Here is a 57671-nt window from a genome sequence, read left to right as displayed (position 1 = left end):
CGACGTCGACCACGCGCGCGATCGGATCGCCGGCCGCCACCCTGTCGCCATCGCTGACGAAGAACTGTTCGACACGTCCGTCGATCAGCGACGACACCTGACGCGCCCTGTCGTCCGGATCGAGCGAGACGACCTTGCCCATGCCCTGCGCGGTCTGCACCCAGGGCACGAACAGCAAGCCTATCGTCAGCACGAAGCCGATGCCGATCATCCACGCCATCACCACCGCGAAGCGCGGCGGCCGGAGCGAGGCGAGGGTTCTGAAATGCTTAAGGTTTTCCGGCCGATCAGGCATCGTGATGCTCCTGCTCGGCAAGGAAGCGCATCAGCTCGTCATGGCTGTCGAACCTCTGCTGGTGCTGGCTGCCCAGATAGAGCCAGCCGTCGCGCGCGATCGCTTCGGGCCGCTTGGTCGAGAGCAGCACGGTGGTGTCCGATGCGCGCAACTCGTCGAGCGCGAGCTGAAGGCGGTGGACCGGCATCATGTCGAACAATTCGGACAGCAACAGCACGCGCGGCTTGCCCAGAAGGGCGCCCGCCAGTTTCAGCTGCATGACCTCGGCAATGGTCAGCGGCGCGCCCGACGACGACAATACCGTGTCCAGCCCGTCGGGCAGCGTCGCGATCCGACGTCCCAGTCCCACGGTATCGAGCGCGGCCATCATCGCGCGGTTTCCGCCGTCGCCGACTTCCAGCGCCAGATATTCGCGGATCTTGACCTCGACGATGGTGGGGCGATTGAGCACGGTGACCGCGGTGCGCAGCAGATACATGTCGAACGTGCCAAGATCGCCCTTGCCGATCAGCAATTGCCCACGGTCGGGCAGGGCATGCCGTTTGAGCAGGGACGCCAGCAGGCGTTCCATGCCGGGTTCGACAACCGCCACCACCTGTTCGCCGCCTTTCAGCGAGAACGAGATATGCGCGTCGCCCTTTACCACTTCGCGCATATAGACCGACCCGTCGGACGGCGCCTCTCCGGTGACCTGTCCGCTTTCCTGCGGGATCGAGAACAGGAGGGTCAGCTCTTCCGAGCTGGCGATCATCTCGTAGAACGTGTCGAGGTACCATCCGAGCTGCGAGATGCCGTAGAACACGCCCGAAAGGATCAGCTCGGCCGCCACCAGCTGTCCGATCGACAGCTGGCCCTGGATGATCAGATTGCCGCCCAGCGCCAGCAGGCCCGCGCTCGCCAGCGCATAAACCAGGAAATAGGCCACCGCCTGCGAGAAGCTGTAGCGGAAATATTGCTTGTGCGCCTCGATATAGGCGGCGGTGACGCGTTCGGTGCGGTCCATCGCAAAGCCCATGTGGCGGCTGGACTTGTAGAACCCGTTCGATCCGCCGACGCTTTCCAGCCAGTGCGCCGCCTTGTGCTTTGCATCCGACAGCCCCACCGCGCCCGTCACCGCGCCGCGCCGCCACATGATCCAGATCAGCATCACGACGAACACCAGCAGCACGTTGAAGGCCAGGAAGAACGGGTGATAGAAGCTGGTGACGGCAAGCCCCACCACGGCCTGAAGGATGATGGTGAACGCGCCGATCACCAGGCTGGGCACCGATTTTTGCAGCACCGGCATGTCGAAGAAGCGGTTGAACAGATGTTCGCTGTTCGCGTCTGAGAAATAGGGGTTCTGCGCGTGCACGGCCTTGACCGTGATGCCAGCGACGATGCGCGCGAACAGCCGCCGTTCGAACATCGCCATGACATACAGGCGCAGCGCACTGAGCGCCGCCACGATCAGCAGCAGCAGCAGCAATATGCCCGACAGCGTCCACAGCGGAGCCGGAAGCGAGGTCCGCGCGACGCTGTTGATCAGCACCTGGACCGAAATCGGCGTGGCCAGCGACAGCAGGGTTATCGCGACGGTATAGACGATGCCGATCCGAACATAGCCGTAATCGGGCCCGATGACTTCCGACATCCACAATGCCGCATCGCGCAATCCCAGTCTTTGTCCCGCCACTCTAGCCCCTTGATCGATCAAACTGTTCGCAGTCGCGGTACATATGGAGACAGGCGGCCGACTGAAAGCGGCCCTTGATGTCCCGAATGTAATTTATTGTTTCCGTCCGGCTATCCATAACGACATCTGTTGCCGCTGGCCACGCCGGCGACGCGCCAACCATGCCGGGCAGGGGAAGGCACCGGTCGGGCCGGGCCTGCCGAAGATGCGACCGTCGCCCTTAACAGCAAAGTGCCCGTTGTTGTTGTTCGGTTCAGAAATGGCACGACTTTGACTTCAGATTTTCTTTTGCAGGATGCTCCGCTAATATTCGGGGCGACGCTCGGGTGATCGGGCGGCTTTGGCCTTTTTCGCGCGCCGGGGGGCATTATGCGCGGCGGGCGATGGAGGGGGCAAGGCCGCATGGGGCCGGATCATATTGCATATCTCGTGACAGAGGATCGCGGCGAAGCCGTGCCTGATGCCGATACCGGACCCGAGAGCGCCGACAGCCTGTCCGCAAGGTTTCGGGATGTCGCGCGCGCACAGGGCGCCAAGGTGGCTGCCCGCTGCGGCGAGCAAGAACTGTCCTATGCCGCGCTGGACCGGCTTTCGAGCCAGCTAGCCAATCGGCTCAGGCGCATGGGCGTGTCGGGGGGCGCGCTTGTCGGCCTGCATGTCGGCCGCGATCTCGATATTCTCGTTGGCATATTGGGCATCATCAAGGCGGGCGGCGCCTATCTGCCGATGGATCCCGTCTATCCCGCCGACCGTCTCGCCTTCATGGCGGATGACGCCAATGTGGGGATCATCGTTACAAGGGGCGCGCTGGCGGGCAATCTGGTCGATACCGGGGCCGTTCTTGTCGATATCGGCGATTGCGGCGGCGAAAGCGCGTCATCTCCGCTCGCGGAAACGGGCGGCGGTGATCTGGCCTATGTGATCTATACTTCGGGTTCGACCGGCAAGCCCAAGGGTGTGGCCGTCAGCCATGCCAACGTATTGCGCCTGTTCGATTCGACGCAGCACTGGTTCGGTTTCGGCAGCGACGACGTCTGGACGCTGTTTCATTCCTATTCCTTCGATTTCTCGGTGTGGGAAATCTGGGGCGCGCTGCTTTACGGCGGATGCGTCGTGGTGGTCCCCGTGGAAGTGGGCCGATCGACCGAGGCGTTTCGCAGCCTTGTCCTTGCCGAAGGGGTAACGGTGCTCAACCAGACCCCGTCCGCCTTTCGCCGCTTCATCCAGGCGGACCGCGCCGCTGCGCCCGCCGATTATGCGCTGCGCCATGTGATATTCGGCGGCGAGGCGCTGGAGTTTCAGTCGCTGCGCCCGTGGTTCGCCCGCTATGGAGACCGATCGCCCCGCCTAATCAACATGTACGGCATTACCGAGACGACGGTGCATGTCACCTATCGCCCGGTCACGGTGAACGACCTCGATGCAGGACGCGGCAGCATCATCGGAGAGCCGATACCCGACCTCACGCTTCACATTCTGGACGAGAACATGCGTCCCGTCCCCACCGGTGTCAGCGGCGAGATCTATGTCGGCGGCGCAGGGGTCGCGTCGGGCTATCTCAACCGCCCCGAACTGACGGCGCAGCGCTTCCTTGCCGATCCGTTTTCTTCGGACCGCAATGCACGGCTGTATCGCACCGGTGACCTTGCCTTGCGCAACCGGGAAGGGGAGATCGAATATCTCGGCCGCGCCGACCATCAGGTGAAGATCCGCGGCTTTCGCATCGAGCTGGGCGAGATCGAAGCGCAGATCACCCGCGACGAGGCGATTCGGAACGCCGCCGTCATCGCGCGGCCCGACCGTTCGGGGGAACAGCAGATCGTCGCCTATCTGGTGACCGACCAGACCGCGCACGAGGGACTAGCCGCCCGCCTGCGGGCGCGGCTGAGGGCCGTATTGCCCGATTACATGCTGCCCGCTCATTTTGTTCTGATCGACGATCTGCCGCTGACGGAAAACGGCAAGCTCGACCGCGCGCGGCTTCCCGAACCGGGGCAGGCACGCGCCAGCGCGGCCTATGTCGCGCCCAGGGGTGAGCGGCAGGAACTGATCGCGCGCATCTGGTCGGACGTGCTGGGCGTCGAACAAATGGGCGCGCATGACGATTTCTTCGAACTGGGCGGCCATTCGCTGTTGATCATCGACGTGCTGCAACGGCTTCGGGCGCATGGTCTGCACGTCTCCGCCGGCGACATGTTCCTGACGCCCACCATCGCGGCCATCGCCGATCTGGCAGAGCAGCACGGATCGACTGAAGCCATCGCCCTCAGCAATATTCCGCCCGATTGCGACGCGATCCGGCCCGATATGCTGGATCTGGTCACGCTGGACGAGGATGAGATTGCGCTGATCGAACGCACGGTTCCGGGCGGGGCCGCGAATATTCAGGACATTTATCCGCTCACCCCGCTGCAGGAAGGCATCTTCTATCACCACCGCGTTTCGGCCAGCGGCGATCCCTATCTGGTCACGACACTGATGGCCGCCCGCTCGCGCGAACAGGCGATGCGCTATGCCGCGGCGGTGCAGTCCGTGGTGAACCGTCACGACATCCTGCGCAGCGCCTTTCTGGCCGAGGGCCTGCGTCATCCGGTGCAAGTCGTGTGCCGCGAAGCGCGCGTGTCGGTCGAGGAGATGCAGTTCGAGCCTGCCGAGGGCGATGTCGCCGGGCAATTGCTCGACCGTTTCGATATGCGTCATCACCGGCTGGCGGTCGATCGCGCTCCGGCCATACGGCTCTATATCGCGCAGGATCCGGCGAACGAGCGCTGGCTGATCCTGCGTTCGCATCACCATCTGATAGAGGACCACACGACCGACGAGCTGATGAGCGGCGAGATCGCGGCGCTGATGGCGGACGGTGGCGCGGATCTTCCCGAACCGCTGCCGTTTCGCGCATTCGTCGCGCGTACCGCTGACAAGGCGGAGGCACCGGAATCGCGCGAATGGTTCGGCGAATTGCTGGGCGATCTGGATGAACCGACTGCCGCTTTCGGCCTGACCGAAACGGCGCAGGATGAACCGATAAAGGATGCGCGGCTGCGGCTGGACGACGGCCTATCGGAACGGCTGCGCATTATTGCCAGATCGCGCGGCGTAGGCGTCGCCAGCCTGTTCCACCTCGCCTGGGGGCTGGTGGTCGGACAAAGCTGCGGACGCGGCGATGTCGTTTTCGGTACCGTCCTGTTCGGGCGGATGCAGGCGGGCGATCATGCGGATCGCATCCTTGGCCCGATGATCAATACGCTTCCGCTGCGCCTGCGCTTTGCGGGCCGCAGCGTGGCCGAAGCGCTGACCGACACGCATGAGCTGCTGGCCGGATTGCTGCGCCACGAACATGCGTCGCTGGCCATGGCGCAGGCCTGCAGCAGGCTCGCGCCGGGTGTTCCGCTGTTCAATGCGCTGATCAATTTCCGCCATGTGCAGATCCGCGGCGGGCGCGAGAGTACCAGGGTCCACGCGATGGGTCCGGCGATCGAGGCGATGGGGCTTGAGCTTCTGTCCTTCACCGAAAGGACGAATTACGCGCTCGAACTGTCGGTCGATGATCTTGGCGACGGCTTCATGGTGGAGGCGCAGTCGCGTCATCCGGTGGATCCCGCCATATTGTGCGACGCCGTGGCGGCCGCGCTGGAAGATATCGCCGCAAAGCTTGAGTTCGAGCCCGATGCGAGGACGGAGGACGTCCGCATTCTCTCCGCCGCTGCCGAGCGGCGATTGCTGCACGATTTCAACGACACCGCCACCGAATTCGGCACGCCCCAGCGCCTCCACGCCGCCTTCGAGGGGCAGGCGGCCCGCACACCCCAGGCGGTCGCGCTGGAGTTAGAGGGGCGCGAGATGTCCTATGGCGAACTCGACCGCCGCGCCAATGCGCTGGCGCGCGCCATGCGCCAGGCGGGTGTGAGACGGGACGCGCTTGTCGGCGTATGCGCCGAACGCAGCTTCGAGATGGTCGTCGCGCTTTATGCCGCGCTGAAGGCAGGCGGTGCCTATGTGCCGCTGGACCCGTCGCTGCCTGCGGCGCGCCTTGCCGACATGCTGGCGGATGCCGCACCGAAAGTGGTTTTGTGCCAGCCGCATCTGCGCGACCGTATCGCGGGCTTCGAAGGCAAGATCCTCGATCTCGACCTCGCGGCGGAAACGGAAATCGCGAACGGCGCCCCGCTTTTAGACGAGGGCGAGCCGGGCGACCTTGCCTATGTAATCTTCACATCGGGCTCCACCGGGCGGCCCAAGGCGGCAATGAACGAACATCGCGGCATCGTGAACCGGCTGAACTGGATGCAGGCGCAATACGGCCTGACGGCAGACGACCGGGTGCTTCAGAAAACGCCGTTCAGTTTCGACGTGTCGGTCTGGGAATTCTTCTGGCCGCTGATGGTCGGCGCAAGGCTGGTGATCGCGCGGCCCGATGGCCACCGTGACAGCGGCTATTTGGCCGAACTGATCCGGTCGCGCGCCATCACCACGCTGCATTTCGTCCCGTCGATGCTGCGCGTGTTTCTCGAGGAACCGGCCGCCGCCGATTGCCCGTCGATCCGCCGCGTCATCTGCAGCGGAGAGGCGCTGACCCACGATCTTCAGACCGCCTTCTTCGATCGCTTCGCAGAGGCGGATTTGCATAATCTGTATGGCCCGACCGAAGCGGGTGTCGACGTCACCCACTGGACTTGCCGCCGGGACGCGCAGGGCACCATCGTTCCCATCGGCAGGCCGGTCGCGAACACACGCATCCATATTCTCGACGATCGCCTGCGGCCCGTTCTGCAAGGCGCGCCGGGCCATGTGTTCATCGGCGGGGTGCAGGTCGGTCGCGGCTATCTCGGCCAGGGCGAACTCACTGCGGAGCGGTTTGTTGCGGATCCGTTTTCGGGCGATCCCGCGGCTCGCATCTACCGGACGGGCGACGTCGGGCGATATCTGCCGGACGGCACCATCGAATATCTGGGGCGCAGCGATTTCCAGGTGAAGATCCGCGGCCAGCGCATCGAACTGGGCGAGATCGAGGCGCGGCTGGAAGAGATCGAAGGCATCACGCAAGGCGTCGTCCTGGCGCGCGAGGATCCCGTGCAGGGCGCGCAGCTGATCGCCTATTATATCGCGTCGGACCAGCCAATCGATCCGGCACACCTGTCCGCGGAACTGGGGCGCTCGCTGCCGTCCTATATGGTGCCGGCTATTTTCGTCGAACTGGCGGAGATGCCGCTGACCTCCAGCGGAAAAATCGACCGCAAGGCCTTGCCCGAGCCCGGACCTGCCGAGCGCCAGCGCAGCGCTACGCCGCCGCGCGACGATGTCGAACGGGCGATGGCGGCGATCTGGCAGGACATGCTGGGCGCATCGGAAATCGGCATAGACGAGGATTTCTTCGCGCTCGGCGGTCATTCGCTGTTGGCGTTGCAGATGCTGGTCCGGCTTGAAAGGCAGATGGGACTGCGTATCCCGATCCGGACGGTGGTCGAGGGACGGACGATCCGCCGCATCTCGGACGGACTGGAAAACACAGCCGGAACCGATCTTCCCGAGGGGCTGATCCGCCTGCATGGCAGTGTGTCCCAGCGACCGCTGTTCTGCATACCCGGCGCGGGCGGCGTCGCGCTGCAGTTCGAGAATCTGGCGCGCAAGCTGGAGGGGGACCGCGCGGTCTATGCATTCGAATTGCACGAGATGGACGCGGGGCCCGCACGCTGGCCGACGATGCAGGATTATACGCAGGCGGTGGCCCGTGCGATGCGCGAGGTGCAGCCGGACGGTCCCTATTCGCTGATCGGCTTTTCGTCCGGCGGCAATCTGGCAGTCGAGGTCACAGCACTTCTGGAAAGCCAGGGGCAAAAGGTCGACACATTGTGGGTGGTCGATTCCTATGCGCCGGGCACGATCTATCTGACCAGCCAGCTGGCGCGTTGGAAGGGGCACTTCGACGAGATCGTCGGCCTGCCGCTGCACGAGATACCCGGCCATCTGCGTTTCCGCGCAAGACGCATGTTTGGCCGTCTGCCAAGACGGCGGCGCGGCGAAACCGAGCTGGAATTCAAACTGCGTCTGGCGGAAGAGCGCGCCGAAAAAGTGCAGAAAAATTATGCGGCCAGCTCCGTGAAGACCGCGATCCACTGGACCCGCGCCAGCGGCACCATGGCCGAGAATTTCTGGGCCACCTTCGTCGATCCCACCGAAACGGGCGGCTGGATCGACCTGTGTAGCGAGCTCAAGGTCTATCGCTTCGACTGCGGCCACCACGCCATGTTGAAGGAGCCGCAGTTGGGCAGGCTGGCGGATCACATTTCCGAAAGTCTGCGTGCCTGCCGTGCGCCCGAACTAGAGTGCGATGGCGGTCACCACATGGCCGTCTGCCGCGAACCAGCGGCCGTCGAACCTTGTGCCTGACCGGCCCAGACCCTCGATGTCGATACAGGTCGTGACAGCGAAACCGCTTTCCGACGTTTCTACCGCGACCTCGCGGTAATCGACGAAGGCCCTGCCGATGGGAAACTGCGCCTTGTAGAACGCTTCCTTGGCCGAAAACATCAGGGTCGCGGCGGCGCGGCGCTCGTCCTGCGGCAGCAGTGCCAGTCGCTCGCGCTCCTCGGTCCTGAACAGCAGGTCCTGCAACTCGTCCGTTACGGCCCGTCGCTGTTCGACGTCGATGCCGATTGATCGCGCCGTAACGTTAGCCGCGACGACCGCCATGGCGATCGTGCCGCTGTGCGAGATGCTTCCGATCGCGCCTTGCGGCCAGATCGGCATGCCCCGTTCCCCGCGCAGCACGGGCGCGTCGCCATAGCCCAGTGCATCGAGGCAGCTTCGCGCGCAGGCCCGGCCAGCGAGGAATTCGTCTCGCCTTCGTTCCGCAGCGCCGGCGACCAGCACAGCCTCTGCCGGGTGGTGCCGCGCGCCGGTCAGCGGAATCGCGCATCCGCACGCAGCGACGGGAAAGTCGAACAGGCCGCGCAAGGCGGGCAGGTCTTCGATCCTGTCGGCGGATATCGGCACCATCCGCCGGATCTAGCGCGGATTTGCGGCTTTCCCAAACGGGATGAGGGCTGAACGCGGCTTTCGGGCAGGCATATCGATGATCCCACAGGCAAATGCGGCAACGCCTTCGACAATCGCGGCAAGCGGTCCTAGATTGCGGGCATGGGCGATTCACCCGACATCTTTGGCGCGGCGACCGGCGGTGATCCGGACGGCGAAGACGCAACGCGGCCCAACGCGGCCGAGCTTGAGGCGGCAGGGCAGAACGCACTGTTTGGTTCCGCACCGGCAGAGGAACAGGCGCCTTCCGCTGCTCCTGCCGCCCCTCCTGCCGCCCCTCCTGACGCTACGCCGGTCGAGGCGAAGGCCGAACCGGCCCAGCCCTATCGCGTGCTTGCGCGCAAATACAGGCCGCAGACCTTCGATCAGCTGATCGGGCAGGACGCGATGGTCCAGACGCTGGCCAATGCGATCAAGCGCGACCGGCTGGCGCACGCGTTCCTGATGACCGGCGTGCGCGGGGTGGGCAAGACCTCGACCGCTCGGCTGATCGCCAAGGCGCTGAACTGCATCGGCCCCGACGGGCAGGGCGGGCCGACGATCGACCCGTGCGGCGTATGCGAACCGTGTCGCGCCATTGCCGAGGGCCGCCATATTGACGTGATCGAGATGGACGCCGCCAGCCACACCGGCGTCGACGACGTGCGCGAGATCATCGAGGCGGTGCGCTATGCCGCGGTCTCCGCGCGCTACAAGATCTATATCATCGACGAGGTTCACATGCTCTCGCGCAATGCTTTCAACGCATTGCTCAAGACGCTGGAGGAGCCGCCCGCCCATGTGAAATTCCTGTTCGCCACGACCGAGGTCGACAAGCTGCCGGTCACGGTGCTCTCGCGCTGCCAGCGTTTCGACCTGCGCCGCATCACTTCGCCGATGCTCAAAGACCATTTCGCGTGGGTTTGCCGGGAAGAAAGCGTCGAGGCCGAGGACGAGGCGCTGTCGATGGTCGCGGGCGCGGCAGAAGGATCGGTGCGCGACGGGTTGTCCATCCTCGACCAGGCAATCGCGCATGCCGACATGGCGACCGACGGGGAGGGCACCTTCGTTACCGCCGAACAGGTGCGCGACATGCTGGGCCTTGCCGACAAGGGGGTGCAGCGGCGTCTGCTGACGGCCATTCTCTCAGGCGACGCGGTAGAGATGCTGACGGTCATCGACAACCAATATTCGCTGGGTGTCGAACCGCTGGCGCTGATGCGCGCGCAGATGGATCTGGTCCACCGCATCACCCTGTACCAACTGGGCAGAAAGGGCGGCCGGGGCGCCGAACCCGACGCACCCACCGCCGAGGAGCGCGAGGCCATCGGGGCTTGGGCCGAACAGCTGCGGCCTGCGCAATTGCACCGCTTGTGGCAATTGCTGCTGAAGGGCCATGACGAAGTCCGCACCGCGCCCGATCCGCTGGCCTCGGCGCAGATGGCGCTGCTGCGCGTGATGCATGCCGCCGAAATGCCCGATCCGGGCGAACTGATGCGCAGGCTGGACGACATATCGTCGCGACCCGTCGCCGCTGCAAAGACCGAAGGGCAGGGCGGGGCGCAAGGAGCGTCCGCCGAAGCAGGGCTGGCCGCCGAAGCAGGGTTGGCCGCCAAGGCAGGGCCCGATTGGGAAACGCTGGTCGAGAGCGTCGAGAATGCGGGCGCTTTGCGTGTCGGCCAGATCATGCGCGATTATGTGCGCGTGGTGGAACTTGCGAACGGCCGCCTGCGCTACCATCTCTCGCCTGAGTTCAAGGGCGATGCTGCGCCCGATCTGCGCGACGGGCTGGCCAGGGCCACTGGCGAAAAGTGGCTTGTCGAGCAGGCGGGCGCCGATGAGGACGCAGCACCCTCGCTGGGCGAAGCCGCCAGGGCACGGGCCGAAGCGGAGACGCGCAGCATACAGGATTCCTCGCTGGTGAAGGCGGCTTTGGCGGCGTTCCCCGATGCGAAACTGCTCGAACACGGGCGTATTGATGATGATGCAGCGGCCGCGGAAGGCCGCCGTTATCGACAGGCATAAGGATCAAGACGATGAAATCGATGGAAGAAATGTTCCAGGCCGCCCAGCAGGCCGCGCAGAACATCCAGAAGCAGATGAACGAGGCGCAGGCCACGCTCGACGCGATCGAGGTCGAAGGCGTTTCGGGCGGCGGGCTGGTCAAGATCCGCTGCACCGCCAAGGGCCGCATCCTGGGCGTCGCCATCGACGACAGCCTGATCGTGCCTGCCGAAAAGCAGATGCTGGAGGACCTGATCGCCGCCGCGTTCAACGATGCGCGCACCCGCGCCGACCAGCGCGCGAACGAGGAGATGCAGAAGGTCCAGCAAGGCGCAGGCCTTCCGCCGGGCTTCGACCTGTCGAAACTGGGCATCTGAAGGCACCGTTTCACCTCATCCAATTCGGATTAGTGCGGCGGGGCGCTTGTCCCTTGCTGCAGATGCACCATATTCAGCCGGAACAGCCCGCCGCCCCTTCGCCAGATCGCCGACAAATGGCGAATCTGGCAGAAAAGGGTCGAAAACGGAGCAGACAGGCTCCTCTCATCGGCGGGCAGGCGTATAAAGGCGGCATCGGGCTGCAATGCCAGATCGCAATGTCGCCACTCGGCGCATGGGGCTGTGAAAGCCTGCGTGCGCCGGTCAATCGGAAAGTGACAGATGAACAGCTACCCGCTTCTTCCCCTGCGCGACATCGTGGTGTTCCCCGGCATGGTCGTGCCGCTCTTCGTCGGGCGCGAGAAATCGGTCGCCGCACTGGAAGCCGCGATGGCGGGCGACAAGGACATCATGCTGGTCGCCCAGCTCGACCCCGGCTGCGACGATCCGGAGGCTGACGACCTTTACGACATCGGCGTGATCGCCAGCGTCCTGCAATTGCTGAAGCTGCCCGACGGAACGGTCCGCGTTCTGGTCGAGGGGCAAGAGCGTGCCTCGGTCGAGTCGATGGCATTGCAGAACGACATGCTGGTCGCCGACGTGAAGCTGATGGACGAGATTACCGCCAGCGGGACCGAGGTGTCGGCCCTGATGCGGCAGGTGCTGGAACAGTTCAACGACTATGCCAAGCTGAACAAGAAGCTGTCGGCCGACGCGGGCGAGCAGCTGGGCGAGATCGACGACGCCTCGCGACTTGCCGATGCGGTGGCCGCGAATATCGCCGCCAAGGTGTCGGACAAGCAGGCCATGCTGACCGAGCGCGATCCGGTAAAGCGTCTGGAAATGTCGCTGTCCTTCATGGAAGGCGAACTGGGCGTATTGCAGGTGGAGCGCCGCATCCGCGGCCGCGTAAAGCGGCAGATGGAAAAGACGCAGCGCGAATATTACCTCAACGAACAGCTCAAGGCGATCCAGTCCGAACTGGGCGGTGAGGGCGAGGACGGCGACGAACTCGCCGAACTGGCCGAGAAGATCGAAAAGGCCAAGCTGTCGAAAGAGGCGCGCTCCAAGGCCAATTCCGAGCTGAAGAAGCTGCGCTCGATGCAACCGATGAGCGCGGAGGCGACGGTCATCCGCAACTATCTCGACGTGCTGCTCGGCCTGCCGTGGGGCAAGAAGAGCCGCGTCAAGAAGGACATCGCCAAGGCGCAGGAAGTGCTCGATGCCGATCACTATGCGCTGGACAAGGTCAAGGACCGGATCATCGAATATCTGGCGGTCCAGGCCCGTACCAACAAACTGAAGGGGCCGATCCTGTGCCTCGTCGGACCTCCGGGCGTGGGCAAGACCTCGCTGGGCCGCTCGATCGCCAAGGCGACGGGCCGCGAATTCGTGCGCCAGTCGCTGGGCGGCGTGCGTGACGAGGCGGAGATCCGCGGACACCGCCGGACCTATATCGGCTCGTTGCCGGGCAAGATCGTGACCAATCTGAAAAAGGCCGGCGCGTCGAACCCGCTGTTCCTGCTGGACGAGATCGACAAGCTGGGTCAGGATTTCCGCGGCGACCCGGCCAGCGCCCTGCTGGAAGTGCTGGACCCCGAGCAGAACGCCAAGTTCCAGGACCATTACCTCGAGATCGACTATGATCTGTCGGACGTGATGTTCGTCTGCACGGCAAACTCACTGAACCTGCCTCAGCCGCTGCTCGACCGCATGGAGATCATCCGGCTTGAGGGTTATACCGAGGACGAGAAGGTCGAGATCGCCGAACGTCACCTGCTCGACAAGCAGGTCGAACTGCACGGTCTGAAGAAGGGCGAGTTCGAACTCACCGAACCGGCGCTGCGCGACCTGATCCGCTATTACACGCGCGAGGCCGGCGTTCGTACGCTTGAGCGCGAGATCGCGCGCCTGGCCCGCAAGAGCCTGCGCAAGATCCTTGAGGGTGAAGTCGAGAGCGTGGTGATCACGCCTGAAAACCTTGGCGACTTCGCGGGCGTGCGCAAGTTCCGCCACGGCGTTTCGGACGAGGAGAACCAGATCGGCGCGGTCACTGGCCTTGCCTGGACCGAGGTTGGCGGCGAACTGCTGACCATCGAAAGCGTGACCGTTCCCGGCAAGGGCGCGGTCAAGACCACCGGCAAGCTGGGCGAGGTCATGAACGAGAGCGTGCAGGCCGCATTCTCCTTCGTGAAGGCGCGCGCCCCGCATTACGGGATCAAGCCGTCGATCTTCCGGCACAAGGACATCCATATCCATTTGCCCGAAGGCGCGGTGCCCAAGGACGGGCCCAGCGCGGGCGTGGGCATGGTCACCTCCATCGTCTCGACGCTGACGGGCATTCCGGTGCGCGCCAATGTCGCGATGACGGGCGAGGTTACCCTGCGCGGCCGCGTGCTGGCGATCGGCGGGCTCAAGGAAAAGCTTCTGGCGGCTCTGCGCGGGGGCATCACCACCGTGCTGATTCCCGAGGAAAACAAGAAGGATCTGGTCGAGATTCCCGCCAATATCGTCGAGCGTCTGGAAATCATTCCTGTCGAGCACGTCGACGAGGTTCTGGCCCGCGCGCTGGCCGAACCGGTTGAGCCGATCGAGTGGAGCGAGGAAGAAGATCTCGCCAGCCAGCCCACCGGACTGGCCGCTGGCGGGTTGTCTCCAACCGCGCACTAATATCCACGGAGGGCCGAAGCGTTTCGCAGGTGTCCCACCAATAAACGGCCAAGCGGGGCGGGCGCGAATCGCGCTCGCCCCGCTTTCGATCCGCGCCCAATCCCCGGCAAGAAATCGTGCTGCAATTTAGGTGCAGTGCAGCATTTGGGCGAATGCCGTGCTGCAGCTGCTCAACTCATCGTATCTGATGCCGGATTCATTCAAAAAATCGCGGATTCAAGCCGGTTCGGAGCATGTTTTGCCTTTGACAGTCGGACAAAAAATGCTCAGTTCCCGGCATCCGCGCTTTCGATTCCGGCCGATGGCGGAGGGGATCGTTTTATCGATAACGACAAACCTGACTGAAGGGGGTTTTCCTAAATGAACAAGAACGAGCTGATCAGCGAAGTCGCCGAAACCAGCGGACTGACGCGCAGCGATGCCACGAAGGCCGTGGAAGGCGTTTTCGACGCGATCACCGCTTCGCTGGCGAAGGGAGACGAGGTTCGCCTGGTCGGTTTCGGCACTTTCTCGGTTGCCAAGCGCAAGGCATCGACGGGCCGCAATCCCCGCACTGGCGAGCCGATGACCATCAAGGCATCGACCCAGCCGAAGTTCAAGGCCGGCAAGGGCCTGAAGGATTCGGTGAACTGATCACTGCCTGTTTCGCCGCCGGCTGAAAGGTTGGCGGACACGGCATAGGAACCGCGCGGGTGGCGACATCCGCGCGGTTCTTGTTATCGGCGCCCTGGCAAGGCCCCGATGCGTCCTCTCTATAGCCCGATCAGCGCCATGGGGGCGGTCTTGCTGGATGGATCGACGGTCCAGACCAGCACTTTCATCCCGCTCTCGTCTACGGGCCCGTCGTCCGTGTTGTTCGCCAAAATCTCGCCATCGGTGCGGATGGTGAAGGTGCCTTCGGGCAGGACCATCTCGGCCGAAGCGGACTGGTCGTCCTGCATCGCGCCCATCGCCATCATCATCGACATGCCCTGGCCCATGCCCGCCTGCTCGCCGCCAAAGCCGGGCGCCTGCACGCGCACGCGGCCATCGACGCGCGGCGTCACGGTCACGAAATAAGAGGGCGCGGGCAGATCCTCGACCACCGGAAACAGGAAGCTGTGCGTCAGCACGCCCTCGGCCTTGAAACGCACGTCATAGATGCCGTCGCCGCGATAGGACACCGCCTCCCAGCCGCGCATCTTGCGCAACGTCTCGACCAGCTTCTTCGCGATCTCGGGATCGGCCGGGTCGATGCCGCCGAACATCTTGATGAACTGCTCCTTCTGACGCGCTTCCTGTTCCTGTTCGGCCTGCCAGTCGGCGCGCTGCTCATCGACCTCTGCGGCAGTGCATTCGCGCGGTTCCAGATCGTCGTCGGTGCATTCGGCCTCGAAAGAAGCGGACTGATCCATATTGGCCAGCTGGTTGAGGCCCATGGTCGTAATCTCGCCCTCATAGCTGAAGGCGAATGCACCGCCCTTGGTCAGCACGAGTTCGGAATCGAACTTGCCCGGCGTCAGGAAACAGCCCCCAAGCGCCGCCACGCTGGCAACCGCGGCCAGCCCCCGGACCGCCCGCGACAGAATCGAAATTTTCATATCCGCCCCCCTTCGCACCGTGACCCCCTGCATCCTTATCTACATCGAACGCGTTGCGCAGGCGTAAAGCGAAATGGCGGCGGCGTTCGACACATTCAGGCTCTCGACCGTCGAGCTGATCGGCAGGCGCGCGATCTGGTCGCAGTGCTGTCCGATATTATGCCGCAGCCCATCACCCTCAGCCCCCAGCACCAGCGCGACCGGACCGGTCGGCAAAGCCTCCGCCAGGGTGACTTCGCCATCGCCGTCGAGCCCGATGCGCCAGTATCCCGCCTCGGCAAGCTCGTCCAAAGCGCGTGCCAGATTGACCACGCGAACCCATGGCAGGGTTTCCAGCGCGCCCGACGCCGATTTTGCCAGCACGCCCGATTCGGGCGGGGCGTGACGGTCCTGCGTGACGATGCAGGCGGCGCCAAAGGCCGCGGCGGATCGCATGATCGCACCCACATTATGCGGATCGGTCACCTGGTCCAGCATCACGACGGGCGCGGAGGGATCGCCTTCCAGCACGTCCTTCAAAAACAGTTCGGGCAGGGGGTCGCATTCAATGACGATGTTCTGATGCGGCGCATCGCGCGCGACCAGCCGGGCAAGATCGGTGTTTTGCGCGAATTCGACCCGCACGTCGGGGGCCGGCTCGATCCCCTCGGCGCGCAATTCGTCCATCATCTCGTGCGTGGCCCAGATGCGGTTGATGCTGCGATGGGGGTTCTCCATCGCCGCGATGACGGCATGGCGCCCCCACAGGCGCACCGCGCCCTTGGTCGCGCGCCCGCTGCCGCGTCCGCCCTGCATGCGCCCCGCGCGTCCGCGCAATGCTTTCTTCTCGCCCTTGGCCACTGATACCTCTTATCTGTTTCGGCCCATGCGGCCATGAATCTGCGTATTCCACGCGCTGTTGCCAGCACCCCCATTGACAGGCAAGCGCAGCTTCGCCAAAGGGGCGCCTCTCGGCCGATTGGCTCCGTTTTCCGGAGCATTTCGCCAGGGGCCTTATAGGCTCTTCTTGCACCGGTGTGGACAGGTGGCCGAGTGGTTAAAGGCAGCAGACTGTAAATCTGCCCGCGCAAGCGTACGCTGGTTCGAATCCAGCCCTGTCCACCACCGGAGCCGCCAGCAGGCAAGCCCGCACCAACCGGCATTTGCAAAGCCTTGGTGAACCAGCGTTCGGCGCGAAGCGCCGATGAGCCGGTTCGGAGTCGGAGGCGCGCCAGCGCCGCAGACGGCCGTAGCGCAGCGAAGGCCAATCCAGCCCCGTCCACCACCGTGCCCCATGGCATCATCATCATCATCATCAGAATGCTGCGATCGGCGAACCGGTCGACCTCCCGGGTTGCCCCTCGGGCGAGAAACGCCATATGGCTCAGAGGCCTTTGCGGCCGCCCGCCGCAGCGTTTCAATATACGGAGTTTGCCCCATGAAGACCCGCGCCGCCGTCGCCTTCGAAGCGAAAAAGCCCCTCGAGATCGTCGAAGTCGATCTGGAAGGCCCCGAGGAAGGCGAAGTGCTGGTCGAGATCATGGCAACGGGCCTGTGCCACACCGATGCCTACACGCTCGACGGGCTGGACAGCGAAGGGCTGTTCCCCTCGATCCTGGGGCACGAAGGCGCGGGCATCGTGCGCGAGATCGGACCCGGTGTCACCAGCGTAAAGCCGGACGACCATGTCATCCCGCTCTACACCCCCGAATGCCGCCAGTGTAAGTCGTGCCTGTCGGGCAAGACCAATCTGTGCACAGCGATCCGCGCCACGCAGGGCAAGGGGCTGATGCCCGACGGGACCAGCCGCTTCAGCTACAAGGGCGAGATGATCCATCACTACATGGGCTGCTCGACCTTTTCGAACTTCACCGTGCTGCCCGAGATCGCGGTGGCGAAGATCCGCGAGGATGCGCCGTTCAAGACCAGCTGCTACATCGGATGCGGCGTGACCACCGGCGTCGGCGCGGTGACAAATACCGCCAAGGTGCAGGTGGGCGACAATGTGGTTGTATTCGGGCTGGGCGGTATCGGCCTCAACGTCATTCAGGGTGCGAAGCTGGCAGGCGCGGCCAAGATCATCGGCATCGACATCAACGCGACCCGCGAGGAATGGGGCCGCAAGTTCGGCATGACCGACTTCCTCAACACCAAGGGGATGGGCCATGACGAGATCGTGCAGAAAGTCGTCGCGATGACCGACGGCGGGGCGGACTACACCTTCGACTGCACCGGCAACACCAATGTCATGCGCACGGCGCTGGAGGCATGCCATCGCGGCTGGGGCGAAAGCATCATCATCGGCGTGGCCGAGGCGGGCAAGGAAATCAGCACGCGGCCGTTCCAGCTGGTGACCGGCCGCGTCTGGAAGGGGACCGCGTTCGGCGGCGCCAAGGGCCGGACCGACGTGCCGAAAATCGTCGACTGGTACATGAACGGCCAGATCGAGATCGACCCGATGATCACCCATGTGCTGACACTGGACGAGATCAACAAGGGTTTCGACCTCATGCACGCGGGCGAGAGCATCCGCAGCGTCGTGGTCTATTGATGGCGCAGAAGGTCAACCTTGCCGAGAAGTTCGCCCAGTTCTCCGACCACTGGGCGCCGCGCGTGGCGGGGCGCTACAACGGGAACGAGATCAGGCTGGTGCGTGCCGCGGGCGATTTCCAGTGGCATTGCCACCCCGACACCGACGAATTGTTCATCGTGGTCGAGGGCCGGCTTGTCATGGAGTTCCGCGATCACGTCGAAACGCTGGGGCCGGGCGAGATGATCGTCGTGCCGCGCGGCGTCGAACATTTCCCGCGCGTGCCCGAAGGAGAGGTCAGGATGATCGTCATCGACCCCGCCGACACCGCAAATACGGGCGACACATCCACCGCCTTCACTCCGATCGAAATCTAGGGAGAACGCCAATGTTCAGCCATGTCCATGTCGGCAGCAACGACCCGGCCCGATCCAAGCGCTTCTACGATGCGGTGATGGCCGTCCTTGGCGGCGGGGAAGGGGTCAAGGACCCCGAGCGCGATCGCTATTTCTATAACCATGACGGCGCGATGCTGATCGTCGGCAAGCCGCTCGACGGGGGAGAGGCCACCGTCAGCAATGGCGCCACCATCGGATTTCGCGTTGACAGCCCCGAACAGGGCGACGCATGGGTCCAGGCAGGCGTCGAGAATGGCGGCACCCTGATCGAGGACGCGCCAGGCATCCGCAAGAAGACGGCCGGCACGCTCTACCTCGCCTATCTGCGCGACCCGGACGGCAACAAGCTGTGCGCGCTTAAGTTCATGGACCGCTGATCATGGAAACCGTCTCGGAAAACCGCAGCCACGGCGGCACGCAAGGCGTCTATCGGCACCAGAGCGAGGCGACGGGGACCGAGATGACATTCTCCGTCTTCGTGCCCGATCATGACGACGGGCAAATGCTGCCGGTGCTGACCTATCTGTCGGGCCTGACCTGCACCCATGCGAACGTGACCGAGAAGGGCGAATATCGCGCGGCCTGCGCGCGGCAGGGCATAATTTTCGTGGCGCCCGATACCTCTCCGCGCGGAGACGACGTGGCGGACGACGACGGTTATGATTTCGGCAAGGGGGCTGGCTTTTACGTCGATGCGACGCAGGAGCCATGGACCGCGCATTTCAACATGCGCCGCTATGTCGAACAGGAACTGCCCGCGCTGATCCAGCAGCATTTCCCCGCCGACATGGCGCGTCAGGGCATTACCGGTCATTCGATGGGCGGGCACGGCGCGCTGACCATATCGCTGCGCAATCCGGGCCGCTACCGCTCGACCAGTGCGTTTGCGCCCATCGCCAGCCCGCTGCAGTGCCCGTGGGGCGAAAAGGCGCTGAGCGGATATCTGGGGCCGGACCGGGACGCATGGCGCGCATATGACGCATGCGCCCTGATCGAGGACGGGGCCAGGCTGCCTGACCTGCTGGTCGATCAGGGAACAGCGGATAATTTCCTTAAAGAGCAGCTGAAGACCGACCTGCTGAAACAGGCGGCGGAGGGCGCCGGAATCCCCGCGCAAATCCGCATGCAGCCGGGTTACGATCATTCCTACTATTTTATCTCGACCTTCATGGCCGAGCACGTGGAATGGCATGCCGAGAGGCTGAAGAACTAGCCGCCAAACCCCGCCTTTCGTGCCGCTGAACGCTTCGCCGCAACCCGCGCTCGGCATATCCGATCGGGTTAGGCGCGTTAACCCGAAATTTACCTAGAACTTCGAACCCGGGCGCAAGGCTGCGCGCGGAGGGATCTCGCCCGCAGCGATCTGGCAACAAATCGCACTTGCGAAGGGCGGGCTTCATGGCGAACAATCGAGGTATGTTTCTACTTGCAGGTACGGCGCTGGCATGTCTGGCCGGCTGCGGAGGGGGCGAGGCCGGGACGGAAGGGGTCGCCTCTGTCCCCAGCACGGTCGTCCCTGCGCCCAGCCCGTCGCCATCGCCTTCGCCGACCCCCACGACATCGCCTTCTCCCAGCCCGACGCCGACTGCGGGTCCGGCCCCGTCACCCAGCCCCGCGCCTTCTCCCAGCCCGACGCCGAGCCCGTCGCCGTCTCCCAGCCCCGCGCCCACACCTTCACCGACTCCCACACCTTCACCGACACCGGCCCCTTCGCCAACGCCCACTCCTTCACCGACCCCCACGCCGACCACGGCACCAAAGGGAACGATGAAGCTGGGCGTCGCCACCCATCTCAGCCAGGGCTGGGGGCTCGACACCATCGACCGCGCCGACGACATTTCGGTCAATCTGCTGCGCGACGGCATGGAATGGCATCAGGGAGAGGAAACGAAGGGCACGTTCGACTTCACCGGCGGAACGGCCCAGAAGATCGACGCGGCCTGCGCACGCGGCAAGAAATTCCTGCTGGTCCAGATCCCGCTCAACAAGCATTACGACGGCGGCAAGTTCGTCTATTCGCCCGAGGCGCGCTCGCAATTCGCCAAATATCTGCGCGCCGTCGCCGACCGTTTCGGCAGCTGCATCGCCGCGTTCGAGATCGGGAACGAGATCAATGGCGGCGGCAACACGCGGCCCGACTATCCCGCCGGCTATGACCTTGAAGATACCTATGTCGCGCTGCTGAAGGACATCGATTCCGCGATGGGCGGCAGCCATCCCTATATCAAGATCATCGGCGGCTCGACCAACATGATCGGGACGGGGTTCCTTGAAAACCTGTTCGATGCCGGGATGCTGAACTATGTCGATGGCGTCGCGGTGCACCCCTATTCGGGCTATTCCTACGGCCTGCCGATGGAAATCGACGCGCTGAAAAAGGCGATGCGCGACCACGGCAAGGAAGTCGAGATCTGGGCATCCGAATTCGCGCATGACCATCCCGACCAGAAACTGGCTGCGTCGGAAGGGATGAAGTCGATCACGCTGATGGCGGCCGCGGGAGTCGACATGGCGGCGTGGTATGCGCTGTATGAAGAGGAATGGTTCCCCAACCTTGGCCTGTTCGACGGTTCCTCGATCAAGCCGCAGGGCCGCATGGTGCGCCTTGCCGCCAGCAAGCTGCTGCCGCACGGCAATCCGATCAAGCTGAATACCGGCGATCCGGGCCTGTTCGCCTATCGCTTCGGGCAGGGCGCGACCGTGGTTTGGGGCACGCCGCGCATTATACGGGTCGAAGGGGCGAGCGAGGCCTACGATGCCTATGGCAACCGGCTGCCCTCCAATACCGAGATGCAGGTGTCCGACGTGCCGGTGATCTTCATCGGCGGCAATATCAGCGACCGGGGGACAAGCGACGTGCTCGCCGATACGCTGCTGCAATATGGCACGGGCGCCTGGAAATATTTCGCGCGCGGCAAGGATGGCGGCATGGATCCGCTGACCTACAAGACGCAGTGGTACGGCAGCGATCTGCGCAGCGCATGGGATGCGGCCATCTCGCTCAATCCTGACGGCGCGGTGCCCGCACGCGACAGCAACGATCCGCTGCGCGCGCTGTGGCAGTGGCAGACGGACAGGGCGGTGTCGGTCACCGTCAAGGCCTGCTTCCACAAGCGCGAGGATGGCGGCGACGGCATCGACCTTGCGATCGACCGCAATGGCAAGCCCGCCGCGACCAAGATCCTGACAAACGGGCAGACCATCATCAGCGCCGACATCGATCTTGCCGCTGGCGACAAGGTGCAGATCTCGGGCGGCCCCAACCAGACGTGGGGCAGCGATCATTTCGGCCTGCGCGCCAAGGTGTTCAAGCGGGGCGCCGCCGGCACCGTCGAATGCCCCAGCTGGCGCGTGGTGGGATAAGGAAATAGGGCCGGGGGCTATGCGCCTCCGGCCCTTTATCCGTTCTTATTCCAGCGTCATCAGGCTGGCATTGCCGCCCGCCGCCGTCGTATCGACCGAGATCGACACCTCTTCCAGCAGCCAGTTGAGGCAATAGGCGGGCGTATCCGATGCGCAATCCGCCTCGGTCGCCGACTGGGTCAGCACCAGCGGTCCGTCGCGCTCGGCGAATTCGGCCAGCGCCTTGCGCACGTCGTCCTCTCCGCCCTCGACCAGAGCGCCTGCGACCGGGTGGTGGCCCAGCGCCTCGACCCGGCCGTGCAGTTCGGGCGGCAGATCCGCGGCCCAGTCCATGTTCTCGATCACCGCCACATTGCCGGTGGCAAGCACCGCCGACAATTGCTGCTGAAAACCGGCCTTGGTCTTGGGACGGATCAGGATATGGCCGCGCTTGCGCAGCTCATAGGTGTTCCGCTCGCCCACCGGGCCCGGCAGGACCTCGCGGTAGCCAAGCCCGCCCTGATCGGCATAGGCGCGCGCCGCATCCGACGCCGCGATCTCGCCGCGCATCCGCAGCCACTGCGCGAACTGGTGCACCGCCGGGTCCGACATCGCCATCGGCAGGGCCGGGGGCTGTGAGACGAGGCGGCCCAGATAGAGCGGCCCGCCCGCTTTCGGTCCCGTGCCTGACAGGCGATGCCCGCCGAACGGCTGGCTCCCCACGATCGCGCCGATCTGGTTGCGGTTGATGTAGATGTTCCCCGCCTCGATCACGCGGGCCACCTGGTCGACTGTACCGTCAAGCCGCGTGTGCAGCCCGAAGGTCAGGCCGTAACCCGACATGTTGATCTCATGCACCAGGGGCACAAGGTCGTGGCGCGAAAAGCGCGTGACATGCAGCACGGGGCCGAACACTTCGCGGGTCAGCTCGGTCGTCGAATCCAGTTCGATGATCGCGGGCGCGACGAAGCTGCCGTTCTCGGTCCCTGCGGGCATCTTCACCCGCGTAACCTTGTGTCCGGCGGCTTCCATCTCGGCGATGTGCTTCTCGATGCCTTCCAGCGCCTCGTCGGTGATGACGGGGCCAATGTCGTTCGACAGCTTTGTGGTCGAGCCGATGGCGAGCTGCGACAGCGCCCCCTTCAGCAGGCCCAGCGTACGGTCATAGACATCGTCCTGAATGCAAAGCAGGCGCAGTGCCGAACAGCGCTGTCCCGCGCTGTCGAAGGCGCTGGCGATCACGTCGCGCACCACCTGTTCGGCCAGCGCCGAGGAATCGACGATCATCGCATTGATGCCGCCGGTTTCCGCGATCAGCGGGATCGGCTTGCCAGCGGGGGACACCCGCTTTGACAACTGCTTCTGGATCAGCTGCGCGACCTGTGTCGAACCGGTGAACATCACGCCGCGGATCTCTTCCGATGCCACCAGCGCCGCGCCCACTTCGCCGGGTCCGGGGACCAGCTGCAACGCATGATCGGGAATGCCGGCTTCATGCAAGATGCGCACCGCCTCTGCCGCGACAAGCGGCGTTTCCTCGGCGGGTTTGGCCAGCACCGAATTGCCGCCGACCAGTGCCGCGGCGACCTGTCCGGTGAAGATCGCCAGCGGGAAATTCCACGGGCTGATGCAGCAGATCGTGCCCAGCGGCTCCTGCTCGTGGCCAAAGTTCTCGACCGCGCGATTGGCGTAATAGCGCAGGAAGTCGATCGCCTCGCGCACCTCGGCAATGGCATTGGCGGCGCTCTTGCCCGCCTCGCGGATGGTCAGGCCGATCAGCACGCCCATCTGCGCCTGCATCGTATCGGCGGCGCGGTGGAGCGCGGATGCGCGCTGGCTGACGGGAACTTCGTGCCAGTGCGAAGCCGCGACCTTGGCGACGATGGCGGGGACGTCATCGGGCGACAGATCGTGGCTGATGCCGACGATATCGCGGCGGTCCGCCGGATTGGTCACCTCGCGCGGCGTGCCCTTGCCGGCTTCGCCCGCGACCCATTCGCGCTCGGCGCTGGTCTTGAGGTCCTGCGTCAGTTCCGCCAGCCGGTCCTCGTTCGTCAGGTCAATACCCGCCGAATTGAGGCGCATCGGAAAGATGCCGCGCGGCAGCGTGATCTGCGGATGGATGCTGCCCGGGCGTTCCATCGCGGCAACCTGCTGCGCGGGATCGGCGATCAGGTCCTCGATGGCGACATCGGGGTTCGAGATGCGGTTGAGGAACGAGCTGTTCGCCCCGTTCTCCAGCAGGCGGCGCACCAGATAGGCCAGCAGCGTCTCATGCGTGCCGACCGGCGCATAGATGCGGCAGGGACGGTTCAGCTTCTTCTTGGGGACGACCTCGTCGTACAATTCCTCGCCCATGCCGTGCAGGCACTGGAACTCGTAATCCTCGGGCGAGAAGGGCGCGCCCTTGATCTCGTCGGCGAGGTGATAGATCGTCGCCAGCGTCTGCGCATTATGCGTCGCGAACTGCGGGAAGATATGCTCGCGCGCTTCCAGCAACTGGCGGGCGCAGGCGATATAGGACAGATCGGTGTGGATCTTGCGGGTGTAGACCGGGAAGTCGGGCAGCCCGTCCAGCTGCGCGCGCTTGATCTCGGCGTCCCAATAGGCGCCCTTCACAAGGCGGACCGGAATGCGGCGGTCGGAACGCTTCGCCAGATCGATCAGCCAGTCGAGCACCTGCGGACAGCGCTTGCCATAGGCCTGAATCACGCAGCCAAGACCATCCCAGCCGCCCAGCTCGTGCGCGGTGGCCAGCTCCTCGATAATGTCGAGAGAGAGTTCCAGCCGGTCGGCTTCCTCGGCGTCGATGTTGAAGCCGATGCCGTATGACTTCGCCAGCACGGCCAGCGCGCGCACGCGGGGCAGCAGTTCCTTCATCACCCGGTCGGCCTGCGCACGCTGATAGCGCGGATGCAGGGCCGACAGCTTGACCGAAATACCCGGAGCAAGATGCACCGGCTTGCCGTCGGCGCGGCGGCCGATGGCGTGGATCGCCTTTTCATAGGCGGCGTAATAGGCAGCGGCGTCGTTCAGATCGACGGCAGCCTCGCCCAGCATGTCATAGCTATAGGTAAAGCCGCGTGCCTCGGGGCCCTTGGCGTGCCTGATCGCTTCCTCGATCGTTTCGCCTGCGACGAAATGCTCGCCCATGAACTCCATGGCAAGGCGGACGCCCGAACGGATCACCGGTTCGCCCGCACGGCCGATCAGCCGCTTCAGTGCAGCGGCGAGGCCGAATTCGTCGGTACGCTCGGACAACTCGCCGGTTACGACAAGGCCCCAGGTGGCGGCGTTGACGAACAGCGAATGGTCGGGCGCCAGATGCGAACGCCAGTTGCCCCGCGCGATCTTGTCCTTGACCAGCGCGTCGCGCGTGCCCGCATCGGGAATGCGCAGCAAGGCCTCGGCAAGGCACATCAGCGCGATGCCTTCCTCGCTCGACAGCGAATATTCCTGCATCAACCCTTCGACGCCCCAGCCGTCCTGCTTCTTGCGGACCTTGGTCACCAGTTCGCGGGCGGTCTTCTCGATCGGGCCGCGCAGATGCGGCGGCATTTCGGCGCGCGGAAGCAGGTCGCCCACACATTGCTGCTCGGGGCGGCGATAGGCGTCGGTGATGGCTTGGCGCAGCGGCGTCGCTTCGCGGATCGGGGGGGCGAAACGGATAAACGGGTCGTTCAAATCGGCAGTCCTGTCGAGCATGGGGTCCTTTCGGCGCGTTGGACGTTATCTGGTCGGATCGGCATTTTCCGCCTGCTGCGGGTGGCCAAATCATCTCTTTGTGTTAGCTGCAACCGCTCGCGGCGGACTTCGATCCGAAAAGACAGACACTCGACCCGAAAGAGGATTTATGAGCACGGATATTTCGAGCCAGAGTCAGAATACGCAACCGCAGGGACGGGTTTTGCTTGTCGGATGCGGAAACATGGGTTTCGCCATGCTGAAGGGCTGGATCGAACAGGGCACCCCTGCGAATCGCATCGACGTGGTCGAACCCAATGACGATCTGCGCAAGCGTGCCGCCGGAACCGGCGCAAAGGTTCACGCCAGCGCCGGCGACATCACTGGCGGCGAAGCGCCCGCCATGGCGATCATCGCGGTCAAGCCGCAGATGATGGCCAAGGTGCTCGCCGACTACAAACCCTTTGCCGCCAAGGGGACGACCTTCGTCTCGGTCGCGGCGGGCACGCTGCTCGGCACGATCGAGGATGCGCTGGGCAAGGGCAGCGCGGTCATTCGCTGCATGCCCAACACGCCTGCCGCGGTGGGCAAGGGCATGATGGTGTGCTGCGCCAACGATGCCGTGACGGACGAGGCGCGCGCCGTGTGCGAAACCCTGCTGTCGGCCAGCGGCAGCGTCGCCTTTGTCGAGGAAGAGCGGCTGATGGACGCGGTCACCGGCGTATCGGGATCGGGCCCCGCCTATGTGTTCCACTTTATCGAGGCGATGGCCGAGGCCGGCGTCAAGTCGGGCCTGCCCGAGGAGCTGTCCAAGGAACTGGCGATCCAGACCGTCTATGGCGCGGCGTCCTACGCACGCTCGTCCGACGAGGATCCCGGCCAGCTTCGCAGCAATGTGACCAGCCCCAATGGCACCACGGCGGCGGCGCTGGACGTGCTGATGGGCACGGGCCGGATGCGCGAACTGGTGGCCGAGGCGGTCGAGGCGGCCGCCGAACGCTCGCGCGAACTGGCGAAGGACTGAACTTGCGGAGCAGCAGGGTGGATCAGTCCACCCTGCGCACATCCACCGCATAGCTGAGGTTCTGGACGGTCGATCCGACGAACACGCCGTCGATGGGCGAGACATCGCCGAAATCGCGGCCCATGCCGACGGTGACGTGGTCGCTGTCGGTCAGGCGATCGTTGGTCGGATCGAACGTCACCCAGCCATCCTCGCCGCACCATACCGCGACCCAGGCATGCATGGCGTCGGCGCCGACCAGCTTTTCCTGTCCCGGCGGCGGGCGGGTGTTGAGATAGCCCGAGATATAGGCCGCCGGGATCGAATGCGCCCGCAGCGCTGCGATCATCACGTGGCTCTGGTCTTGGCACACGCCGCGACCGGCGGCGAACGCTTCGCCCGGCGGGGTCCGGCTGGTCGAACTACCCGATTGATAGGCGATCTTTTCGTGCACAGCATGGGTCAGCGCATTCGCCGCCTCGACGATGGAGCGATCGGGCGGCAGCAGCGGCGCGGCCCAGTCGGCGATGGCGGGGTCCAGCCCCGCTATGCGCGAGGCGAACAGATAGGGCGCGGGCGACAGGATCGAAAGATCGCGCGACGCCGCCGCCATTTCGCGCACATCCGCGATCGTCATCGCCGTGGTCGGCGGAGCGGGCGGGGTGATCGCCATGGTGAACTGGCTGGTCACCGACAATTCCGTCAGCGGCTGCTCGAACTGGATGCGCGTGGTGTTGATCAGGTAAGGCCCATCCTCGTCCACCGCGCTGGCGGGCTGGGGGGTCAAGACCAACTGCTGTTCGGAGATTTCCTGCCCCGGCCAGGCATAGGGCTTGAGCCTGATGTTGAACCGCGCCTGCGCCACGGGGGTGGCATAGGACAGGTCGGTCTTGTGCTCGACCCGGTAGGTGACCGTCTCACGCGTATCGCTCATGCCAGCAGCCCTCCGCTTTCGCGTGAGGCGGGTGCATCGGGCTGCAGGAAATAGCGCCGGCCGATGGTCGCCGCCAGCGCGCCCAGATCGTCGCGCAGGCCATCCAGAACGGGGCCGGTGAGCTTGTCGGCCTCCATCCCCGCGATCTTCGCGTTCAGCATTTGCGCCAGCCGCAGCGGCTCTTCCGGCAAGCCGTCCTCGCGCAGGTCGGGCAGGGCGGACAGATGATCGACCAGCCGGCGGGCCTGATGCGCCAGACCGCGCGGCTCGGCAGGATCGAGCAGCACCATGTCGAGCACCGGGGCGATGAAGGGAATTGTCAGATAGCGGCTGCGGTACAGCGCCGTCCCGTCGATCAGGTCGAGCAGCGCAGTCAGATCCTCGGCGCTGGCGCTGCCGGGCACGATCGCCTGCACCGCCTGCAGCATCATCGACGCACGCTCGGTCGCGATGCCCATGTCGTAAAATCGCCACGCGGCGGTGCGGCCCATGTTGTCGGAAACAAGCTGCGTAATGGCGGCGGTCTGCGCCACCACCGCGTCGCAGGCGTCGATCAGCGAATCGCTGTCCATCGCGTCCACCGCGGGCAGGCTGCGATGCACCGCGCGCCAGCTGTCGCGCGAAAGCCGGTCGCGCAAGAGCAGCGCGATCTGCCGGGCCTTTTCGATCAGCGAGGGGATCGAACCCGACAGCGAATTGTCCGTCAACGCGGCAATCGCCATGTCATGCGGGCTGGGGTGATCCTCGTCCGCAGGCGCGGCGGGGGCGGCGGACCATTGCCGCAGCAGCGCCGCCAGCCGGTCCGCCGTGGTGAGCGATTCGGGCAGGGCGCTCCGCCCGACGGGCCCATCCGAATTTTCGACCAATATGCGCACGATGCGCGCGGTCTGGTGCAATCGCTCGCCATAGCGGCCCAGCCAGAACAGATTGTCGGCGGCCTGGCTGGGCAGTTGCCCGCCGCCGCGCCGCACTGGTGGCGGGTCGAGATCGGGGGGGCGGACCGTGCGGGTGCCATGGCTCTCGTCCACGATGCACAGATCGGCGGAGAAATCGTCCCGCTCCATCAGCGCGGTGCGCAGATGCCCCTGTTTCGAGATGCGGGCGAAGCCGCCCGGCATCGCCACCCATTGCCCGTTCGGCCCGCGCGCAAGGAAACAGCGCAGGGTGAAGCGTCGCGGCTCGAACCGCCCGTCCACGATCGAGGGGGTCGTCGATGTCTCGACCAGTTCCTGCGCGACATAATCCATCGGGCGGCGGGCGAGACCCTGCATGATCTCCTCGCGCGCCTGCGGATCCATGTCGGCACCGATGCGCGTGCTGCCCTCGGGTATGCCGGGAACGCTGCCCCGGAACGCCGATGCGAAGACCAGCCCGTCAAAGCGGGACAGCGCAATGTCGCGCTCTGCCTTTTGCCCGCACCACCAAGTCGCCGCATTGGGCAGCATCAGCGGGCCGCCGGTCACAACCTTGGCCAGACGCGGCAGGAATGCCGACATGGCGCGCGATTCCACCACGCCCGCGCCGGGCCAGTTCGCCACCGACAATTGTCCCGAACGGCACGCGTCGACCAGACCGGCGACGCCGATCTGCGAATGCTGGTCGAAGGCCATCGGATCGATGTCGCCGGTATTGATCCAGCGCCACAGCCCGTCGATCCGCTTCAGACCCGCGACGGTGCGAACATACAGCCTGCCGTCGCGCACGGTCAGGTCGCGGCCCTCCACCAGCGAAAAGCCCAGGTGGCGGGCCAGATGCGCCTGCTCCGGGTAGCTCTGGTTGAACCGGCCGGGGGTAAGCAGGCCGATGCGCGGATCGGCGCGGGCGCAATCCTCGGCAATGCCGAACCGCAGCGCCTCGAAGAATTCGGTGATCCGCCGCGCCCCGATGCTGGCAAGCAGCCCGCCCGTGCTGCGTATCAGGGCCAGCCGGTTTTCCAGCGCATAGCCGATACCGGTGGGCAGACGCGTGCGGTCCGACAGCACGCGCCACTCACCGGTGGGTCCGCGCGCCAGATCGACGGCATAGATGCGCAGATGATAGCCGCCGGGGGGGCGCAGACCGACCATCCTGCGGGCGAAATTGGGGCTTCCGCTGGCCAGCGCGGCGGGCAGATGGCCGTCATTGATCAGCTTTTGCTCGCCGTAGATGTCGTCGACGACATGCTCCAGCAATTCGGCCCGCTGGATCAGCCCCGCCTCCAGCCTGTCCCACTCGTCGGCACCGATCAGCACGGGCATGGGGCCCAGCGGCCATGGCCGCTCGCGCTCGTCGCCGGTCAGGCGAAAGGCCAGGCCCAGATCCTCGACATTGCGGTCGAGATAGGACTGCATCCGGGCCAGATCGCCGTCGCCCAGCTGGCCAAGGCTGCTCGCGACTTCGCGCCACAGACGCGACATGTCCTCGCCCGCGGAGGCGAAGATGTCGCCGCGTTCGGGCGCGCGGTACCAGCCCAGCGGGGCGCTGCCGGGATCGGGCCCGAACAGCGTTTCGCCCTGAAAGGCGGGGGCGCCTTCGTTCATCTCGCGCGCTGCGGCCTGCGAAGATCCAGTGTCATCGGAAATTCTCCACCATCCTCTGCTGGCGGAATCTCGACATCGCCGGGCGTGTGGCCAAGCGGCTGGAACCGTGCCCGGCGGCGAGCTTCCGCCTCGAAATCGTTCACCGGCACATCGTCGTAGGATCGTCCCCCGGGATGCGCCACGTGATAGACACAACCCCCCAACGAGCGATTGTTCCACGAATCGAAAACATCGAAGGTCAGCGGAGCATCCGCCGGGAGCAGTGGATGAAGGCAGGATGGCGGCGCCCACGCCTTGTAACGGATGCCGCCGACCGCCTCGCCGGGCTTGCCGGTGGGGTGCAGCGGCACGCGCCGCCCGTTGCAGGCAACGACATGTCGGCCGGGCACCAGCCCTCGCGCCTTGACCTGCAGCCGTTCGGTGCTGCTGTCGACATAGCGCACCGTCCCCCCGATCGCGCCGGTTTCGCCCAGCACGTTCCAGGGTTCCAGCGCATGCGCGATTTCCAGCGCCACGCCGCCCGCCTCGACCTCTCCGTGGATGGGGAAACGGAACTGGCGCTGCGCCTCGAACCAGTTGGGATCGAAGTCGAAGCCCGCCTCACGCAGGTCCTGAAGCACGTCGAGGAAATCGGTCCAGCAGAAATGCGGCAGCAGGAAACGGTCGTGCAGCGTCGTGCCCCAGCGTACCAGCGATCCCGACAGCGGTTTCTTCCAGAACATCGCGGTCAGCGCGCGGATGAGCAGCAATTGCGCCACGCTCATCTTCGCGTCTGGCGGCATCTCGAACCCGCGGAATTCGACAAGGCCAAGCCTGCCCGTCGGACCGTCGGGCGAATAGAGCTTGTCGATGCAGATCTCGCTGCGGTGGGTGTTGCCCGTCACGTCGACCAGCAGATTGCGGAACAGCAGGTCGCTGATCCACGGGAACTGCGGCGGCGTATCCGGCCCCGGCACCTGCGCCAGCGCGATGTCGAGTTCGTACAGGCTGTCGTGCCGCGCCTCGTCGAAACGCGGGGCCTGGCTGGTCGGGCCGATGAACAGGCCCGAGAACAGATAGGACAGCGAGGGATGCCGCTGCCAGTAGAGCACGAAGCTCTTCAGCAGGTCGGGGCGGCGCACGAACGGGCTGTCGGGCAGGCTTTTGCCGCCCAGCACGATATGGTTGCCGCCTCCGGTGCCGACCGAGCGGCCGTCGACCATGAACTTGTCGGCGGTGAGGCCGACATCGCGGGCGTCCTCGTACAGCCCCTCGGTGATCGCGCGGATCTCCTCAAAGCTGGCGGCGGGGTGGATGTTGACCTCGATCACGCCGGGGTCGGGCGTAACCTTCAGCACGTTGACGCGCGGATCCGGCGGCGGGGAATAGCCCTCGATACGCACCGGCTTACCCATCTTCGCGGCGATATCCTCGATCGCGGCGACCAGTTCAAGGAAGTCCTCCATCGATTCGACGGGGGGCACGAAGACCGACAGATAATGCCCGCGTGGCTCGACCGTCATGGCGGTGCGCACGGCCTCGGCGCTGATTTCCTGCTCGACGCGTTCCTGCGCTTGGCCGCCGGGGGCGGCGACACGCTCGATGCGCTGGTCCGTCGGCGCGAAGCCTTCTTCGGGCGGAGTGGCTTCACGCAGGTCGCTGCCGGTGGGGGCCGACTGGCGGCGGAAATCGGCCAGCGGTTCTGCCGGATCGGTCGATACGCGCGGATGGATATAGGGAAAATCGGACTTGGGCACATGCGGCAGTGCCCCCAGCGGCAGGCGATAGCCCAGCGCGCTGTCGCCCGGCACCGCGAACAGGGCGCCGCGCCGGGTGGTCCATTGCTCGGTCTTCCAGCGGGGGCCCTTGGCGGGTTCGGCCTGCTGGCTCTGGGTTTTCTGCTTGTGGGGCTCCTGCCGCTGGATTGGCAGGGCGAAACCGACCGGCTTGGTCAGTCCGCGCGTGAAGGTCTTCACGATCCGCTGGCGTTCCTCCGGATCGTCTATCTTGGGGTCAAGCGCGGTGACATTGACCGGCAGTTCCGCCTCGCGCTCGATCCATTTGTGCGGGTCTTCATAGACCGGCTGGATCGTATCGCCCGTCAGGCCCAGCGCGGCAGCCGCCCCGCCGATCAGGGCCTGCGCATCGTCGGCGTCAACCGTCTGTTCGTGATCCGCATCGGTGTCGGGATCGTCGCTGCCCCCCGCGATCAGCGAGGGATCGTTCCAGATCGGCGTCCCGTCATTGCGCCAGTAGAGCGAAAAGCCCCAGCGCGGCAGGCTTTCGCCCGGATACCACTTGCCTTGGCCGTGATGCAGCAGGGCGCCCGGCGCGAAACGGTCACGCAGCTTGCGGATCAGCCTGTCTGCGTAACCGGCCTTGGTCGGGCCGACCGCTTCGCCGTTCCATTCGGGCGCTTCCGGGTCGTCTGCGGCGACGAAAGTCGGTTCGCCGCCCATCGTCAGGCGCACGTCGCCTTCCTCTAGCGCCTCGTCCACCTTCGCGCCCAGATCCAGCAGCGCCTGCCAGCGATTGTCGGTAAACGGCTTGGTGATGCGCACCGCCTCATGCACGCGATCGACGCGCATTTCGAAGGTGAAATCGACCTCCGCCGGTTCGGCGACGCCCGTGATCGGCGCGGCAGAGCGGTAATGCGGGGTCGCGGCCAGCGGAATATGGCCTTCGCCCGCGAACAGCCCGCTGGTGGGGTCCAGCCCGATCCAGCCCGCGCCGGGAACGAAGATTTCGCACCATGCATGCAGGTCAGTGAAATCGGCCTCGGGACCCTTGGGGCCCTCGACCGGCTCCACGTCAGCCTTCATCTGGATCAGATAGCCCGACACGAAACGCGCCGCATAACCCAGCCGGCGCAGCAGGTTGACCAGCAGCCAGCCGGTATCGCGGCAGCTTCCCGTGCCCAGCGACAGCGTCTCCTCGGGCGTCTGGGTGCCCGGCTCCATCCGGACCACATAGCTGATCCGCTGTTCCAGCGCCTGGTTGATGGCGACAAGGAAGTCGATGGTGCGGCCCTGCTGCCGACCGGCCCAGTCCTGCACCAGCGCCTCGAACAATTCGCCGCCCGGAACCGCGTCGAAATAGGCGGACAGCTCCTCGCGCATTTCGTCCGTATAGGTGAAGGGGACTTCCTCGGCCTCTTCCTCCACGAAGAAGTCGAACGGGTTGATGATGGCAAGATCGGCGATGAGGTCGACGTCGATGGAAAAGCTGGTGACACGTTCGGGAAAGACGATGCGGGCCAGCCAGTTGCCGTGTGGGTCCTGCTGCCAGTTGATGAAATGGCCCGCAGGTTCGATCTTCAGCGCGTAATTGGGCACCTCGGTCCGGGTATGGGGGGCTGGCCGAAGGCGGATCACCTGCGGGCCGAGACGGACGGGCCTGTCATAGACATAGGCGGTGCGGTGGTGCAGGGCTGCTCTGATCATGCGGGTGCTTATCGGACCCCGGCGTTACCTATTGCAACCGCGAAATTGCCACGGGAAGGAATGGCGTGACATATTATGCCGGGATCGAACTGGGCGGGACGAAGCTTGTTGCTATCCGGGCGAATGGCAGGACCATTACCGATCGCGTGACCATTCCGACCACCGACCCCGGCGAGACATTGGGCAGGGCGGTCGATGTGCTGCGCGGCTGGCATGACGCGCAGCCCTTCGCCGCGATCGGCATCGGCAGTTTCGGGCCTGTGCGGATCGACCCTGCCGCGCCCGATTACGGAAGCATCCTGTCGACCCCCAAGGCGGGCTGGGCAGGTACCGATCTGCTGGCTCCGTTCAAGCGGTTCGAAGTGCCGCTTGCGCTCGATACCGATGTCAACGCGGCTGCACTGGCCGAAGCAGCCATGGGGGCGGGGAGGGGATGCGATACGCTTGTCTATCTGACCATCGGTACGGGAATCGGCGGCGGGCTGGTGGCCGCGGGCAAGGCCGTTCGCGGCATGCTTCACCCCGAACTGGGGCATATGACATTCCGGCGCGCGGCGGGCGATGGCTTTGCCGGTGTCTGCCCGTTCCATGGCGATTGCATGGAAGGGCTGGTAAGCGGACCGGCGCTGAAGGCGCGGTTCGGAATGGACGGCGCATCGGTGCCGCCCGATGACACGCGCTGGGACATCGTAGCGTCGGACCTTGCACAATTGCTGGCCAATCTGATGCTGGCCGTGTCCCCCCGGCGGATCGTCGTCGGCGGAGGCGTGGGGCTGGGGCAGCGGCAGATGGTGCGCCGCGCCGCCGCCATGGTGCCGGACCTGCTGTCCGGCTATCTTCCCGATATCGATTCCGCGGCGATGGAAACGCTGATCGTGCCGCCCGATCTGGGCGAGGATGCTGGTCCGCTGGGTTCCATCCTACTGGCGGAAGCAGCCGTTCGAAACGGCTGATGCCGTGCGATTTCCTGTCGAAAGGACCACTCGTCTCGGAACTTCGCCGTCACTCGGCGGTTGGCGGGTTAGTGGCATAATCCAAGACCATGTACCGATGCCGCCACAGGTGCGAGGGGCAATTTTTGATAATGAGCGACGCCGATGTTTCCGCGATCCGGGTTCTGGTCGTCGATGACGAAGCCCTTGTCGCGTTCGACGTGGCCGACCAGTGCGAAGCGGCCGGGTTCGAAGTGATCGGTCCGGCGCTTACCCTGAACCAGGGACTGGTGCTTGCCGAAAGCAATGCGCCGTCGGTCGCCCTGCTCGACATCAATCTGCGGGACGAAATGGTGTGGCCGCTGGCCCGCGTGCTGCGTGAAAGATCCGTGCCGATCGTCTTTATCAGCGCCAATTGCACCCATCCGGAAATCCGCGACGAATTTCCGAACGCGCATTGCCTCGACAAGCCGGTCGACGGCATGACCTTGATGGATACGGTCCGGCCGCTGGTAGAGGCATAGCCCAGCGGCCCGGCCAGCCGGCTCGATGATCAGATGTCGAGATTGGCAACGTTCAGTGCATTTTCCTGAATGAACTCGCGGCGCGGTTCGACGATGTCGCCCATCAGACGGGTAAAGATCTCGTCCGTGACATCGGCATCCTCGACCTTCACCTGCAGCAAGGCGCGGTTATTGGGGTCGAGCGTGGTCTCCCAAAGCTGCTCGGCATTCATCTCGCCCAGACCCTTGTAGCGCTGGACCGACAGGCCCTTGCGTCCCGCCGCCATGATCTGGTCGAGCAGTTGGGTAGGGCGATTGATCGTGACGGCTGCAGCCGCGGGGCCAACGTCTTCCTCGTCCTCCGCCGTCGGCGCGGTCTGACCTACGCGGACAAGGCTGGCGCCCTGTTCGAACGGCTCGGCAAGTTCCTCGGCCATCTTGCTGATCTTGCGGGCTTCCGCGCTTTCGAGGAATTTGGTCTCGATCACGTGGAAATCGGTCACGCCTCGCCAGATGCGCGAGATGCCGTATCCTTCGCTCGTGACCTCAGCGGCCCAGCGCGCCTCGGTATCGCCGCGGCCAAGCCACTGCGACGCCCTTTCAAGCGCCGCGGCGCGTGCCGTGGTGCTCAGGTCCGGGGCGAGCGCGCCCGCCAGCGCCAGCGCCTCGATCACGCCCTGGTCATAGCGGTTGGGGGCGAAGGCCAGCGAGTTGCGGAAACGGCGCGCCTTCTCGACCAGCGCGGCCAGATCCTCACCCGCCCGCGCGCCGCCCGATGTCTCCAGCACACGCTCGCCCAGACCCGCGTTGACCAGATAGCGTTCGAGCGCGTCATTGTCCTTGAGATAGACTTCGGACCGGCCCTTCGCGACCTTGTACAGCGGCGGCTGGGCGATATAGAGATGCCCCGCCTTCACGATCTCCGGCATCTGGCGATGGAAGAAGGTAAGCAGCAGCGTGCGGATATGCGCGCCGTCGACGTCGGCGTCGGTCATGATCACGATCTTGTGATAGCGCAGCTTCTCAAGATCGAATTCGTCGCGCAGGCCCGTGCCCATCGCCTGGATCAGCGTGCCGACTTCCTTTGACGAGATGATGCGGTCGAACCGCGCGCGCTCCACGTTCAGGATCTTGCCGCGCAGGGGCAGGATGGCCTGGTACTGGCTGTCGCGCCCGTTCTTGGCCGAACCGCCTGCGGAATCGCCCTCGACCAGGAAAAGTTCGCACTTGGTGGCGTCCTTTTCGCGGCAATCGGACAGCTTGCCCGGCAGGCTGGCGACGCTCATCGCGCCCTTGCGGCTCATCTCGCGCGCACGGCGGGCCGCCTCGCGCGCGGCGGCGGCGTCGACGACCTTCTGGATGATCGTCTTGGCGTGGGCGGGGTTCTCCTCCAGCCATTCGCTCATCTTGTCGCTCATCAGGCTTTCGAGCGGCTGGCGCACTTCCGACGACACCAGCTTGTCCTTGGTCTGCGAACCGAACTTGGGGTCGGGCAGCTTGACCGAAACGATGGCGGTCAGCCCCTCGCGCATGTCCTCGCCCGACAGGCTGACCTTTTCCTTCTTCATCAGGCCCGACCGGTCGGCATAGCCGTTCAGCGTGCGCGTCAGCGCGGCACGGAAGGCGGCTAGGTGGGTGCCGCCGTCGCGCTGCGGGATGTTATTGGTGAAGCACAGCACGTTCTCGTAATAGGAATCGTTCCATTCGAGAGCGACCTCGATCCCGATGCCGTCTTTGTCGGCCATGATGGCGATGGGCTCGGGGATCATCGGCTGCTTGTTGCGGTCGAGATAGGTGACGAATGCGCCGATCCCGCCTTCATAGAACAGATCGTGTTCCAGCGGCTCCTCATGACGCAGGTCGCGCAGGATGATGCGCACGCCCGAATTCAGGAACGCCAGCTCGCGATAGCGGTGCTCAAGCTTGTCGAAATCATATTCGTTGACGTTCTTGAACGTCTGGTCGCTGGCGAGAAAGCGCACGCGCGTGCCCTTGCGCGGCTCACCCTTGTCGTTCAGCGGCGCATCGCCGGTGACTTTCAGCGGCGAGACGGCATTGCCATGCTCGAACCGCATCCAGTGTTCCTTGCCGTCGCGCCAGATCGTCAGTTCCAGCCATTCGGACAATGCGTTCACCACCGACACGCCCACGCCGTGCAGGCCGCCCGACACCTTGTAGGCATTGTCGTCGCTGGTATTTTCGAACTTACCGCCGGCGTGGAGTTGGGTCATGATGACTTCTGCCGCCGAAACGCCCTCTTCGCGGTGAATGTCGGTGGGGATGCCGCGGCCATTGTCGTCGACCGACACCGAATTGTCGGGATGCAGTTCGATGATCACGCGGTCGCAGTGGCCCGCCAGCGCCTCGTCGATGGCGTTGTCCGACACCTCGAACACCATGTGGTGCAGACCCGATCCGTCATCGGTGTCGCCGATATACATGCCCGGACGCTTGCGGACCGCGTCCAGCCCCTTCAGCACCTTGATGGATTCGGCGCCGTATGCGTTGCCGTTGGGACCGTTTGGCTTGTTCTCTGCGCCCTTGCTGGCGGGCGTTGCACCGTTTTCTTCCATGACCACGATATAGGAATTTTGCCCCCAACCCCCAAGCGGAACCGCACCGCGCGAGGCGATTTTCCACAATTGCGGCCAACCGGTGTCGCGGGCGGAAGGAAATGACCATGCTGATGACCCTGATTACCGTGCTTGTCGTGTCGGGCGCGCTGATGCTGGGGGCGGCGTGGGGCGCCTATGGGCACATGTCGGTCCGGCTGGAAGGGTTTCTGATCGCGCTGGCTGGCGGGGCGCTGGTGCTGTCGTTGGTCAGCGAGCTGATCGAACCGTCGATCGAGCAATCGAGCGTCTATCTGGCAAGCGGGGGCGTGGCTGTGGGCGCGATCATGTTCGCGGTGATCGATTACCTGATCGATGAGAAGTGGGGCCCGAACTCGGGCGGCGGGCTGCTTGCGGCGATCAGCCTCGACGGCATTCCCGAAAACCTTGCGCTGGGCGTGGCCTTGATCGGTGCGGGGCCGATGGGCGTTGCCGCGCTGGCCGGATCGATCTTTCTTTCGAATCTTCCCGAAGCGGCGGGCGGCGCGAAGCAGATGGCCGAGAATGGAGATCGTTCAAAAAAACGCATCATCGCCATCTGGGGCGCGACCGCCGCCGTGCTGTCGGTCGCCGCCATTCTGGGCAATATGCTGCTGGCGGGCGTGTCACCGCACTGGCTGGCCTTCATTCGCTGCATTGCAGCAGGCGCGGTCGTCGCCAGCCTTGCGACCGAGGTGTTTCCGACCGCCTTTCGCAAGGACCAGCATCTTGCCGGGATCGCAACGGCGCTCGGCCTGGTGCTGGCATTCTTGCTGGGGGATCTGGGGAACATGAGTTCATGATTCAGCGGGGCCCCGCACTGCCGGCCCAGAAACCATGAAGAACCAAAGAAGAAGGGCCGCCCCGGCAATGCGGAGCGGCCCTCTTCGGAATTCTGTCCGGCGGTTCAGCCGGATCAGGCGCGATCAGCCGAGTTCGTCGCTCGCACCCATGGCCAGCGAACGCTGCGCTTCAATTTGCGCATCGGCCTGTTCCATCGCGTCGCGAATGCACGAGCGAACGAGCAGGCGGCTTGCGAAAGTGGGAACCTCTTCATTGCAGGTCTCGGTCACTTCGGCGAGAACGCGCGACTTGAGCGCATTCACGTCGGTGTCCCGCGACAGGTCGAGATCCGAGAAGTCGACGCGAACTTCAATGTCTTCAGCGTGCGCGGCCGGTGCAATGCCGAAAGTGGCAAGAGCGGCCAGAGCAGGAACGATAAACTTACGCATATTTTCCTCCTAATGAGTTGCCGCCAGGTTCAAACATCCAGTCTGGTTTAGGTCAGCCAGTTATCATTCGTTCGAGCCCTTTGTGCATTGCACCATATCGTTGTGCAAATGCGAAAAGGACGATCAATCTTGCGTTTTATGCAACGATGAATTTGGCTTTAACCTTGCAAGGTGCCGATAACGCCCCGTTCTGGCCTGCCGCCTCTTTCGTGCGGCGCATCTGGACAGAATCAGGAAGCGTTCCTATCGCGCGGCCATGGCTCAAGAACCCTCAGCAACCTCTGGCGCGGCGGCGCGCATCGGCTCCGATTCCGTGGGCGACACGATCCTGATCGTCGATTTCGGCAGTCAGGTGACCCAGCTTATCGCACGCCGGGTGCGCGAGGCGGGGGTCTATTCCGAAATCGCGCCCTTCACCATGGCGGAAGAGGCGTTCAAACGCATGCGTCCCAAGGGCGTGATCCTGTCGGGCAGCCCCGCCAGCGTCCCCGACGAAAACAGCCCGCGCGCGCCGCAGATGCTGTTCGAGGCGGGCGTGCCGATTCTGGGCATCTGCTATGGCCAGCAGGTCATGACGCATCAGCTGGGCGGAGAAGTCCGTCCCGGGCACGAGACGGGTGAGGGCGGCGAGTTCGGCCGTGCGTTCCTGACCGTGACCGAGAAATGCGCCCTGTTCGACGGGCTGTGGCAGAACGAAGAGCGCCATCAGGTCTGGATGAGCCACGGCGACAAGGTCACGAAATTCGCGCCGGGGTTCGAGATCGTCGCCACCAGCGACGGCGCGCCCTTCGCGGTGATCGCCGACGAAAAGCGCCGCTTCTATGGCACGCAGTTCCACCCCGAGGTTGTCCACACGCCCGACGGCGGAAAGCTGATCGCTAATTTCGTGCGCCACGTCTGCGGCTGCGCGGGCGACTGGACGATGGCGCAGTTCCGCGACGTCAAGATCGCCGAGATTCGCGAGCAGGTCGGCGATGCCAGGGTGATCTGCGGCCTGTCGGGCGGCGTCGATTCCGCCGTTGCCGCCGTGCTGATCCACGAGGCGATCGGCGACCAGTTGACCTGCGTGTTCGTCGACCACGGACTGATGCGCATGGGCGAGGCGGAGCAGGTCGTCGGCCTGTTCAAGGGTCATTACAACATACCGCTGGTCCACGTGGACGCCTCGACCCTGTTCCTGAAAGGGCTGGAAGGCGTCTCGGACCCCGAAGCCAAGCGTAAGTTCATCGGCAAGACCTTCATCGACGTGTTCGAGGACGAGGCGAAGAAGATCGGCGGCGCCGATTTCCTCGCGCAAGGGACGCTCTATCCCGACGTGATCGAAAGTGTCTCCTTTACCGGCGGCCCGAGCGTTACGATCAAGAGCCATCACAATGTCGGCGGCCTGCCCGAACGCATGGACATGGATCTGGTCGAACCGCTGCGCGAATTGTTCAAGGACGAGGTTCGCGAACTGGGCCGCGAGCTGGGCCTGCCCGATATCTTCGTCGGCCGCCACCCGTTTCCCGGACCGGGCCTTGCCATCCGCATCCCCGGCGAAGTCAACCGTGAAAAGGCCGACATCCTGCGCAAGGCCGACGCGATCTATCTGGAAGAGATCCGCAACGCCGGCCTCTATGATGCGATCTGGCAGGCCTTTGCGGTGCTGCTGCCGGTCAAGACCGTGGGCGTAATGGGTGACGGGCGGACCTATGATTTCGTGTGCGCCCTGCGCGCCGTGACCAGCACCGACGGCATGACCGCGGATGTCTATCCCTTCGACAGCCATTTCCTGTCGCAATGCGCCACGCGCATCGTGAACGAGGTGAAGGGCATCAACCGCGTCGTCTATGACTATACGTCGAAGCCGCCGGGCACGATTGAATGGGAATGATGGGTCGGGCGGCTGGTAGGCTGGAGTGCATCTAGCGGGCGCGTAAACCATTTCCCTCGAAAACCGGAACAGGCTATCCTGCGGTCCGTTCGTTTATTGAACGGGCAGGGCATACAGGCCGCCCGCACAACAGGTCGTCATGAATTGACGCCCACGAATGGGAGTGTCCGGTGAACGCCATGAACAACGATCTCATAAGCGGGGAACCCGCGAACAGGGACCTGAGTCTGTCGCTGCAGGCCTTTTGGCTTGAGTGGTGGATGATGCCGATCACGCTGACCGCGCAGATGATGGGTTTTGGCCGCACCGAACTGGCGGACGAGCCCGAGATCGACCGCGACTGCGAGGATTGCCAGCTTCCGGTGCCCAATTCGCACCAGAAGGACATGGACCACGATCTTTTCGCCTGATCCAGACGCCGATTTATACGCATAAGCGCGCCCGACGCTGGACGCGGCGCGCAACAACGCCTATCTTGCCGCTCGCATGAAACGGCTCCTCGCCCTCTTTGCCCTGGTGCTCGGCATGACCTATCTGGTCGCGCCCGCCCACGCGCGCATGACGGTCAGCGCCGAATGCAGCGAATCGGCCGGACAGCACAATGCCCCGGCCGCCCGTTCGGACCACCAGGACAAGTCGGTCGCGACCAAGCTGCGTCAAAGGCGCGCACGCGAACTGGGTGCCCCGCAGACGCGGACCATCCGCATGGTCCTGATGCCCACCGTCATGCTGGTGGACCGCCCGCTGGAATAGCGGACGCTTTCTGGCCGCCGGCACGATGCCGCGCGGCCTTATTCGTATCTGCCGGCGCGCCATGCGCCGGATCGCCATGCCCGTCAGCCGGGCAGCCTTATCCCAGAACCGCATTTACAGAAGGGAACGCCCATGCTCGGCGGCCTTGCCAAGTCCATTTTCGGGTCGTCCAACGACCGTTACGTCAAGTCGATCGAGAAGATCGTCGCCCGCATCAACGCGCTGGAGCCCGAGTATGAGGCTTTGTCGGACGAGCAGTTGCAGGGCGCGACGGCCACGTTCCGCCAGCGGCTGGAGGAGGGCGAGACGCTCGACGACATCCTGCCGCAGGCCTTCGCCGTGGTGCGCGAGGCTTCGAAGCGCGTGTTCGGCATGCGTCATTTCGATGTGCAGATGGTCGGCGGCATCGTGCTCCACCGCGGTGAGATCGCCGAAATGCGCACGGGCGAGGGCAAGACGCTGGTCGCGACGCTGGCCGTCTATCTCAATGCGCTGGAAGGCAAGGGCGTGCATGTCGTCACCGTGAACGACTATCTCGCCCGCCGCGACGCCGAGACGATGGGCAGGCTCTACAATTTCCTGGGCCTGACCGTGGGCGTGATCGTGCCGAACCTGCACGAAACCCAGCGGCGCGAGGCGTATAATTGCGACATCACCTACTCGACCAATAACGAGCTGGGCTTCGACTATCTGCGCGACAACATGAAGCATTCGCGCGAGCAGCAGGTGCACCGCCCGTTCAACTACGCCATCGTCGACGAGGTGGACTCGATCCTGATCGACGAGGCGCGGACCCCGCTGATCATCTCTGGCCCGACCGAGGACAAGTCCGAGCTGTATGTCGCCATCGACGCCATCGTGAAGACGATGGACGACGACGATTACGAGAAGGACGAGAAGACCAAGAACATCGGCTGGACCGAGGACGGGATCGAGAAGGTCGAGCAGAAGCTGATCGAGGCGGGCCTGCTGGAAACCGACAATCTCTACGATTTCGAGAATACGCAGGTCGTTCACCACCTCGACCAGGCGCTGCGCGCGAACATGATGTTCAAGCGCGATACCGACTATATCGTGAAGGACGACAAGGTCGTCATCATCGACGAGTTCACGGGCCGCATGATGGACGGCCGCCGCTGGTCAAACGGCCTGCACCAAGCGGTCGAAGCCAAGGAGGGCGTGAAGATCGAGCCCGAGAACCAGACCATGGCCTCGATCACCTTCCAGAACTATTTCCGCATGTATCCCAAGCTGGCGGGCATGACCGGCACCGCCGCGACCGAGGCGGCGGAATTCTTCGACATCTACAAGCTGAACGTGGTCGAGATCCCGACCAATGTGCCGATCCAGCGGATCGACGAGGACGACCAGTTCTACAAGTCGACGCTGGAAAAATTCGCCGCCATCGCCAAGGCGATCAAGGAGAAGAACGAGATCGGCCAGCCGGTTCTGGTCGGCACGGTCTCGATCGAGAAATCTGAACTGCTGTCGAACTTCCTGACCAAGGAAGGCGTGAAGCACTCGGTCCTCAATGCCCGCATGCATGAGCAGGAAGCGCATATCGTCGCGCAGGCCGGCCGTATCGGTGCGGTGACCATCGCGACCAATATGGCGGGCCGCGGCACCGACATCCAGCTGGGTGGCAATCTCGATTTCCGGCTTGAGGATGAGGTTCGCGACATGCCCGAAGGGCCGGAACGCGACGCTGCCGTCGAGCGGATCAGGGCCGAGATTGCCGCCGAGCGCCAGCGCGTGCTGGAAGCGGGCGGCCTGTTCGTGCTGGGCACCGAACGGCACGAATCGCGCCGCATCGACAATCAGCTGCGCGGCCGTTCGGGCCGTCAGGGCGATCCCGGCCTGTCGCGCTTCTACCTGTGTCTCGAAGACGATCTGCTGCGCATCTTCGGCCCCGACACGCTGTTCTCCAAGATGATGAACGCGAACCTGCAGGACGGCGAGGCCATCGGTAGCAAGTGGCTGTCCAAGGCGATCGAGACCGCGCAGAAGAAGGTCGAGGCGCGCAATTACGACATCCGCAAACAGGTCGTCGAATACGACAACGTGATGAACGACCAGCGCAAGGTGATCTACGAGCAGCGCGCCGAGATCATGGACAGCGCGACGGTGGACGATGTCGTGCTGGAAATGCGCACCGACACGGTCAATTCGATGGTGGGCGAGGCCTGCCCTCCCGGATCCTATCCGGAGCAGTGGAACGTCGAAGGCTTGAAAGAGCGCTTCGCCGACGTCATCGGCGAGGATGCGCCGATCGACAGCTGGCTGGAAGAGGACGGCATCGATCCGCAGGACATCGAACAGCGCCTTGCCGCGCAGGCCGATGCCAAGATGGATTCCAAACTGGCCAGCGTCGATCCGTCGATCTGGCGTCAGGTCGAGAAATCGGTCCTGCTCGACCGGCTCGACCACCACTGGAAGGAGCATCTCGCCACGCTCGACGCATTGCGGCAGGTGGTGGGGCTGCGCGCCTATGCGCAAAAGCAGCCGATCAACGAATACAAGCAGGAAGCCTTCGCCCTGTTCGAGCGTATGCTTGAGGAGATCCGCGAGGACGTCACCCGCATCCTGATGACGACAAACCTGCGCATGGCCGCGCCGGAGCCTGCGCCGCTGCCCGAATTGCCTGAATTCCTCACCAATCCGAACATGGGCCAGAACCCGGCCATGCAGCAGGGCAATCCGGCAGGGCTCATGACGGGCCATGTCGATCCGCTGACCGGTCTCGACAACAGCAATGACGGCGACGGTTCGCGCGGGCGCGAGGCCATGTTCGGAGCGCTGGCGGGTTCGACCTTCGCACAGGTCGGCCCGGGCGGATCGGAACGCGACAATCCGTACGAGGGCATGGACATCAACCGCAATTCGCCGTGCCCCTGCGGTTCGGGCAACAAGTACAAGCATTGCCACGGCGCGATCAGCTGATCGCCGGTATCACGGCACCGCCCTCCGGACGAAATTGACGCTTCCGGAGGGCGGCGATCGTTCATTGTTACGATCGCCGTGAAAGCGTCACGAATGCGTCACATCCTTGCGCCAACCCGTCCCCGCAACAGTGGGGCCGCCGCATCGTGGACATCGTTTACATCTACCTTACCGACCCATACGCCGAGGCGATGGAACCGTTCGCGCATGACGACATGCATTTCCATTTCGCAAGACTGGATGCCAGCGGGCCGAGGCGGCTGCTCGACGGTCCGCTATGGGCTTTCGTCGACTGGGTGATGGACGATCTGTCCGGCCTCGAAATGTGCCGCCGCCTCCGCGCCGACGAACGGACGCGCGATGCGCATGTCACCATGGTGCTGGAACGCGACGACATCGACGACCGCCGCCGCGCGCTGAGCGCCGGGGCCGATGACTACATGGTGGGGCCGGTGGAGCGCAACGCGGTGCTGGACCGCGTGCTGGCCGTGCAGGCACGCAGCCGCCACCGCCACGCGACGCAGATCCTGCAGGCCGGCGAACTGGCGATCGACCTGATGGCGCTGCAGGCGCGCTGGGGCCAGACGCCGGTCATGCTGCGGCCCAACGAATTCCGCCTGCTGCGATTCTTTGCCGAGAATCCGAATCGCGTCCTGACGCGCCACGATCTGATCGAGGGTCTGGGCAAGCTCGACCCGCCCATCGACGAACGCACGGTGGACGTCTGGATCGGACGCCTGCGCCGCGCGCTCAAGGCGGCGGGCGCGGGCAATCCGCTGCGCACCGTGCGCTCGATCGGCTATGTCCTCGACGTCGGCTAGACGGGGCTAGGGCTGCAGACCATAGCGCGCATAGTCCTGCGCGATCCCCGGCCATGTCCCGGCGATATATTCAATCGTGTCCTCTCCCGCCCGTTCGCCCAGCCGCCGCTGCGCAAAGCCCAGCAAATAGCGGGTCATGAACGACTGCGGCGAACTGGCCAGCGCCGCCTCTGCATCGGCGCGTGCCTTCTCCGGCTCGCCCATGGTCAGCCACGCAAGCGCCCGGCTGTCCAGCGCGGCCACGGGGCTGCCCGCCTGCTGGACCGCCTTGTCGCAGATGTCGATCATGTTGTCCCGCCCGACATCGAAGCGCGCCCGGTACCAGCAGGCGTTGTTCACCAGATAGCCCTTGCCGGGCTGGTCATCCATCAGCGTGTCGACCAGCGCCAACCCTTCCTCGGCCCGTCCGGCATAGGCCAGAACCTCTGCCTTCGTGTCGACGAAGCCCTCGTGATCTTCGCCATGGTCGTCATATTCGTCGAGCAGGGCAAGCGCCTCCGACGTTTGCCCCATGCGGCCCAGCTGCGCGGCCATCGTGCGCGCATTGGCGCCGTTAGGATCGAACTCGAACGCCGTGGTGAAATCGGCCAGCGCCTGTTCGTCGCGGCCGAAATTCCTGTTGAGATAGCCGCGATAGCGATAGTTGTCGGCGTTCGGGTCGAGCGCGATCGCTTCGTCCATATCCGCCAGCGCGCCGGTCAGATTGCCGGTCTGCTGACGAAAGCCTGCCCGATTGAGGAAACTGCCGGCCTCTTCCGGGTCGCGTGCGATGGCCTTGGCATAGGCGTCCTCATACGGTTCAAGGCGCTTGCGCAGATCGGCGCGCGCATATTCCCATGCGCGCGAGGCATCGACGGGGGCCAGCAGGAACGGCACCCCGCTGCTGGCGCGCGCGGCCTGGGTGCGGGCTTCGCTGATGCCCGACGGGGGCAACTCGCCGCCGCGGCTCTCCAGCGTCTCGCGCGCGATCAGCTTTCCGTCCGCCAGCTCGACATGGCGCACGATGCGTTCCCCGGCGAAAGACACGTCCAGATCGGGCCGACCGCGCAGCGCGAAACCCTCGCCCTTTTCGGGCAGCAATATGGTGATCTCGCTTTTCGCAAGACCGGGATAGCCGAGTTCGACCGGAATATCGCGCCATGCGGCCCGTGCGCGATCGGTCGAAAATTCGTAACCGGCGCCCGGAAGCATGTCGAGGTTCTGCCGCATCCGGGCCCCTTCGTCCTGCCACGGCGTGGTCATCAGACCGGTCACGGTGAACTGGACGACCGCGTCCTCCTCGATGACCTCGACATCGCCATCGACCAAAGATAGCGCCCCCAGCTGCGTGCTGGCCGCGAGCGCCTCCAGCATCTGCTCGCGCTGCTCGTCGCTCATCTGGCCGATCGAAGCGGACAGATTGCTGGCAGAGGCACCCGACAGGCGCGTCACCACCGTGGCCAGCGCGGGTATGTCGACGCCGCCCCGCTGGTCCAGCGTGATCCGGATATCCATATCGGCGAATTCGGGCACGCGCGGTTCGATGGAGGTCAGGCCTGCGCCCCCGGCACGGATCGGCAGGCCGTAACGGATCGCGGGCGTATTCGCGATATTGGCGCGCCGCGTCCCGGTCATAGTGCCGTCCAGCCAATAGGGCGTGCCGCCGATATCGGCGCGGACGATGACATGGTCGAACGCACCGGGGATCGGAACCATATCGGGCACGGCATCGCTGAACTGCGTGTTCACGAGGACCGGTTCGGCCTCAATCCCCAGCTCGTCCAGCAGCGCGAGCAGCAGCATCGACTTGGCCTTGCAGTCGCCAAAGCGCAGTTCCCATGTGCGGGCGGGCGCCTGCGGGACATAGTTGCCGCCCGACATGCCGTTCATCAGATAGCTGATGCGTTCCTGCACCAATCGCGTTGCCATGACGGCGCGTTCCAGCGGATCGCTGCTGGCCGCCTTTATCCGCGCGACTTCGGCGGCAAGCGGGCTGCCGGGCGCGATCGTTTCTTCGGTCTTGTACAATGGCGCGAACACCGAAGAGACTTCCTCCCAGTCTCCGAACGTGCCCGCCTGCAGCACCTGCGGACGCGTAAAGCGGCTGGGCGCGTCGCTGGGCATTTCGTCGCGTTCGGGCAGGGGGAGGGCGATGCTGACCTGGCGATAGCCGCCGCGGATTTCTTCCTGCGGCTGCGCGATGCCGGGACCCGCCTTCCACACCAGCGTCTCGTCCTTGGGCCAGGACACGATGTTGCGGGCAAAGCCAGCCTCGAACGGTTTGGCGAACAGAAGCGAGTTCAATTGCGCGCCGCCCGCCAGCGTCTCGTCGTGCACGGTCTGGCTGAACGCGATCTGCAGCACGTCGCCCGTACGCAGTCCCGGTATGGGCATGGTCGCGGTGAGCATCCCGTCGAGCGTCCGGCGCTCAAGCTGCGTCTCGCGGCGCAGCACGGTATATCGCTCGCCCGCGGCCAGCACGTCGATGGTGTCGTCCCCGCGCAGGATCCGCACCGCATGGATCGTCAGATCGCCCTTTTCTGGCATCCATGTGGCGGTGCTGGTGCCGCCTTGCGTCAGCGCCTCGGCACTGTCGAGCTTGATCGCGCGGTCGACGTAGATCGTGACCGTGCCATCCTCGATCCGTTGCTGCACGTCGATGCGGGCGATCGGCAGTTTGGCCGCGGTGTCGATGGGGGCTGCGCCCTCGATATCGATCCAGTCGGGCGCGGGGCCGTAAAGCACCTCCTCACCGGCAAGCGCGGGCGTCGCCGCAAGCATGACAGGTGCAAGCAGCATGAGCGCAGTGACATAACGCATTCGGAACAAACCCCCTTTTTCGATCCCCGCACCGATGTGCCAAGGGAAACGGCCGAAGGCAAAAGATTCCGTCAAATCGGTGCCAAAGCACGGTCGCCATGTATCAGCCTGACGCATTTTCAGGCGGCGAACCCATAAAAAAGAGCCCGGTCTCCATAGCGGAGACCGGGCCCGTCAGGCGCAGAAAAGTGGGTTGGTCAGAATTCCATCGATGCACCGATCGAGAACGAGGCGCCGCGCTTGTAGCTGTTCACGTCCAGCCGGTTGGTGCCATTGTCCTGATATTCCAGATGCGAGCGCGCGAAGATGTTGCGGGCCTGGAAGTTCAGCTCGACATTCTGGCCGAGGAACGAGGCTTCGCTTCGCGCCACGAAATCGACGGTCAGGCCCGGATCCTCGACGATCGGGGGCTGCTGCGGGCTGTAGCTGATCACGCGGTCGCTGGCATAGTTGAGCAGAACCGTGAACTGCTGGAGCACGTCCATGTCTTCGAAGCCCAGCTGAAGGTTGGCGACATGCTCGGACTGACCGGTCATCGCATCGCCTTCGTCGAAGAAGCTGCCGATGATCACCGGCGCGCCGGTGAAGGGCGCGGTGGTCGTCTCGTCGAAGCCGCCCAGTTCGGATTTCGAATAGGTGTAGTTCGCGATCAGGACCAGCTGCTTGGTATCGAACCAGCCGCCCAGATCGTACAGTTCATAATTGTACAGCGCCTCGACTTCCGCGCCGTACAGCTTTGCCTCGGGCACGTTGATAAAGCTGTATTCGCGCCCGCCGCCCGAGGTGATGGTCGCCACCGTCTCGATCGGCTTGTCGATTTCCTTGTAGAAGCCCGCGACGCTCAGCCGGCTGCCGCCGCCGATGTAATATTCGGCGCGTGCCTCGGCGTTCAGCAGTTCGCTGTCCGTCAGGAACGGGTTGCCGCGGAACTGGCGGTTGGTCTCGGGGTCGTAATAGGACTGCTCGATCAGCTCGCGGAACTGCGGGCGGCCAAGTGTCTTGGATGCCGACAGGCGCAGCTGAAGATCGTCGGTCGCCTCGAACGTGATCGTCGCGGCGGGGAGGAAATAGTCCTCCTCGATATTGGTCACCGCAAGGGTCGGATCGATGTCGTTGAAGACAGGCGCCAGCGATACGTTCTGCTTGCCTTCTTCATAGCGCACGCCGACATCCACCGTCAGCGTGTCGAGCGGAAGCCAGCGGATCTGGCCGTAACCGGCGTGAACCCGCAGCGCCGCGTCGAACGCGGGGTTCTGCGAAGCCTCGACCAGCCCGACATTGAAACCGGCCAGCGTCGCGCCGTTCACGATATCCCCCGGACGGCGCAGGCCGACCAGCGTCAGCACGTCGTTCGTCAGGCCAAGCCCGACATTCTCGGGATCCACGCTCATCTGAAGGCGGAAGTCGCGGCGTTCCGAATAGCGGTCGGTGTCCGAATAGGCATAGCCGATCGTCGAAACGAGGTTGGGCGTGATCTCGTAGCTGGCATCGATGCCGCCGAACCAGAGCTCTTCCTGCAGATCCTCGAATACCGAGCTGATCGGGTCGACGTTCTGGATCTGGTTGCCCGTCACGTTGGCAACGTAATAATTGCCGGTCGGCGTATCGAGATTGGTGCGCACGTAATTGAACGTCAGATTATACGGCGCCTCGCGATCGGTGCGGGCATAGCCGCCGCGCAGGTCGAGCGAGAGCGGGCCGAATTCGAACTCGCCCACCACCTGGCTGTCGATCAGCTGGCGTTCGTACCAGGCCGTGTTCTGGGTGACGACGTCGAAGTTGTCCTCGAACTGATAGGTGTTCGCGAGGCTCGCCTGCTTGCGCGTGTCGCGAATGTACAGGTTGGTCCAGCGAATGGTGTGCTCGCCGAAATCGAGGCCGAAGGCGACGAGCGAATTGAACAGCATGCGCTGATCGGTGATGAAGTTTTCCGTATCGTCGCGCAGCTGCAGGTCGGTCGTACCGCTCTGCGAGGTGACGAGCCGGTTGCGCCAGCTGTTCTTGAGGCCGGCGGTCGCGATCACGCCCAGCACCGCATCGGAACCGACGTCGAACGATGTGCCCGCCGTGACCGATCCCGACCAGTTCGGCGGCAGATTGCCGTCCTTCTGTACGGTGGCGAGATTGGTCGGCCAGATCTGCGCCGCGATCCCTTCCTGCACGGCGATGTCCGAATCCTCGATCCGCTCGCCGGTCTGGTAGAAAGCCTCCAGGTTGGACGGCGTGTCCCGGTTGCCGTTGTCGAAACCGGTCCAGTCGATGTCCGAACCGAAATAGGTCAGCCCGTCGCGGCCCGTCGTGCGGGTATCGCCGCCGCCGCTGACCGAGATGGTGAAGAAGCTCTCGTCCGGAACGGCGCGGGTGGTCAGGTTGATGACGCCGCCGCCGAATTCGCCGGGGAAGTTGGGCGAATAGGTCTTTTGCACCAGCGAGGATGCGATGACGCTGGTCGGGAAGATGTCGAGCGGCACCACGCGGCTCAGCGGTTCGGGGCTGGGCAGCGGCAGGCCGTTCAGCATGGCAAGCGAATAGCGATCGCCAAGGCCGCGGACATAGACGCGTCCGTCGCCGACGATCGACAGGCCGGTGACGCGGTTCAGCGCGCCCGCGATGTCGCCTTCGCCGGTGCGGGCGATCTGCTCTGCGGACAGGACGCTGACGACCTGCGTCGACGAACGGGTGACGTCGCGCACGCGGCGGCCGGTGACGATGATGTCGCCGCCGGGAACCGAGATGTCGGTGTCCTGATATTCCTCTTCGGTCGCCGTATCGCTGTCGGGCAGCACTTCGGCACCGGGGCCAAGCGCGTCCTCGGCCTGCTGGATCTCGGCCGATTCCGTGCTGGGGTCATCGCCCGGGGGTACGCCGATAACATCCTGCGCAAAACCGGTGGCGGGAAAGGAAAGCGCGGTGGAAAGCAGGAGTACGCCTGCAAGGCGCTTGCCGGTCGACATGGCTATGAAACCCCCTCAATGGATCAGTCGGGTCAGGCCCATCCAAGGACCTGTCAAAAGCAAATACGAAAAGGGGGAGGGCGGACCCGGCGCTGGTCCGGATCGCACCCTCCCCGATTACGCGATCAGGAGTAGACCGGCAGCTCGGTGCAGAGGCCGGTGTTGTTCCCGAAGGTCAGGGTGGCGCTGTCGCAGGTCCAGCCCTCGTACCACGTGTCGGTTTCGTCCGCGACGGCACCGATATAGTCGGTGGCATCGAAGAAGCTCGACAGAGCGGTCGGGTCATAGGCGGCCACGCCCGCTTCGCCGGTGCCGTTGATGAAGCCGCCGGTCAGCGTGATGGTGAACGACGAGTCCGTGTCGTCACCGCCGTCGAAGGCCGCCGCGACCTCGGCGTCGGTCACGCCCGACGAACCGCGGAACGGCTGGGTGGTGCCGCAATTGGCGACGACCGAAGCGAACAGCGGGTCCTGGGCCAGCGTCACGGTCTCGTCCAGACGGACGCAGGTGCGGTCGCCGTCGATGTCCATGACCGAGTTGACGAGGCTGAACTGCGCACCGCCGCGAAGGCGCAGGGCCTGTGCGCTGCCGCTGCTGCGCGACAGGAAGGTCGCGTTCGCAATCCGCAGGTTGGTGCGCGGCAGGGCGCCGGTCGAGTAGTCCTCATCGGGCGAGTCCAGCTCGACGATGTTGTCGCCGGTGCCGGCGCGCTGGGCGACGATCACATATTGCAGGTTCGCCTGGGCGCCCGTGTCGACGTCGATCGAATCGTCCGAAGCGCCGACCACGATCATGTGGCTCATATTCACGCGGCCGCCGAAGAACTCGGTACCGTCGTCCGAGCTGTTGAAGCTCATCCAGTGGTCGATGGTCGTGCCCGAACCGATGCCGCCGGTGGTCAGCGACTGCAGTTCCGAACCGCCTTCCAGCGTGAAGCCCGAGTAGCGGATCTGGAAATACTGCATGGTGCCCGAGCTGTCGTCCGGGGTGTTGCCGCCGAAAAGCGTGGTCACGGCCGCACCTTCCAGAAGCTGCTCGCACTCGGCCTGGTTGGCCTTGTTCGGAACGCCGTCGCGGCAGTCCGAAACCGGCGCGCGGCCCAGCAGGACGACGCCGCCCCACTGTGCGTCGGAATTCTCGCCCGCGGTGCTCTGCACGTTGTCGCGGCTGGTGAAAATGATCGGACGCTCGGGCTCACCCACGGCGTCGATCTGGTTGCCGCGGTTGACGACCAGGTACGAACGGCCGGTTGCGCCAAACAGGATCACGCCGGGTTCGATCGACAGAGTCACGTCGCTGTCGCTGGCCGAAGCGACCGGACCGCCGTCGGTGCCGACATCGACGCGGCCGTTGATGGCGTAGAGCAGGCCCTCGATATAGGGCAGCGTGTCGCTGGCATCGAACTGCGCGGGCAGGGTGCAGACGCGGTATTCGCCGCTGTCGCCCTCGATCGTGCCCGAATTGGTCAGGCCGCCGGTCGACGCGATGGTGGGGCAGCCATTGGCCGGCGTCACCGTTGGAGTTGGCGTCGGAGTAGGCGTCGGCGTAGGCGACGGCGCGGGTGCAGGATTTTCGATGATGATGTCACCGCCCGTTCCGGGAGAGACGATCTGGTCGCCGCCGCAGCCGGCAAGAGCCAGCATGCTGCAGCCAAGAATAAGCGAGCGGTGAATATTGGTCACGGCAATTGGTCCCCTTGGTACCGAGAATCGAATAGCGTGCGATTTCGGATCGCTCGGCTCCGCTAGACCCCGCTTGTGACAGTTTCTTTGCAAGGACGTGATCATCCGACTGACATTCGTGTTCAATCCCGCACAATTCCGCCATTCCGCAACTGCAAAAAGATTTTCCGACGATTGCCGCGGCTCTAATGTTTCAGAAAAATGACAATGTTACAGAATTGTTGCAGTAGGGAGCGATACGGCGCATATTTGTCTCAACTTACGGATAAGGAGAGATGGATATGGCAATCGCTACGCTGTTCGCAGGCCTGCTCGCCGCAGGGGCGGCGCTGGCTCCGCAGGCGGATCTTACGGCCGCGAACACCGCCGAACCCGTTGGCGCAAGCGAAGAAATCGAAGTGGCGGCCGTGATGGACAGCGGCGATCCGGTGCAGCTTCTCAATCGCGGCGTCGACTTTGCCCGTCAGGGCGAAACCGAACGCGCCCGCGCCATGTTCACGCGCGTCGCCGACAACCGGATGCGCTACCAGATGGAAACCGCGCAGGGCGAATGGGCGGACTCGCGCAATCTGGCGCGCAAGGCTCTCGGCATGCTCGACCGCGGCGAATTCGTCCCTTCGCGCGTCGCCAAGGCCGACTGACCCGGAACCTTCCGGCAGCCACATTCGAATAATCGGCGGATCGGTCATTCCTGATGGCCGGTCCGCTCTTTATTATTGGCCGTGCGGGAGGCCGCACCCTTCCACTCCCGCCTTGTCACGCGCGGCGCTTGGGCGCATGATCGCTCCGCGAGCGCCGTTCTTGCGGCGCAACCTGTCGATCCAAAGCGCCTGCAGTCGAGATGACGGTACAAACTCTGTCAGAAAACTGTAACACGGTCGTAACACCGGTTCCCCATCGCGCGCCCACCCCATTTTACCTTTCATGGCGAGCGTGATGAACGAGATGTCGAGATCGGAAGCTGCAAGCCCGGAGGCGCTCGCGCCGCAGGATCTCTATTACAATCGCGAACTCAGCTGGCTGGCCTTCAACCGGCGCGTCTTGGCCGAGGCCTCGCGCCCCGAATATCCGCTGCTGGAACGGGTGCGCTTCCTCTCGATCTCGGGCAGCAATCTCGACGAATTCATGATGATCCGCGTCGCGGGCCTTGCAGGGCAAGTGCGGCGCGGCATTTCGAAGCTGTCGATCGACGGGCGCACACCCTCGCAGCAGCTAGCCGCCATTCGCGAAGCGACCGAGGCGCTGGAAGTGGCGCAGCAGGATGTCTGGCGCGACCTGCGCGAGCTTTTGGTGAAGGAGCGGATCCACGTCGCGGACGAGGGGCGCATCGATACCGCGGCGCGCAACTGGCTGAAGGATTATTTTCTCGACCATTTGCTGCCGGTGTTGACGCCGCAGGCGATCGATCCGGCCCATCCATTCCCCTTCGTCGCCAATCAGGGTCTAGGCGTCCTGTTTCACCTGACGCGCATTTCCGACGGCGAGCAGGTGGTCGAGATGATCCTCATCCCCTCGGCGCTGCCGCGTTTCGTGCGCGTGCCGGGGGAGGACGCGACCTATATCTCGATAGAGCGGCTGATCTGCCGGTTCGGCGAATTGCTGTTCCCCGGCTTCCGGATCGAGGGCGACGGCGCGTTCCGCGTGCTGCGCGATTCGGATATCGAGCTTGAGGAAGAGGCCGAGGATCTCGTCCGCTATTTCCGCACCGCGATCCAGCGCCGCCGTCGCGGCAGGGTCATCCAGCTTGAGATCGAGGAGGATTTCGATCCCGTTGCCGAGCAATTGCTGCGCGAGCAACTGGGCCTGTCCGATGCGCAGGTCATCAAGACCAACGGGCTGATCGGGGTCGAAGGGCTCGCCGACATCGTCGACGAAGACCGCCCCGACCTGAAGTTCGAGCCCTATTCGCCGCGCTATCCCGAACGCATCATGGAGCATGACGGGGACTGCTTCGCCGCCATCGGCGAAAAGGACATCGTCATCCACCACCCTTACGAGAGTTTCGAGGTGGTGGTCGATTTCGTCCGGCAGGCCGCCAGCGATCCCGACGTGGTGGCGATCAAGCAGACGCTTTACCGTGCAGGCAAGCAGTCGGCGATCATCAACGCGCTGATCGCGGCGGCAGAGGCGGGCAAGTCGGTCACCGCCGTGGTCGAGCTCAAGGCCCGTTTCGACGAGGAGCAGAACCTGCTGTGGGCCAATCAGCTGGAACGCGCGGGCGTGCAGGTGATCTATGGCTTCGTCGACTGGAAGACCCACGCCAAGGTGTCGATGGTCGTGCGGCGCGAGGGCAATCGCTATCGCACTTACTGCCACTTCGGCACCGGCAATTATCATCCGGTGACGACGCGCATTTACACCGACCTGTCCTTCTTTACCGCCGATCCGCGTTTCGGGCGCGACGCGGCCAAGCTGTTCAATTTCGTCACCGGCTATGTCGAACCGCACGATATGGAACAGCTGGTCGTCTCGCCCATCGACATGCGCGACGAACTCTACCGCAATATCGACCGCGAGATTGCGAACCAGCAAGCCGGGCGACCGGCGGCCATCTGGGCCAAGCTGAATTCGCTGACCGACAAGGGCGTGATCGACAAGCTGTACGAGGCGGGGCAGGCGGGCGTGCAGATCAGCCTTGTGGTGCGCGGGATCTGCTGCCTGAAAACCGGGATCCCCGGCATTTCCGACACGATCGAGGTCAAGTCGATCATCGGCCGGTTCCTCGAACACAGCCGCATCTGGGCCTTTGCCAACGGCTATCGCCTGCCCAGTCCGCGGGCCCGCGTGTTCATCACCAGCGCCGACGCGATGAGCCGCAATCTCGACCGCCGGGTCGAGGCGATGGTCCCGATCCGCAATCGCACCGTTCACGACCAGATCCTGCAGCAGGTGCTGCTGGCCAACCTGCTCGACACCGAACAAAGCTGGATATTGCAGACCGATGGCAGCTATACCCGCGCCGACTCCTCGGACAGGCCATTCAACCTGCATAATTATTTCATGACCAACCCCTCGCTTTCGGGACGCGGCCAGGCCCTTGTCGAGGATGCCGTGCCCCGCCTCGCCTTGCGCAAGGGCGCGCAGGTCTGACAAGATAGAGAAAATGACCTCTCAGAATATTCGAAGAAAGCGCGACGCGTCCCGCAGCAATGGCGGGTTTACCTGCGCCGTGATCGATATCGGTTCCAACACCGTCCGCATGGTCGTCTATGGCGGCTCGCCGCGCGCGCCGACCGTGCTGATGAACGAAAAGGTCACGGCGCGGCTTGGCCGCGACCTTGCCGATACGGGCCGGATGCCGGACGAGGCGATCGAACTTGCGCTTGGCGGCTTGGCCCGCTTTGCGCTGATCTTGTCGGATCTTGAGATCGACGACGTCCAGACGGTCGCCACCGCCGCCGTGCGAGAGGCGGAGAACGGGGCTGAATTCCTTGCAAAGGTCGAGGATCTGGGGCTGCACCCCCGCCTGATTTCGGGCGAGGAGGAAGCGCAGGTCAGTGCGATGGGCGTCATCGGGGCTTTTCCGGGGCGCGAAGGCGTGGTCGCCGATCTGGGCGGCGGCAGCCTCGAACTCGTGGCGATCCGCGACGGGGAGCCGCAGGGCGGGGTCAGCATGCCGCTGGGCACGCTGCGTCTCGCGTCCTTGCTGGAACAGGGCGAAGACCGCGTCGACGAGGTGATCGAACAGGCGCTGCGCGACGCGGGTTGGGACCATTCCATAACCGGCCCGCTGTTCATGGTGGGCGGCACCTGGCGCTCGATGGCGCTCTATTCGATGCATCGCCAGTCGCATCCGCTGTCCGACCCGCATGGCCTGTCGATCAATTCGGCCGATGCCGCCAAGCTGGCGAAGCGGATTGCGCGGGCCGACGTGGGCGACCTGAAGGCGGTGCCGCGCGTGTCATCGATGCGCGCATCCATCCTGCCGGGAGCGGCGGTGCTGCTGGGTGCCCTGCTGACGCGGCTGCAACCCGAAGGGCTCGTCTTTTCGTCATGGGGCCTGCGCGAAGGGCTGTTGCATTCGCGGCTGAGCAAGGCTGAGCGTGCACAGGACCCCTTGCTGGCGGGCATCGGCTATTTCGCGGCGCAGATCGGCGCATCGCCTGCCGTTTCCGCCCGGATCGCAGGCTGGACCGTCGCGGCCCTGCCGACGGAGCGGCACGGAACCGAACGGCTTCGGCTGGCGGCCACGATGCTCTCACTCGCATCCATGCAGGTCGAGCCCAATCTTCGCACGACGCAGGCGGTCGAATGGGCGCTCTACAAGCGCTGGCTGGATCTGACCGATAGTGAGCGGGGCATGCTGGCCGCCGCCGTCCTCGCCAATAGCGGACAGACCGACTTGCCCGAATCCATTGCCGCGCTCGCCCCCGCGGATCGCCTGCACGAGGCGGCGGGATGGGGACTGGCGACGCGGCTGTGCCGCCGGCTGGGCGGGCAATCGCGCAAATCGCTCAACGTCAGCCTGCTGGCAGTCGAGGATGGCGATCTGAAACTCTATCTGCGCAGCAGCCATGCCGCCTTGTACGGCTCGCCCCCGCGCAAGGACATAAAGCTTCTGGCTGAGCATCTGGGCCTGACCCCCGCGGTCGAAATCCTGTCAAAGGAAGATTTCGCCGCGAAGCGCGACGAGATTGCCGACCGCAAGTGGAGCGACGCGATAGCCGCCAAATAGAAAAACGCCCCTGCCTTGCGGCGGGGGCGTTTCCTTTGGCTTGCGGCAAAACTGTGTGAAGGTCAGATGTCGTTGCCGAGCTTGCCTTCGACTTCACCCTTCAGTTGCTGAGCATCGCCCTTGGCTTCCTGCTCGCGGCCTTCCTGACGGGTCTGCGGATTGCCGCTTTCCTGCTTGGCCTTGCCGATGGCTTCATTGGTGTTGCCTTTGATCTTTTCGGTGAGCTCACCCATGGTGGTCTCCTTTCCATTATCTGGCCCGGTCATTCGGGCTTTGATATGGAAACGGGTGGCCAAGCCGTACGATCCAGGCTTGCACTCGTCCTGCCGCGCTAAAGGCGCGTCTGGGCGCGAAGCCACAAAAAAGCCACAGTTTATGAGGGTTTTACCGTCCAGCGGCGGAGGCCTTGGGCCGCCTGCGTAGTCCGGAAGAAAGTGGCTCCCCGAGTTGGATTCGAACCAACGACCAAGTGATTAACAGTCACCTACTC

At 64.5% G+C, this 57671-nt stretch carries 37 protein-coding genes and 1 tRNA gene (1 of these 38 running past the window's edge); 23 read left to right on the top strand and 15 right to left on the bottom strand.

The features are described 5' to 3' along the window. Together AC4FIJ_RS10010 and AC4FIJ_RS10005 are read right to left on the bottom strand one after the other, a co-directional pair. Positions 1-295, bottom strand: the start of a protein-coding gene (locus AC4FIJ_RS10010) for an efflux RND transporter periplasmic adaptor subunit (RefSeq protein WP_490336579.1). 758 nt of this gene lie to the left of the window's left edge; 295 of the gene's 1053 nt are visible here — the first part of the coding sequence; its start codon is at positions 293-295; its stop codon lies off the left edge, out of view. Continuing rightward, on the bottom strand, positions 288-1970 hold the full coding sequence (locus AC4FIJ_RS10005) for an ATP-binding cassette domain-containing protein (RefSeq protein ID WP_490336578.1): 1683 nt from the start codon (positions 1968-1970) through the stop codon (positions 288-290). Before AC4FIJ_RS10005 ends, AC4FIJ_RS10010 begins: the two co-directional genes overlap by 8 nt. Before the next feature lie 402 nt (positions 1971-2372). Here AC4FIJ_RS10005 and AC4FIJ_RS10000 point away from each other — a divergent pair, with 402 nt between their 5' ends. Beyond that, complete coding sequence (locus tag AC4FIJ_RS10000) at positions 2373-8357, top strand: amino acid adenylation domain-containing protein (protein ID WP_490336577.1); 5985 nt, start codon at positions 2373-2375, stop codon at positions 8355-8357. On the opposite strand, the gene AC4FIJ_RS09995 is transcribed toward AC4FIJ_RS10000, so the two are convergent. Continuing rightward, positions 8289-8966, bottom strand: a complete 678-nt coding sequence (locus AC4FIJ_RS09995; RefSeq protein WP_490336576.1) for a 4'-phosphopantetheinyl transferase family protein — start codon at positions 8964-8966, stop codon at positions 8289-8291. The genes AC4FIJ_RS10000 and AC4FIJ_RS09995 overlap by 69 nt on opposite strands. A 141-nt stretch (positions 8967-9107) precedes the next feature. On the opposite strand from AC4FIJ_RS09995, the gene AC4FIJ_RS09990 reads away from it, so the two are divergent. From AC4FIJ_RS09990 to AC4FIJ_RS09975, 4 genes are all read left to right on the top strand, one after another. Beyond that, the gene (locus AC4FIJ_RS09990; RefSeq protein WP_490336575.1) at positions 9108-11009 is read left to right on the top strand and encodes a DNA polymerase III subunit gamma/tau; all 1902 of its coding nucleotides are present in this window, start codon (positions 9108-9110) and stop codon (positions 11007-11009) included. 11 nt (positions 11010-11020) lie between these two features. Beyond that, positions 11021-11365 carry a YbaB/EbfC family nucleoid-associated protein gene (locus AC4FIJ_RS09985; protein WP_490336574.1) on the top strand — a complete coding sequence of 115 codons (345 nt, stop codon included), beginning with the start codon at positions 11021-11023 and terminating at the stop codon, positions 11363-11365. Positions 11366-11647: 282 nt separating this feature from the next. Beyond that, positions 11648-14035 (top strand): endopeptidase La, encoded by a 2388-nt coding sequence (gene lon / locus AC4FIJ_RS09980; RefSeq protein ID WP_490336573.1) that lies wholly within the window; start codon positions 11648-11650, stop codon positions 14033-14035. A gap of 360 nt (positions 14036-14395) precedes the next feature. Further along, on the top strand, positions 14396-14668 hold the full coding sequence (locus AC4FIJ_RS09975) for an HU family DNA-binding protein (RefSeq protein WP_066843337.1): 273 nt from the start codon (positions 14396-14398) through the stop codon (positions 14666-14668). A gap of 119 nt (positions 14669-14787) precedes the next feature. Here AC4FIJ_RS09975 and AC4FIJ_RS09970 read toward each other — a convergent pair whose 3' ends face one another. Further along, complete coding sequence (locus tag AC4FIJ_RS09970; protein WP_490336572.1) at positions 14788-15615, bottom strand: hypothetical protein; 828 nt, start codon at positions 15613-15615, stop codon at positions 14788-14790. A gap of 39 nt (positions 15616-15654) precedes the next feature. Beyond that, positions 15655-16455: a 23S rRNA (guanosine(2251)-2'-O)-methyltransferase RlmB gene (gene rlmB, locus AC4FIJ_RS09965; RefSeq protein ID WP_490336571.1), complete on the bottom strand. Its 801-nt coding sequence runs from the start codon at positions 16453-16455 to the stop codon at positions 15655-15657. 178 nt (positions 16456-16633) lie between these two features. Here rlmB and AC4FIJ_RS09960 point away from each other — a divergent pair. From AC4FIJ_RS09960 to AC4FIJ_RS09935, 6 genes are all read left to right on the top strand, one after another. Then, positions 16634-16719, top strand: a tRNA-Tyr gene (locus tag AC4FIJ_RS09960). A gap of 313 nt (positions 16720-17032) precedes the next feature. Further along, positions 17033-18145 carry an S-(hydroxymethyl)glutathione dehydrogenase/class III alcohol dehydrogenase gene (locus AC4FIJ_RS09955; RefSeq protein ID WP_490336570.1) on the top strand — a complete coding sequence of 371 codons (1113 nt, stop codon included), beginning with the start codon at positions 17033-17035 and terminating at the stop codon, positions 18143-18145. Continuing rightward, complete coding sequence (locus tag AC4FIJ_RS09950; protein ID WP_490336569.1) at positions 18145-18501, top strand: cupin domain-containing protein; 357 nt, start codon at positions 18145-18147, stop codon at positions 18499-18501. The genes AC4FIJ_RS09955 and AC4FIJ_RS09950 overlap by 1 nt, the downstream gene beginning before the upstream one ends. Positions 18502-18512: 11 nt before the next feature. Continuing rightward, positions 18513-18899 carry a VOC family protein gene (locus tag AC4FIJ_RS09945; RefSeq protein ID WP_490336568.1) on the top strand — a complete coding sequence of 129 codons (387 nt, stop codon included), beginning with the start codon at positions 18513-18515 and terminating at the stop codon, positions 18897-18899. A gap of 2 nt (positions 18900-18901) precedes the next feature. Beyond that, positions 18902-19735 (top strand): S-formylglutathione hydrolase, encoded by an 834-nt coding sequence (gene fghA / locus AC4FIJ_RS09940; protein ID WP_490336567.1) that lies wholly within the window; start codon positions 18902-18904, stop codon positions 19733-19735. A 554-nt stretch (positions 19736-20289) separates the two neighbouring features. Further along, entirely contained in the window at positions 20290-21885 is a 1596-nt protein-coding gene (locus AC4FIJ_RS09935; protein ID WP_490336566.1) for a hypothetical protein, read from the top strand. Between the two features lie 45 nt (positions 21886-21930). Here AC4FIJ_RS09935 and putA read toward each other — a convergent pair whose 3' ends face one another. After that, positions 21931-25569 carry a bifunctional proline dehydrogenase/L-glutamate gamma-semialdehyde dehydrogenase PutA gene (putA, locus tag AC4FIJ_RS09930; RefSeq protein ID WP_490336565.1) on the bottom strand — a complete coding sequence of 1213 codons (3639 nt, stop codon included), beginning with the start codon at positions 25567-25569 and terminating at the stop codon, positions 21931-21933. Here putA and proC point away from each other — a divergent pair. Then, entirely contained in the window at positions 25484-26572 is a 1089-nt protein-coding gene (proC, locus tag AC4FIJ_RS09925; protein ID WP_490336564.1) for a pyrroline-5-carboxylate reductase, read from the top strand. The two genes, putA and proC, sit on opposite strands and share 86 nt — an antisense overlap. Positions 26573-26594: 22 nt before the next feature. Here proC and AC4FIJ_RS09920 read toward each other — a convergent pair whose 3' ends face one another. The 3 genes from AC4FIJ_RS09920 to AC4FIJ_RS09910 are packed head-to-tail and all read right to left on the bottom strand — an operon-like array spanning position 26595 to position 33426. Further along, complete coding sequence (locus AC4FIJ_RS09920) at positions 26595-27485, bottom strand: transglutaminase family protein (RefSeq protein ID WP_490336563.1); 891 nt, start codon at positions 27483-27485, stop codon at positions 26595-26597. Beyond that, complete coding sequence (locus AC4FIJ_RS09915) at positions 27482-30004, bottom strand: circularly permuted type 2 ATP-grasp protein (RefSeq protein ID WP_490336562.1); 2523 nt, start codon at positions 30002-30004, stop codon at positions 27482-27484. Before AC4FIJ_RS09915 ends, AC4FIJ_RS09920 begins: the two co-directional genes overlap by 4 nt. Further along, positions 30001-33426, bottom strand: a complete 3426-nt coding sequence (locus tag AC4FIJ_RS09910) for a transglutaminase family protein (RefSeq protein ID WP_490336561.1) — start codon at positions 33424-33426, stop codon at positions 30001-30003. The genes AC4FIJ_RS09915 and AC4FIJ_RS09910 overlap by 4 nt, the downstream gene beginning before the upstream one ends. A gap of 65 nt (positions 33427-33491) precedes the next feature. Here AC4FIJ_RS09910 and AC4FIJ_RS09905 point away from each other — a divergent pair, with 65 nt between their 5' ends. Both AC4FIJ_RS09905 and AC4FIJ_RS09900 read left to right on the top strand, forming a co-directional pair. Continuing rightward, a complete protein-coding gene (locus AC4FIJ_RS09905; RefSeq protein WP_490336560.1) occupies positions 33492-34379 on the top strand; it encodes an ROK family protein in 888 nt (295 codons plus the stop codon). A 131-nt stretch (positions 34380-34510) separates the two neighbouring features. Further along, the gene (locus tag AC4FIJ_RS09900; RefSeq protein ID WP_490336559.1) at positions 34511-34882 is read left to right on the top strand and encodes a response regulator; all 372 of its coding nucleotides are present in this window, start codon (positions 34511-34513) and stop codon (positions 34880-34882) included. Between the two features lie 29 nt (positions 34883-34911). Here the strand turns inward: AC4FIJ_RS09900 and gyrB are convergent, their stop codons facing one another. Further along, positions 34912-37434: a DNA topoisomerase (ATP-hydrolyzing) subunit B gene (gene gyrB / locus AC4FIJ_RS09895; RefSeq protein WP_490336602.1), complete on the bottom strand. Its 2523-nt coding sequence runs from the start codon at positions 37432-37434 to the stop codon at positions 34912-34914. A 107-nt stretch (positions 37435-37541) separates the two neighbouring features. On the opposite strand from gyrB, the gene AC4FIJ_RS09890 reads away from it, so the two are divergent. Continuing rightward, entirely contained in the window at positions 37542-38255 is a 714-nt protein-coding gene (locus AC4FIJ_RS09890; RefSeq protein WP_490336558.1) for a ZIP family metal transporter, read from the top strand. A gap of 123 nt (positions 38256-38378) precedes the next feature. On the opposite strand, the gene AC4FIJ_RS09885 is transcribed toward AC4FIJ_RS09890, so the two are convergent. Then, positions 38379-38684, bottom strand: a complete 306-nt coding sequence (locus AC4FIJ_RS09885; protein ID WP_490336557.1) for a UrcA family protein — start codon at positions 38682-38684, stop codon at positions 38379-38381. A gap of 256 nt (positions 38685-38940) precedes the next feature. Here AC4FIJ_RS09885 and guaA point away from each other — a divergent pair, with 256 nt between their 5' ends. The 5 genes from guaA to AC4FIJ_RS09860 all read left to right on the top strand — a co-directional run bounded on the left by guaA (position 38941) and on the right by AC4FIJ_RS09860 (position 45071). Next, the gene (guaA, locus tag AC4FIJ_RS09880; RefSeq protein ID WP_490336556.1) at positions 38941-40557 is read left to right on the top strand and encodes a glutamine-hydrolyzing GMP synthase; all 1617 of its coding nucleotides are present in this window, start codon (positions 38941-38943) and stop codon (positions 40555-40557) included. A 179-nt stretch (positions 40558-40736) separates the two neighbouring features. Further along, a complete protein-coding gene (locus AC4FIJ_RS09875) occupies positions 40737-40967 on the top strand; it encodes a hypothetical protein (RefSeq protein ID WP_490336555.1) in 231 nt (76 codons plus the stop codon). Between the two features lie 76 nt (positions 40968-41043). After that, entirely contained in the window at positions 41044-41310 is a 267-nt protein-coding gene (locus AC4FIJ_RS09870; protein ID WP_490336554.1) for a hypothetical protein, read from the top strand. A 132-nt stretch (positions 41311-41442) separates the two neighbouring features. Continuing rightward, positions 41443-44250: a preprotein translocase subunit SecA gene (gene secA, locus AC4FIJ_RS09865; RefSeq protein ID WP_490336553.1), complete on the top strand. Its 2808-nt coding sequence runs from the start codon at positions 41443-41445 to the stop codon at positions 44248-44250. A 146-nt stretch (positions 44251-44396) separates the two neighbouring features. After that, complete coding sequence (locus AC4FIJ_RS09860) at positions 44397-45071, top strand: response regulator transcription factor (RefSeq protein WP_490336552.1); 675 nt, start codon at positions 44397-44399, stop codon at positions 45069-45071. 6 nt (positions 45072-45077) lie between these two features. Here the strand turns inward: AC4FIJ_RS09860 and AC4FIJ_RS09855 are convergent, their stop codons facing one another. The 3 genes from AC4FIJ_RS09855 to AC4FIJ_RS09845 form a co-directional block, all read right to left on the bottom strand. Then, positions 45078-47870 (bottom strand): DUF3857 domain-containing protein, encoded by a 2793-nt coding sequence (locus AC4FIJ_RS09855; RefSeq protein WP_490336551.1) that lies wholly within the window; start codon positions 47868-47870, stop codon positions 45078-45080. A 197-nt stretch (positions 47871-48067) separates the two neighbouring features. Further along, the gene (locus tag AC4FIJ_RS09850) at positions 48068-50824 is read right to left on the bottom strand and encodes a TonB-dependent receptor domain-containing protein (RefSeq protein ID WP_490336550.1); all 2757 of its coding nucleotides are present in this window, start codon (positions 50822-50824) and stop codon (positions 48068-48070) included. A 125-nt stretch (positions 50825-50949) separates the two neighbouring features. Continuing rightward, entirely contained in the window at positions 50950-52506 is a 1557-nt protein-coding gene (locus tag AC4FIJ_RS09845) for a hypothetical protein (protein ID WP_490336549.1), read from the bottom strand. 281 nt (positions 52507-52787) lie between these two features. On the opposite strand from AC4FIJ_RS09845, the gene AC4FIJ_RS09840 reads away from it, so the two are divergent. The 3 genes from AC4FIJ_RS09840 (at position 52788) to AC4FIJ_RS09830 (ending at position 57181) form a co-directional block, all read left to right on the top strand. Next, complete coding sequence (locus AC4FIJ_RS09840; protein WP_490336548.1) at positions 52788-53147, top strand: hypothetical protein; 360 nt, start codon at positions 52788-52790, stop codon at positions 53145-53147. 295 nt (positions 53148-53442) lie between these two features. Further along, positions 53443-55596: an RNA degradosome polyphosphate kinase gene (locus tag AC4FIJ_RS09835; RefSeq protein ID WP_490336547.1), complete on the top strand. Its 2154-nt coding sequence runs from the start codon at positions 53443-53445 to the stop codon at positions 55594-55596. Positions 55597-55609: 13 nt separating this feature from the next. After that, positions 55610-57181 (top strand): Ppx/GppA phosphatase family protein, encoded by a 1572-nt coding sequence (locus AC4FIJ_RS09830; RefSeq protein ID WP_490336546.1) that lies wholly within the window; start codon positions 55610-55612, stop codon positions 57179-57181. Between the two features lie 62 nt (positions 57182-57243). On the opposite strand, the gene AC4FIJ_RS09825 is transcribed toward AC4FIJ_RS09830, so the two are convergent. Next, positions 57244-57414, bottom strand: a complete 171-nt coding sequence (locus AC4FIJ_RS09825; RefSeq protein ID WP_490336545.1) for a CsbD family protein — start codon at positions 57412-57414, stop codon at positions 57244-57246. Positions 57415-57671 lie beyond the last annotated feature (257 nt).

The sequence above is a fragment of the Croceicoccus sp. genome (assembly GCF_983967925.1).
This window is presented reverse-complemented; position numbering and strand designations above follow the sequence as displayed.

Coding starts and splice junctions, on each gene's coding strand:
- AC4FIJ_RS10000 (WP_490336577.1), top strand. CDS start 2,373: ATGGGGCCGGATCATATTGCATATCTCGTGACAGAGGATCGCGGCGAA.
- AC4FIJ_RS09995 (WP_490336576.1), bottom strand. CDS start 8,966: ATGGTGCCGATATCCGCCGACAGGATCGAAGACCTGCCCGCCTTGCGC.
- AC4FIJ_RS09990 (WP_490336575.1), top strand. CDS start 9,108: ATGGGCGATTCACCCGACATCTTTGGCGCGGCGACCGGCGGTGATCCG.
- AC4FIJ_RS09985 (WP_490336574.1), top strand. CDS start 11,021: ATGAAATCGATGGAAGAAATGTTCCAGGCCGCCCAGCAGGCCGCGCAG.
- lon (WP_490336573.1), top strand. CDS start 11,648: ATGAACAGCTACCCGCTTCTTCCCCTGCGCGACATCGTGGTGTTCCCC.
- AC4FIJ_RS09975 (WP_066843337.1), top strand. CDS start 14,396: ATGAACAAGAACGAGCTGATCAGCGAAGTCGCCGAAACCAGCGGACTG.
- AC4FIJ_RS09970 (WP_490336572.1), bottom strand. CDS start 15,615: ATGAAAATTTCGATTCTGTCGCGGGCGGTCCGGGGGCTGGCCGCGGTT.
- AC4FIJ_RS09955 (WP_490336570.1), top strand. CDS start 17,033: ATGAAGACCCGCGCCGCCGTCGCCTTCGAAGCGAAAAAGCCCCTCGAG.
- AC4FIJ_RS09950 (WP_490336569.1), top strand. CDS start 18,145: ATGGCGCAGAAGGTCAACCTTGCCGAGAAGTTCGCCCAGTTCTCCGAC.
- AC4FIJ_RS09945 (WP_490336568.1), top strand. CDS start 18,513: ATGTTCAGCCATGTCCATGTCGGCAGCAACGACCCGGCCCGATCCAAG.
- fghA (WP_490336567.1), top strand. CDS start 18,902: ATGGAAACCGTCTCGGAAAACCGCAGCCACGGCGGCACGCAAGGCGTC.
- AC4FIJ_RS09935 (WP_490336566.1), top strand. CDS start 20,290: ATGAAGCTGGGCGTCGCCACCCATCTCAGCCAGGGCTGGGGGCTCGAC.
- proC (WP_490336564.1), top strand. CDS start 25,484: ATGGCTTGGCGCAGCGGCGTCGCTTCGCGGATCGGGGGGGCGAAACGG.
- putA (WP_490336565.1), bottom strand. CDS start 25,569: ATGCTCGACAGGACTGCCGATTTGAACGACCCGTTTATCCGTTTCGCC.
- AC4FIJ_RS09920 (WP_490336563.1), bottom strand. CDS start 27,485: ATGAGCGATACGCGTGAGACGGTCACCTACCGGGTCGAGCACAAGACC.
- AC4FIJ_RS09915 (WP_490336562.1), bottom strand. CDS start 30,004: ATGAACGAAGGCGCCCCCGCCTTTCAGGGCGAAACGCTGTTCGGGCCC.
- AC4FIJ_RS09910 (WP_490336561.1), bottom strand. CDS start 33,426: ATGATCAGAGCAGCCCTGCACCACCGCACCGCCTATGTCTATGACAGG.
- AC4FIJ_RS09900 (WP_490336559.1), top strand. CDS start 34,511: ATGAGCGACGCCGATGTTTCCGCGATCCGGGTTCTGGTCGTCGATGAC.
- gyrB (WP_490336602.1), bottom strand. CDS start 37,434: ATGGAAGAAAACGGTGCAACGCCCGCCAGCAAGGGCGCAGAGAACAAG.
- AC4FIJ_RS09890 (WP_490336558.1), top strand. CDS start 37,542: ATGCTGATGACCCTGATTACCGTGCTTGTCGTGTCGGGCGCGCTGATG.
- AC4FIJ_RS09885 (WP_490336557.1), bottom strand. CDS start 38,684: ATGCGTAAGTTTATCGTTCCTGCTCTGGCCGCTCTTGCCACTTTCGGC.
- guaA (WP_490336556.1), top strand. CDS start 38,941: ATGGCTCAAGAACCCTCAGCAACCTCTGGCGCGGCGGCGCGCATCGGC.
- AC4FIJ_RS09875 (WP_490336555.1), top strand. CDS start 40,737: ATGAACAACGATCTCATAAGCGGGGAACCCGCGAACAGGGACCTGAGT.
- AC4FIJ_RS09870 (WP_490336554.1), top strand. CDS start 41,044: ATGAAACGGCTCCTCGCCCTCTTTGCCCTGGTGCTCGGCATGACCTAT.
- secA (WP_490336553.1), top strand. CDS start 41,443: ATGCTCGGCGGCCTTGCCAAGTCCATTTTCGGGTCGTCCAACGACCGT.
- AC4FIJ_RS09855 (WP_490336551.1), bottom strand. CDS start 47,870: ATGCGTTATGTCACTGCGCTCATGCTGCTTGCACCTGTCATGCTTGCG.
- AC4FIJ_RS09850 (WP_490336550.1), bottom strand. CDS start 50,824: ATGTCGACCGGCAAGCGCCTTGCAGGCGTACTCCTGCTTTCCACCGCG.
- AC4FIJ_RS09840 (WP_490336548.1), top strand. CDS start 52,788: ATGGCAATCGCTACGCTGTTCGCAGGCCTGCTCGCCGCAGGGGCGGCG.
- AC4FIJ_RS09835 (WP_490336547.1), top strand. CDS start 53,443: ATGAACGAGATGTCGAGATCGGAAGCTGCAAGCCCGGAGGCGCTCGCG.
- AC4FIJ_RS09830 (WP_490336546.1), top strand. CDS start 55,610: ATGACCTCTCAGAATATTCGAAGAAAGCGCGACGCGTCCCGCAGCAAT.
- AC4FIJ_RS09825 (WP_490336545.1), bottom strand. CDS start 57,414: ATGGGTGAGCTCACCGAAAAGATCAAAGGCAACACCAATGAAGCCATC.